Here is a 57,671-nt window from a genome sequence, read left to right on the forward strand (position 1 = left end):
CAGATTTCGGGACAGGGTCCCATTAACCGTATTGGCAAAGGTACGCTGTTTCTTGCGCTACTTTAACTTGAAACTTACTGTCGCTAGGTACATTAAACTGTTCACCAGCATTGAATGTTTGCCACTCAGATTGTCCAGGGAGTAACACAGTTAACGCGCCAGTAATCACAACCATCACTTCCGCTAAGGCTGTACCAAACTCATACTCACCGACAGCCATCACGCCAACACTGGCTTCTTTATCCGCTTTTTTAAACCCAATAGAAGCAACTTGACCATCAAAGTACTGATTTATCTTAAACATTTAAAATCCTTTTATACGATTAACTAATCTTTTAGTGCTCAGAATAACCGAAAAAATGCCGAATTAACAGCACCCCCTATTGCTAAGGTAACGAGTACAAAGGTAAATACTTCAAATTGATTAAAAATTATAATAACCAGTCAATTGGATCATGTTGTCATCGTTATAACTTTTATTCGCATAGTCATCATCATTGATATTAAACCACCAACCTTCAATGCCAATAGAAAGTGCTTTCGTGACATTCACTTTTGCCTGAACAAAACCATGCTGAGAACCAAAATCAAAATCATAATTATGGCCGATAAGTAACTCGCTATTATTTAAACCATTCAAAGTAACCCTTGCACCAGCAAATATGTCATTTTGAAAACTATTATCAAATGCTTTTTTACCATGCTGATCCCAACTATATTCACTCAGTAAGTTAACGCCTATATTTTGAGTTTGTAGTAAGCTAAACTCCGCCCCCAATACCACTGCACGCGTCGATTCATCTTCAATAAGCTTATATAGCACTTCACCTTTTAAAGTAACTCGGTTCAAATCTGCTTTAATATCTATTGATATCTGGTCAACTAAATTCACATACCAAATTGGGTTCCCCACAGCTGAGTTTCTCAATTCGGGAGTTCGTGTATGTCCACCGAAATAACTCACGCCCACATCAATGTTTTTAACACTTTTACTGTAGCGTAGTGCAACATCTGGATGATATTCTTCGCCCCAACCCGCATATTCATAACTATAATTGTTATCGAAACTAAACCGTGCTCCAGGTGTTGCTAAGGCTGGTTCACGATAACCCACCAGCAACATAGCTTCCAGTAACGCACCTTTAAGGTCGATGCCCAACCTAAACATAGGTTGACCTAGCTTATCCTTTCCATTTGGCGATTCCAGATAATCAGTTTGATTCACAATATCAATTAAATGATGGTTTTCCATCACTCCCCAATGCACTTGATCAAAACCGATAGAAGCTTCCCACTTTTTAGTAACAAGCGCAGCTTTAAACTCTCTCAAATCAATATGCGTACGTCCATCATCACGTTCATCAATACGTACAAAGGGGTGTGCTGTATACACCATATTGTTTTTTTTAGATGACGCTTCTATATGCGGAGATAAAGCCGCTGATATTTGATGATAAACAGGATAAGGATAACTATCATTCACCGGATACGTCGGTTGTGCAGGACGATCTAGAAAAATACGTTGTTCTAAGCTCGCACTACCCTTTATTTTTATTTCAGCATTCACATTTGTCATAACGCTCGACGTTACGAGGCCGAAGGTGATTAAACCACAGCATTTTATTAATGATTTCAATTTCATTCCCCATCCAAGAAACCAGTAACTAGGGCGAAGTAATAAACAACGGTCCTTGTTGTCTCATTAGTATGTCTTTGTATGTTGATACGAAGCAATTTTTTTAGCCAAAATCATACCGAACAAGTCTCAAGTGCTAGCGCCAAGTAATGAAAATGCATTAGACCCACGCCAATCAAGTATTAAATTAACTCGTAACTCACAATGCTGGTATAATTAATGCTTAATTATATTTATTCACATGTTCAATAAATAACGACATAAAAATGACAATAAGGAAAACACATGCGTTTTAAGTTATGCAGCATTATTTTACTGACTTTAAGCCAAATTAACGCGAGTTTTGCAAGTGGCTGGTTATTTGGTATGCATAATGATGAGATCTCAAAAGAAGATGGTAATTATACTAATGCAGTTTTCATCAATTATACTACTGAGGAACCCGCATTAAATAACCGTTTTTGGCAAGCGTTAACGCTTTTTGATCCAAACCCACTAAAATACGCAGTTAATTACCAATTTGGCCAACAAATGTGGACTCCTAGCGATATAACAGCCACAACACCACAACCAGATGAACGCCCATACGCAGGGCTATTATTTGGTGAAGCAAGCGTACTCGGTTATAGCGCCGTCAGCTCTTACCGACTGTCATTATTACTTGGTACAGTCGGCGAACAATCAAAAGCAGGCGATACGCAAACAAAAGTCCATGAATTGGTTGGAGCCGCTACACCTCAAGGTTGGAAGTATCAAATTGAAGATCAAGTTGTCTACCAAGTGACAGCAGAAGCTGATCTACTTATCGGCCGTCCATTGATGCTCATTGGTGAATCGGATCTGTCAGTGTATCAACGCTTAGCCGTAGGTAATTTTCAAAGTGAAGTGGCATTTGGTTCGACAGTACGCTGGGGACCAGATTTAGGGGTTAACTATAATAACCTAAGCCTACACCCTCAGCGGCTACAAGGCATGTTACTGGCACCAAACAGCTCAGGTATTATGCTTTATGCAACAGCTGAGGTTCGTTATCGTTTCAACGATATTACGATTGAAGGTGATACACCAGATGACGTTCCGGACATTACGTTAAATAACGTACAAGCAACAGTTGCTGCGGGTTTACTTGCCTATTACCATAATATCGGTATGAAATTTAGTGTCGTCGCAATGAGCCCTGACTATGAAGAGGATACACATAAAGAATACATAGTAGGTAGCTTGGGATTATTCTGGCAGTTTTAATAGAATTCCCTCACAAAATGGTCGAAATATGCCCGTTTCTTAAAATAACTAAAAGTAGTTATCTGTTACAAATTTGCCGTGTTAGTATTCCCGCAAATTAGTCACTTTTCTGCTTTAAGATACGTTATGCATGATTCTTCATTAACATATACACGCCGCCCTAAAGGCACACTTGCCATGTGTAGCCTGTATGCCTTTACTGGCGCAGCCATCACTGCGTCGGTAATATTCTCACTGCTACTCTTTTTATCTATCCATGATAAATTACTCATGCAGATTTTATTCGGCAGTTTGGCCGTCATTTTCGAACTCGGTAAATTTTTTGCTTGGTATGAATTTGGTGAGCGTATTGCACGAAAAGCATTTCATGCCGCATTTATCGCACTTGGATTCTATTGTATCCTTGCCATTATTTCGATAGGTGGCAGTATTGGCGGGATTAACAGTGCAACCAATGTGGCACAACAGTATGTTGATCAACGCGATAACAGGGTAAATGCAATTACTCTGCAAATATCCGCGATCGACGATGAAATTGCACTTAATAATAAAGCCGCAGATAAATACCTAGAGCTACAAATGATTTCCCTTGGTGTGACTCGAATCCAAAAAGAAAATCAAACTCTACGGGAAAAACAAACACAACTTAGAATTGAGCGTGATAGCGTTCCTGTTTCTGAAAAAGGTTCGGTTATCAGTTTGATCGCAAGCCTTGCGAAAATTATGAATACAACAACAGAAGATGCACAATCATGGTTAGTCATATTTTTATCGGTATTACTTGATATCTTTGCTGCTTTCTTCGTTGGTTTAATCGGTGAAGAACTGCGTTTCCGCCATTCAATTAGCCGTAAGAAAGAACAAGAAAAAGCGGATAAAGCTGAGAATTTACGTCTTTTAGCAACACAGAGCTATATTGAAATTGAAGCGCCAGCTCAATTAGAAGATCAATCCTTATTAATTGAAAAGCAAATGTCAGTAAGGTCTTCTGCAATTTTACAAGCCGCGCAAGAACAAGATTTAAAATGTTCAAAAAAACACATCGCGGAAATACTTAAGTTAAGTATAGAAGAAGTCGATCACGCTTTCGAAGAGTTTCTATCGTTTGGTATTGTTGATAGAAAACGGAATAACCATTTACGCTGGATAAGGGACTTGTGAAAAAGGGAGGGTAAACGTCAAGTTCACTCTCCCTTTTTAGTATTAAATTAATTACTTAGCGTTATTTTTTTGTTTCGCATTGAATGCTGCAAGTTGTTCTTCAGTTGCTGGAAGCTGGTGGTTTTCTTTCCATTCAGCATAAGTCATACCGTAGATTCGCTCTCTCGCTTGTTCATCTGTCACCTCTAGATCCAGTTCATCTGCCGCAGACTTATACCATTTGCCTAAACAGTTTCGGCAAAAATCAGCCAAGATCATTAAATCAATATTTTGAACTTGCTTGTTATCATCTAAATGCGCTAATAAACGCTGCAATACTTTCGCGTCTAACTGATCTTGTTGAATTTGAGTTAATTCTGATTTGCTCATTATCAATTCCTTGTTATTTCGCTGACTTAATCAGGCCTGTAATATGGCAACTAAAAACGATAACTGCAACAGCTAAGTAAATAGAAGACGCTACAATTAACCACTGTGGCATTGTAAACGATAAGAACTGCCAGTTAATTTCATCACAAAAACCGGTTGGGTTAAACAACCATGGTGCCCATTCATGGAGCGGTGCCCAAGTCGGGAAATTAGGGAAGAAGTCACAGGTTGAAAATGGCGAAGGGTTCAGTTGAATGTCGGTATGCTCAATTGCGAGGCTTAAACTGTAACCTGCGCTGACAAACCATAATGTAAAACCGCTTAAGCGTATCACTGGATTCGCAGGGGCTATCGCACCCACTAAGCCCGCAATAATAATGCCCATTATTGCTACACGTTCATAAACGCATAGTACACAAGGGCTTAATTCCATCACATATTGGAAGAAGAGGGCTGATGCTTCTAACCCCATGCCGGTAAGCGCGAGTAAAACCCAAGGTAGGCGTTGTTTTGGTAGGTTAGAAATAAACTGGTACATATACTGTCTCAAATGAATTTAATGACTATCTACTTTTATAACATATTGTGGCACTAGATATGAGACGCAGAATGTAAAAGTGTGTAAAAATAAATGCTTATATAAAGCGATTACTTATATAAAAAAACGCCGCAAATAGCGGCGTTTTATTATGTTTTAGCTAGGCTAGTGACCGGCTGATTTAACCGCTTCAGCTGCCGCGTCTGCATGAGCGGTAATTAAACCCATATCAAGCATCGTCGCTGTTGCTGGCTCTAAGAAGTAGATAATGGAACCAAGACCAACCAACGTCATTACAATCGTATATGGTAATGCCATAATAACCATGCGGCCATAGGATAAGCGTAACAGTGGTGCTATTGCAGATGTTAATAAGAATAAGAAGGCAGCTTGTCCATTTGGCGTTGCAACGGAAGGTAGGTTTGTACCTGTGTTAATTGCGACAGCAAGTAGGTCGAATTGATCTCGTGTGATAGTGCCGTTTACCAGTGCTGCTTTTACTTCGGTAATATAAACAGTACCAACAAATACGTTATCACTCACCATCGATAATATCCCATTAGCTAAGTAAAATAGTGGTAGCTGTTGATGTGGGTCTGCAGCAAGTACTGAGCTAATCAGGGGAATGAACAGCTGTTGATCAATAATCACAGCAACAATCGTAAAGAATACTGCGAGTAACGCAGTAAAAGGCAATGCCTCTTCAAATGCTTTACCTAATGCATGCTCTTCAGTGATCCCGTTGAATGCAGTAGCAAGAATGATGACAGATAAACCAATGAGACCTACAGCTGCTAAGTGCATTGCTAGACCTATGATTAACCAAACACCAATTGCCGCTTGCGTATAAAGCTTTACACGTTCACGTTGGCTGCGGTTTGCATCTTCATATTTATCAAAATCAACTAAAATAGTACGTACTGCTGTTGGTAATTCAGCTCCGTAACCACATATTTTGAATTTCTCGACAAGTACACATGTTAACAAACCAAAGAAAAATACTGGAATTGTCACTGGTGACATGCGCAATGCAAATTCAAGGAAGTCCCAACCAGCTTGTTCGGCAATGATTAAGTTTTGTGGTTCACCTACCATAGTACATACACCACCTAATGCAGTACCAACACCAGCATGCATCATAAGGCTACGTAAGAAAGCGCGATATTCATCAAGATCTTGGCGTTTTAGCTCATTCACATTTGCATCGTTGGTATGATCATGATCATGTTTAAAGTCACGGCCCGATGCCACTTTGTGATAAATACTATAGAAGCCAATCGCGACACTTATCACAACTGCAATTACAGTTAGTGCATCTAAAAATGCAGAAAGGAAAGCTGAAACAACTGAAAATGATAAAGCGAGTAATGCTTTAGATTTAATGTTAATCAATAACTTAGTGAAGACATATAATAACAATGACTTCATGAAATAAATACCAGCAACCATGAAGATTAATAATAATAATACTTCGATGTTACTCACAAGTTCGTGCTGAACTTGTTCGGCAGATGTCATGCCAATGGCAACCGCTTCAATAGCAAGTAAACCACCTGGCTGAAGAGGGTAGCACTTAAGCGCCATTGCTAAAGTAAAAATAAATTCGATAACTAATAACCAACCAGCAATAAACGGGTCAATTGAAAAAACAATCGGGTTAATAATGAGGAATGCAATGATTGCAATTTTATACCACTGAGGTGAATTACCTAAGAAGTTTAACTTTGCCGCCGTACTAAGGCTTATGTCCATGAGGGCTTGTCCAATATTTTGTGTAAGAGTAAGTTTAAAGAATTTGAAAACCGAGATATTCTAAGCATATTTAGTGAGGTGCGCCATCCTTTTTATTGATACAGATTATTGTTATTGCGATTAAAGTTATTTTACTATTAAAATCGGGAAATAATTATTCTAGTGATAGTATCTAATTTAAATCTGGTCGGACTTGCATCTGGATGCTAAGATTCGAAAAGACACAACCTGTTATATTTCCAAATGAGAAGTTAAATGGATATTACTGATAGTAAAACAACGAAGAAAACGCGTCGGAATGACGGTATTATTAAGGCGAAAAGCCCTGCTGGATTTGCCGAAGAATATCTGATCGAATCGATTTGGAAAAATCGCTTTCCTCCAGGTTCAATTCTTCCGGCAGAAAGAGAACTTTCTGAGCTTATTGGTGTTACTCGTACTACGCTACGTGAGGTATTACAACGTTTAGCGCGTGATGGTTGGCTCACTATCCGTCATGGGAAACCAACACAGGTTAATAATTTTTGGGAAACATCGAGCCTGTCTATTTTAGAAGATTTAGTGCGATTGGACCCTGAACGTTTACCTGAATTGGTGAGTGATTTATTATCTGCCCGTACTAATATTAGTGTTATTTTTATTCGAGCTGCGATTAAACGTGATCCTGAACGTGTTGTCGAAATTCTAAACGAAGCCGAAGAACTTGCTGATGATAAAGAAGCCTATACTGCGTATGACTATAGTATGCTGCATAAATTAGCCTTTTTATCAGGTAATTTAGTGTATGCGCTGATCCTGAATGGTTTTGATAATATGTACCGTATTTTGGGGAAAATTTATTTTGATTATCCTGAAGCTCGCGTATTAGCACGAAACTTCTACCGAGAATTGAAAGGTATAGCTCAAAATAACCAAGCGGATGAGAGCTTAAATGTTATCCGTAACTATGGTATGAACTCAGGCCTACTTTGGCAGCAGTACCGTGATGAAACATGGGATGATATTTGCGTCGCTTTTGAACAACGTATTAAATAATGATTACGCAATAATCTCATAAAAAAAACCAGTCATTGACTGGTTTTTTTATATCTGTGGGACAGTTAGACCTTAGGGCTGATACTTTGGCTGATAACCTCTGTATTCCCATTCGCTTGGACCTGCTCTAATCGAACATCAAAGCCCCATAATCGATGAAGGTGTTTTATTACCTCTTGTGCAGATTTCGCGTCTAACGGTATCTCTTGGTGGGGTACATAACGTAACGTTAAAGAACGGTCACCTTTTTTATCGACATTAAATACCTGAATATTAGGTTCATTATTACTGAGGTTATACTGGGCTGATAGCTTATTTCGCAATTGTTGATATCCTTCTTCATTATGAATTGCGGAAACTTCAATAAACTTACTGCTTTCATTATCCTCAATTGAAAAAAAGTGCATATCTCGCATTACTTTTGGCGATAAATACTGGCTAATGAAGCTTTCATCTTTAAAATTTCTCATTGCAAAATGCAAGGTTTCTAACCAATCACTACCCGCAATATCAGGAAACCAAGCTTTATCTTCTTCGGTTGGGTTTTCGCAGATACGTCGAATATCGGTAAACATGGCAAACCCTAATGCATAAGGGTTCATTCCTGAATAATATGGGCTATTATAAGCGGGCTGTACAATGACGTTAGTATGGTTATGTAAAATTTCTAGCATGAATTTATCCGATACTAACCCTTCGTCATACATGTGGTTAGTAATAGTATAGTGCCAGAATGTTGCCCAACCTTCATTCATGACTTGAGTTTGTTTTTGTGGATAAAAATATTGACTAATTTTGCGAACGATACGAATTATCTCGCGCTGCCACGACTGTAACAAAGGCGCGTTTTTTTCTACAAAGTAGAGAATGTTTTCTTGGGGTTCTACTGGGTAATTTGGTTCAACTGGCTCTGATTTTTGATTATATTGGGGGAGAGTACGCCATAATTCATTGACTTGAGTTTGCAAATAATCGGTGCGTTCTTGTTGACGCCGTTTTTCTTCACTGAGCGATGGTTCACTTGGGCGTTTATAACGGTCAACACCATAATTCATTAATGCATGGCATGAATCGACAATATTTTCGACAGCATCGATACCGTATTTTTGTTCGCATTCAGCAATATAGTTCTTGGAAAAGAGCAGGTAATCAATGATTGAATCTGCATCTGTCCATGATTTAAATAAATAATTGTTTTTAAAGAAAGAGTTATGTCCATAGCAGGCGTGTGCAATAACTAATGCTTGCATTGGTATGGTGTTTTCTTCCATTAAGTAAGCAATACACGGATTAGAGTTGATAACAATTTCATATGCTAACCCCATTTGACCACGTTTATAGCTTTGTTCTGTTTGAATAAACTTTTTACCAAAACTCCAGTGATTATAACCAATCGGCATCCCTACAGAAGAGTAAGCATCCATCATTTGCTCTGCCGTGATGACTTCAATTTGATTGGGGTAAGTATCAAGTCGGTAGTATTCTGCAATACGTTTAATTTCGACATGATACTCTTCTAGTAGTGGAAAGTTCCAATCAGGGCCATCGCTGAGCTGCTTCACTTCATCTCTTAACATATAGACTCTCCCTAAGCGGCTTGTTTTTTAAATAGTTCTCTGAATACAGGGTAAATATCTTCTAGCTCGCGAATATGCTGTAAAGCAAACTGAGAGTATGCTTCAGCTACTTTTTCATATTCTCGCCATAAAGTTTGATGGGCGCGATTGGTAATCTCGATATAGCTGAAATAACGGACTTTAGGCATTATTTTATCCAGTAACAGCTTACGACATAGTGGTGAATCATCAGCCCAGTTATCGCCATCAGAAGCTTGTGCTGCGTAAATGTTCCATTCATTCACCGGAAATTTATCGGTCACAATCTTATCCATTAGTTTTAAAGCGGACGATACAATTGTGCCCCCAGTCTCTTGTGAGTAAAAGAATTCGTGTTCGTCGACTTCTTTTGCTTGGGTATGATGACGTATATACACAACTTCAATCGTTTTATAAGTACGTGTTAAGAACAGGTACAGTAATATATAGAAGCGCTTAGCCATGTCTTTAGTTGGTTGGTCCATTGAGCCTGATACATCCATTAGACAAAACATGACAGCTTGGCTATTAGGTACTGCATATTGCTCAAAGTTGTTATAGCGTAAGTCAAAAGTATCGATGAAAGGCACTTTACTGATCCGTATTTTCAACTCTGCAATTTCTTTTTTTAATTCGTGAACGAACTGGCCTTCAATTTCTCCTTGGCTTCTTAATTCATCAACTTGCTGTTGGAGCGCTTTGACTTTTCTTTTTTTTCCACCGGCTAATGCAGTACGTCTTGCTAATGAATTTTGTAATGATTTAATAATCGAAATATTGCCGGGGTTACCATGTGAGGTATAACCTGCACGGCGGGTTTTCATTTCAACAATACTGTTAAATTGATTTTCTTGTAAATTAGGTAACTCTAAATCTTCAAATAACAGATCAAGGTATTCGTCTTTTGAAATTTGAAAACTAAAATCATCATTACCTTCACCACTATCGCTGGCTTCTCCCCCGCCAGAGCCTGAACCGCTTCCTGGTGGTGGACGGTTAATTTTATCACCAGTGATAAATTTGTCGTTACCAGGATGAACAATGGTACGTTTACCGCCTTTACCTTGATGAAAAATAGGTTCAGAGATGTCACGAGTTGGAATACTGACACTTTCTCCAGATGTAATGTCCTGGATACTACGATTGTTTACAGCATCAGATACCGCTTTTTTTATTTGTGAGTTATAACGACGCATGAAGCGTTGTCGATTAACGGTACTTTTATTTTTTCCGTTTAATCTGCGATCAATAAAATGTGCCATCTCATCCCCCTAAAGAATACGGTTATGATGATTTACGTACACGTAAATACCATTCTGACAATAGCCTAACTTGTTTCTGGGTGTAGCCTTTCTCCATCATACGTGCAACAAAATTGTCATGTTTTTGTTGTTCGTCTGTGGATGTTTTACCGTTAAATGAGATAACGGGTAACAATTCTTCAGTGTTGGAAAACATTTTCTTTTCGATCACAGTTCGGAGTTTTTCATAACTAACCCAGGACGGGTTTTTACCACTGTTATTGGCTCTGGCACGGAGTACAAAATTAACTATTTCATTACGGAAATCTTTAGGATTACTGATACCTGCTGGTTTTTCTATTTTTTCAAGATCATTATTTAATGCTTCACGATCAAATAGTTGGCCTGTCTCAGGATCTCGGTATTCTTGGTCTTGGATCCAGAAATCAGCATAAGTCACATAGCGGTCGAATATGTTTTGGCCATATTCAGAATAAGATTCCAAGTAAGCGGTTTGGATTTCTTTACCAATAAACTCCACATATTTGGGAATTAAATAACCTTTTAAAAATTCTAAATACCGGTCCGCAATATCTTGAGGGAACTGTTCTCGTTCAATTTGTTGTTCTAATACATAAAAAAGATGAACAGGATTTGCTGCAACCTCAGCATGATCAAAGTTGAATACTTTTGATAAAATTTTATAAGCAAAACGGGTTGATAGACCTGACATACCTTCGTCGACGCCTGCATAATCACGATACTCTTGATATGACTTTGCTTTGGGATCTGTATCCTTTAATGTTTCGCCGTCGTAAACTCGCATTTTGGAGTAGATTGATGAATTTTCAGGATCTTTAAGACGCGATAATACGGTGAATTGAGATAAAGCATCAAGTGTACCTGGTGCACATTTCGCGTTGTGCAGTGCACTATTTTCTAATAGTTTGCGGTATATCGATTGTTCTTCACTCACGCGTAAACAGTAAGGTACTTTAACAATATAGACACGGTCTAAGAAAGCTTCGTTGTTTTTATTATTACGGAATGTTTGCCACTCAGACTCATTGGAGTGAGCAAGTATAATACCTTCGAAAGGCAGGGCTGATAGACCTTCGGTACTGTTGTAGTTGCCTTCTTGCGTTGCAGTAAGTAGAGGATGTAGCACTTTGATGGGGGCTTTGAACATCTCGACAAATTCCATCATCCCTTGGTTTGCTCTACAAAGTGCGCCTGAATAGCTGTATGCATCAGGGTCATCTTGTGAAAAATGTTCTAACTGACGAATATCAACTTTACCGACTAACGAAGAAATATCTTGATTGTTTTCGTCACCGGGTTCAGTTTTAGCAATGGCAATTTGATGGAGTATAGACGGACGCACTTTTTCCACTTTAAACTGACTTATATCACCCCCAAATTCTTTCAAACGTTTGGCAGCCCAAGGTGACATTACATGACCAAGACAGCGGGTTGGGATACCGTATTCGTTACGTAGAATACTGGCATCTTCATTCACGTCAAACAAACTAAAGGGATGATCGTTAACGGGAGATCCTTTAATGCGATAAATTGGTAAATTCTGCATTAAGTCTTTTAATTTTTCGGCTAATGATGATTTACCACCACCCACAGGGCCAAGTAGATATAGAATTTGTTTCTTTTCTTCTAAGCCTTGAGCCGAATGTTTTAAATAGGCAACAATTTGCTCGATGGCGTCTTCCATGCCATAAAAGTCTTCAAAGGCTGGATATCGTGCAACAACACGATTTGAAAATAATCGGCTTAGACGAGAGTCGGTTGCGGTATCAACCATTTCAGGCTCACCGATTGCGTTTAGTAATCTTTCAGCTGCAGATGCATATACACTTCTGTCGTCACGGCATAAATTCAAGAACGCTTGAATGGTATACTCTTCTTCACGACTTTCTTCGTATCTTTGCTGGTAATGTTCAAAAATACTCATAGTTACCCCCAAAATGTAATTACTTGCATCCGCAAACATTAGCATCTACAAGTCTGAAGTATTTTTCACTTCTAATCTAAATTTAGACTTTGATTTTAAAATTGCGCAATTAAATTGCGGTTTTATAAGCGTTTTATTATTTTTTTATTATGGTTGAAATATATTATTTAAAAGGTAATCGTGCGTTTGTTAGTGAATGAGGAAATGTAAGGGTTGTTTTGCGGAATTTTGTATTATTATTTATTGATATAACGATATATAAACAAAGTATAGTCTAATCAAGATGTGATTAAATATTATTTAGAATTGATATTCACGAATTGTGACATCGCTATAAAGGGTAGGGGGCATTATCTTAGTGACAGGTTTACGTTAAGGGGGTTTAACGTAAACCTGTTTGATGAAGTGCTATACTGTTATCGTTTCATGGAGTAATTTATTTAACATACGCATTGTTGCTTGCACACCAGCGAATACTTGGTTGGAGCTTACACCACGGGTTCGGAAACTTCGATCACCTTGTTGCCAAGTAATAAAGCTTTCCGTTAATGCACTGGTTTTACCGCCAGGTGGAATGCGTACTTGATAGTTTTCTAAATTTGGATAATCAAATCCAACTTTGTGCATGATGGCTTGAATTGCCATACTAAAAGCATCAAAACCACCATTCCCCGATCCTGCTGATTTGTATATCTCATCGCCGATACGAATACGGATACTTGCGGTGGAATCGACATTGAGTCCTGATGTAATTGAACAGTTGAGTAGTTCAATATGCGAGTAATCTTTACTTTCCAGTAAATCTGCAATAATAAAAGGTAAATCTTCAGGCGTGATAACTGCTTTTTGATCACCTAAAGTGACAATTCGCTCAAGTAATTTAGTCTTTTGCTCGGGGCTTAAGTCTATGCTTAACTCTTCAAGGTTCTTTTCTAGGGATGCTTTACCGCTCATTTTTCCGAGCGCATAAGTTCGGGTTCGTTCAAACCGCTCAGGACCTAACACCGTTTGATATAAGCCACCTTTATTATCGCCATCGGCATGTATACCACTGGTCTGAGTAAACACGTCTGCACCAATAATTGGCGCGTTTGCTGGCGTTATCTTACCCGAAAAATTCTCAATCATTTGGCTTATTTGATGGATGCGTTGTTCATTGATTGATGATTCGATACCGAGCTTATCTTTAAGGACCACTGCAACTTCTGCAAGTGAGGCATTACCTGCGCGTTCACCTAAACAGTTTACTGTGCAATGAATAGCGCTAATACCGACTTTCGCTGCTGCGAGTGCATTTGCTGTCGCTAAGCCGTAATCATTATGTGGATGAAAATCAAATTGTTGTTGAGGATAACGAGCAATCATATCAGATAGACTGACATGAACTTCATCTGGAGACATTACGCCTAATGTATCTGGCAGCATGTAATGTTGGATTGGTAAATCTGCAAGTTCATTGATCATATTGTAAACATAATCAGGATTGTCACTGTAGCCGTTAGACCAATCTTCAAGGTAAATATTAACAGTTAACCCTTGTTCTATTGCGTAATGAATGGTTTCTCTGACATCTGCAATATGTTGCATCGGGGTTTTACGGAGTTGTTCGGTACAGTGCTTTTTACTGCCTTTTGTGAGTAGGTTGATCACTTTGGCACCGCTGGATGTTATCCAGTCTACGCTTTTAGTATGATCGACAAAACCCAGTATTTCGATTCGATCTGAAACTTGTTCTTGTTCTGCCCACTGCATTAATGAAGACACGGCATGTTTTTCACCAATAGAAACGCGCGCAGATGCAACTTCAATTCGGTCAACATTAAGGGATTGGAGTAGGGCTTTGGCAATACTGACTTTTTCGTCGGGGGTGAAGGAGACCCCTTGGGTTTGCTCTCCATCACGAAGAGTTGTGTCCATTAATTGGACTTGAGGGCGCACTATTTCCATATTTGCTACCTGCTTCAAATTGTAGGGAAAGAGCGGATAGAAGATGGCTATCCGCTTTTAAACCGAATCTTAGTGTGTTCTGTGATTTACTAAGACTGTGTTATTACCGAAAAGTTAGCTTGCTTCAGGCCATAGCCATGGAAACTGCTGCTTATTTTTAGCTTCGAATTCACTGATTTTAGCTTCATGCTTTAATGTCCATGAAATATCATCAGCACCTTCGATAAGGCTTTGTTTACGGAATGGGTCAACCTCAATATTAATAACAATACCACCCGGTGTTGTTACTGTTTGTGCAGGTAGGTCAACAGTAAACTCGATACCTTCGTTAGCATCAATTTCAGCCATTAATGCGGTGAGTTCTTCTTTGCTTACACGGATTGGTAAAATACCGTTCTTAAAGCAGTTAGAATAGAAGATATCAGCATAGCTAGTTGAAATAATGGTATTGAAACCAAAATCTTCAATTGCCCACGGCGCATGTTCACGTGATGAACCACAACCAAAGTTATCGCCAGCAACTAAAATTTTAGCGCCTTTGAATGCAGGTTTGTTTAACTCAAACTCAGGATTTTCTGAACCATCATCAAGAAAACGCCAGTCATGGAATAAGTGAATGCCAAAACCAGTACGTTCTACTTTTTTCAAGAACTGTTTTGGAATGATTTGGTCTGTATCTACGTTACTACGATTCATTAATGCAGCAACACTAGTATGATTTTTATATGCTTTCATTTTAATTCCTTGATCACTAATGTGCTAAAGCTTATGCCCAGTTACGGATGTCAACAAAATGGCCTTCAATTGCTGCTGCTGCAGCCATTGCTGGTGATACAAGGTGTGTACGACCACCTTTACCTTGACGACCTTCGAAGTTACGGTTTGACGTAGACGCACTACGTTGACCTTCGCTTAGTTGGTCACCATTCATTGCTAAACACATAGAACAACCTGGTTCACGCCATTCCCAACCTGCATCAACTAAGATCTTATCTAGACCTTCTTTTTCAGCTTGTTCTTTAACAAGGTATGAACCTGGAACTGCAATTGCTTGTACTGAGGCGCTCACCTTTTTACCGACTGTTAATTCAGCTATGGCACGGAAATCTTCAATACGGCCGTTAGTACAAGAACCAACGAACACAAGGTCAATATTAATATCAGTGATTGCTGCTCCGGCTTCAATGTCCATGTAGGCAAGGGCACCTTTACATGCAGAAGCTTTAATTTCATCACTGAAATCACTTGGTGAAGGTACACTTGCGTTTACTGCTACAACTTGCTCTGGCGATGTACCCCAAGTCACTTGTGGTGCAATATCTTCCGCTTTAAGCTTGATAATAGTATCAAATACAGCGCCGTCATCAGTTGGTAGTGACTCCCAGTATGCGAGTGCAGCTGCCCAGTGATCACCTTTGGGTGCAAATTCTTTACCTTTAAGGTAAGCATATGTTGTTTCATCTGGAGCAATAAGACCGGCACGTGCGCCACCTTCAATCGCCATGTTACATAAGGTCATACGACCTTCCATTGTCAGATCTCGAATTGCAGAGCCCGCAAATTCGATTACATGACCAGTACCGCCTGCAGTACCAATTTTACCGATAACAGCAAGGGCAATATCTTTAGCTGTTGAATACTTCGATAATGTACCTTCTACGCTTACAAGCATGGTTTTTGATTTTTTCTGCTGTAGTGTCTGAGTTGCCATTACGTGCTCAACTTCAGAAGTACCGATACCGAACGCTAAAGCACCAAATGCACCGTGTGTTGCAGTATGTGAATCACCACAAACAGCAGTCATACCTGGGTGGATAAAGCCATGCTCAGGTACAACGATATGGATAACACCATTATTAACGTTTTGCATATCGTAAATAAGAAGGTCATGTTCACTACAGTTGGTTGCCATCGTATCAATTTGCTTTGCTGCAATTGGATCTTTAATTGGTAAATGACGGTCAACTGTTGGAACACAGTGATCCATTGTCGCTAGAATACTATGGCGATTACGGATCTTACGTTTTTGTACTTTTAAGCCTTCAAATGCTTGTGGACTTGTTACTTCATGCATCAAGTGACGATCGATGTAGAGTAGCGGGGTTCCATTCTTTGGTTCGTGAACTAAGTGTGAATCCCAAATTTTTTCATACATTGTCTTTTTCATTGCTTCCCTTCCCATCAAGCGAGATATTTATACTTTCTTATGCCTTGATACTATGACAATTGTGTGACCTTCTTCAAGAACATAATTTCATAAATAGTTGAAATTATAAATATCAGCTTTGCTATTATTTTGTTGTTTGTTTGAATTGTGGTTTATAAATCTGTTTAATTTCTCGTATCCAGTTTTAGATATTGCTGTATTTGCCATTTGCGGGGTTATTTGTTTTTTACAATATGTTTAATATTTTCACTTTTTAGTTTTTCAACGTGGTAAAAAAAGTAATTTAAACAATATTAAGGTCATGATTGTAGAAATAACCATATAACCTATGCTTAAAAGAAGTAATAACCATGTATTATTTTAAATAGATCAATGATTAAAGGAGTGAGGGAATGAATTCTTTAAAAGTATCTGACTATATGCAGTTACGACCAGTTAAATTGACTGCAGATATGCCTGTAGCAACGGCGGTAGATAGATTACTAAGATCTACTCATATTGGTGCACCTGTGGTGAATGATAGTGATACGCTCATTGGCTGGATTTCCGAGCAGGACTGCTTAGCATCGTTACTGGAATCAAGTTATTACTGTGAAGAGGTTGCGATAGTTGAAGACTTGATGAGAAAGGATGTGCTCACGGTCCGAGTGACGGATAGTATTATTGAACTCGCGCAGCAAATGCTGGAAGCTAAACCTAAAGTTTATCCTGTGATTGATGGTGAAGGTTTATTAGTGGGGATTATTTCTCGTCGAAATGTACTTAAAGCAATGGATAAACAACAACAATCTTGTTACCTAAATGCCGCAAATATTTAGTTAATGTCTATGCTAAAAAGGCTACAAAATTTGTAGCCTTTAAACTATTTACCAACAATAATATGTATTAACTATGCAATAGCTGCATCGTTTGTTTTGTTATTGTGGAATCGTTTTTCACCAAAATACGCGTAAATTAAGCAAATAATAGACGCGAAGCAAGAAGCGACTAGTACCATGAAACCGCCATCCCAACCGAAATGGTCCACTGTATAGCCCAGTACTGCATTCGCAGCAACCGCACCACCAAGGTAGCCAAATAGACCTGTTAGACCCGCCGCTGTACCTGCTGCTTTTTTAGGTGCAAGCTCAAGTGCGTATAAGCCAATTAACATAACAGGGCCGTAAATCAGGAATCCAATTGCAATTAACGCAGCCATATCGATTGCAGGGTTTCCTGGTGGGTTAAACCAGTAAACTAGTACAGCAATAGTCACTAGAGCCATAAATAGTATTCCGGCTGGTGCACGGCGTCCTTTAAATAATTTATCTGAGATCCAACCACAAAGTAGGGTGCCAGGAATACCCGCCCATTCATACAGGAAATAGGCCCAAGAAGAGCTGTCTACTGTGAAGCCTTTTGCTTCTTTTAGATAGACTGGAGCCCAATCTAAAACACCATAACGGATTAAATAAACAAAGGCGTTAGCAATTGCGATAGACCATAACAGCTTATTATTAAGAACATACTTGAAGAAAATTTCTTTTGCAGTCATTTCTTGTTCATGGTCTTTATTATAGTCATCTGGGTAATCATCTTTATATTCTTCGATTGATGGTAAACCGCAAGATTGAGGGGTGTCACGCATAGTGACCCAGACAAAGAAGGCAACAATAACAGCAAAGAAAGCAGGTACATAAAACGCTGCATGCCAATCGTCATTAAATGCCCACAAGCCAAGTAGGAACATAGGGCCGATTAAACCGCCACCGACATTATGTGCGACGTTCCAAACTGAGACTAATTCACCACGTTCTTTTTTAGACCACCAGTGAACCATGGTTCTGCCACAAGCAGGCCAGCCCATACCTTGGAACCAACCATTTAAAAATAGCAAAACGAACATCGCAGTAATACTGCTGGTTGCCCAAGGCATGTAGCCAAAAGTAAACATAACGGCAGCTGACATTAATAAACCTGCAGTTAAGAAATAGCGAGGGTTAGAGCGGTCAGAGACACTGCCCATCAAAAATTTAGAGAGTCCATAAGAAATAGATACTGCAGATAAAGCAACACCCAGATCGCCACGGCTAAAGCCTTGCTCAATCAGATATGGCATGGCCAAACTGAAGTTTTTACGGACTAGGTAATAGCCAGCATAGCCAAAGAAAATACCAAAAAATAACTGCCATCTTAAATATTTATAGGTGGAGTCAATCTGGTCTGCGGGTAAACGAGCAATGTGCTCTTTCGGTTTGAAAATACCAAACATTTATAACCTCGAGTTTCATCATGTAGGTGGTTTTAAATAACCACTTTTTAGGGTTTGAAGTTCGTTCGAGCGAAAATCGAGTGCATTTTATTTTCTTTCACGTACTTTTTATGTGATTCAGATCGAATAAATATCTGTTTAAAATCAAATAGCTAAGGTATGTGGATAAACATATGTGAATGAGTTAATCGTCATTGTGTCTGTAAATAAATTGTGACAGCTTGTAAAGCTATATGGTTACTACCTGTTTGGTGGTATTTTAATGGTTTGTACGTATTATTAAGTCAACGAGTGTAAATAATTTGTGCCATATGTACTTAAGTTTATATTTGTTGAGTGTTGAACTAATAGCCTAAAAAATGTGCCATAACGATGACCAATCGAGATTATAGGGAGGTGACTGAAGTGCTTTTCATTTGAAATCCAATAATCATTTGAAATTCTATAGATACTGGCATAGTATTTCGCTTTTAAAACTAGAGTTAATGGGCGCTTTCTAACTATTATGCTGAGTATCTTAAAATCCCTGACGGCTGAACTAGCTAACTGTATGCATTCCGATCGTTTTCGTTTTAAACGTCGTTTGCAAACAGCGCAAAAATTACCTTCTGAAAAGCAAGAAAAAGCTATCGATAAACTGCAGCTGGATATTGCCGCATCGTCGAGCCTGCGTCAGTTGCGTATTGATAACTTACCAGTAGTCTCTTATCCTGAAGATCTGCCTATTAGTCAAAAGCGTGATGATATCGCTAATGCTATTTTAAATAACCAAGTGGTTATTATTGCAGGTGAAACAGGTTCGGGTAAAACCACTCAGATCCCTAAAATATGCCTCGACCTCGGCTTAGGCATTGATGGCATGATTGGTCATACGCAGCCAAGACGACTTGCGGCTCGTACGGTTGCGAATCGTATTGCTGAAGAGCTTGATTCAGAGCTTGGTGAACATGTTGGTTATAAGATCCGCTTTAACGATAATGTCAGCAAGAAAAGTTATATAAAACTGATGACCGACGGTATTTTACTGGCTGAGATCCAACAAGATCGCTTCTTAAGTAAATATGACGTGATCATTATTGATGAAGCCCATGAACGTAGTTTAAATATTGATTTTATCCTCGGTTATTTAAAGCAATTACTTAACCGTCGCCCCGATTTAAAAGTGATTATTACGTCTGCAACGATTGATCCAGAACGTTTTTCTAAACACTTTAATAATGCGCCGATGATCGAAGTGTCTGGCCGTACTTATCCTGTTGAAGTGCGTTATAACGCGTTAGCTGAGCAAGAAGATGGGCACGAACGTGATCAAATCCAAGGCATTGTTGATGCTGTCGATGAATTGCAGAGCGAAGGCCTTGGGGATATCTTGGTATTCCTCAACGGTGAACGTGAGATCCGTGATACTGCAGATGCGTTAAACAAGTTAAAACTTCGAAATACCGAAGTACTGCCTTTGTATGCGCGCTTAACGAATGCCGAGCAGAACCGTATTTTCCAAAGTCATGTTGGTCGTCGAGTGGTATTAGCGACAAACGTGGCAGAAACATCGTTAACTGTACCGGGTATCAAATATGTGATTGACCCAGGTACTGCGCGTATTAGCCGTTATAGCTATCGTACCAAGGTACAGCGCTTACCGATTGAAGCTGTCTCACAGGCCAGTGCAAATCAGCGTATGGGCCGTTGTGGTCGTGTTAGTGCGGGTATTTGTATTCGACTTTATAGTGAAGAAGATTTTAATAACCGTCCTGAGTTCACGGATCCTGAGATCCAGCGTACTAACCTTGCTTCTGTTATTTTACAAATGCATGCATTGGGATTAGGCGATGTTGCTAATTTCCCATTCGTACAGCCACCAGACAGCCGTAACATTACCGATGGTCTAAAACTGCTTGAAGAATTAGGCGCCATTGATATCAGTAACGCCGATCATAATAAACGCCTAACGCCTATTGGTGTTGCGTTGGCTAAACTGCCGATTGATCCACGTCTTGCACGTATGGTAATGGAAGCAAATACCAATGGTTGCTTGAATGAAGTGATGGTTATAACTGCTGCTTTGTCTATTCAAGACCCACGTGAACGACCAGTAGAAAAACAACAAGCGGCGGATGAACAACACCGTCGTTTTTATGATAAAGAATCTGACTTTGTAACGTTCCTTAATCTATGGAATTACGTCAAGCAACAGCAAGACGAGTTATCCTCATCGCAGTTCCGTCGCCTATGTAAGAAAGACTATCTTGCGTATATGCGCGTACGTGAGTGGCAAGATATCTACTCACAGCTGTCACAAGTGGTGAAAGAACTCGGCTTTAATGTTAACCCTGTTCAAGTTAACGAAGAAGGCGAGGTCAGTAACGGTGATAATATTCATAAAGCGCTATTGGCGGGTATGTTAAGTCACGTTGGTTTTAAAGATAAAGACCAAGATTATTTAGGTGCGCGTAATAGTAAGTTTAATATCTTCCCTGGCTCTGGTTTATTTAAAAAACAGCCTAAGTGGGTAATGGTTGCGGAACTGGTGGAAACATCACGTTTGTTCGGCCGTATCGCAGCGAAAATCCAACCGGAATGGATTGAACCGCTTGCCACACATTTAAACAAATCAACGTATAGTGAACCGCATTGGGAAAAGCGCCGTGGTGCGGTTGTTGCCGCTGAAAAAGTAACCTTGTATGGTTTAGTCATTGTTGCGAAACGAATGGTGAACTACGGTCAAATTGACCCAGCATTATGCCGTGAAATATTTATTCGTAGTGGTTTAGTTGAAGGTGAATTTAATACTAAGCATGCGTTCTTTAAACACAATATGGCGGAAGTAGAGCGTATTCATGCATTAGAGCATAAATCTCGTCGTCGTGATATTTTGGTTAGTGACGATGATTTATTTGGTTTTTATGCTGATATTATTCCAGAACACGTTTGTTCTGCTCGTCACTTTGATAGCTGGTGGAAAAAAGAGAGCAAGCAAACTCCTGATTTATTAACGTTAAGCCAAGCACGCTTGATGAAGCATAATGCAGAAGCGATTACTGCACATAGCTACCCAGAGTTTTGGAGTCAAAACAGCTTTAAATTCAAATTGGAATACAATTTCGAGCCGGGTACTGTTGAAGATGGCATCACGGTTATTATTCCTTTAGCTATCCTCAATCAAGTTAATGAACAAGGCTTTGATTGGCAGATCCCGGCTTTACGTGAAGAGTTAATCATTACCATGATTAAGGCGTTGCCAAAAACATTGCGTCGTAATTTTGTACCTGCGCCAAATTATGCAGGCGCAGCACTAGAGAATATGGACCCTAGCCAAGGTGAATTAGCCGCAAGTCTGAATAAACAGTTATTACGCATGACGGGTGTCCGTTTAGAGCAAGATGTATGGGAGCACTTGACGCTGCCGACGCACCTTAAAATGCATTTTAAAGTGGTTGATGAAAAGCTAAAACAAATTAGCTTTGGTGATGATTTGAGTGTATTAAAGCAGCAATTACAAGGGAATATTCAAGAAACCTTAGTGAAGGTGGCTGATAAAGGTATTGAGAAGAAAGACCTTATTATCTGGGACTTTGGTCATTTACCAACTGAATTTAAGCAAAAGCATGGTGGTTATGAAGTTAAAGCATATCCCGCTTTAGTTGATAACAAAAAATCGGTTGAAATTAAGCTGTTTGATCATCAAGAAGACGCTGCTGTCGCTGCGAAAGCGGGTTTACGTCGTTTGATTTTACTTAATGTACCATCACCGATTAAATACCTTGAACAGAAACTACCAAACAAAGCGAAACTTGGACTGTATTTCAATCCGTTTGGTAAAGTGACTGATTTGATCCACGATTGTATTTCTTGTGCTGTTGATAGCATTATTGAAAAACAACCTGCTCCGAGTGATGCAGACAGCTTTGAAGCACTAAAAGAACTGGTTCGTGCTAACATCGCTGATGAAACGGTTGAAGTCGCAAAGCAGGTTGAGAAAATTCTCACTGCCGCGCATCAAGTACATAAACAGATTAAAGGCAAAGTATCTCTTGATATGATCGTGGCCAATGGTGATATTAAAGCGCAATTAGCTAGCCTTATTTACAGTGGTTTTGTGACGAATACAGGTATTAAGAAATTAGCGGATGTACAACGTTACATTGCCGCCATTGAACATAGATTGAATAAGCTAAAGATAGATCCTATTCGTGATCGTGGTAATTCAGTTGAAGTCCAACCGTTATTGGAAAACTATATTGGGTTAACTAAGATGCCGCGATTAACACTTGCACAACAAAGTGAGTTATTAAAACTGCGTTGGATGTTAGAAGAGTTGCGAGTATCGTTATTTGCTCAACAATTAGGGACAAGTTACCCTGTATCTATTAAGCGCGTAAAAATCGCATTTGCAGAGTTTAAAGCGAGTTTGTAGTGGACTTAATTCTATTTAGGACTGGACTGTTATAATGAGAAAGGGAAGTCATATGGCTTCCCTTTTGTTTATATGACCCATTGGTCTCGGCCATTTTTTTTCGCTTGATATAATTTGTTATCTGCTTGCTGTATTAAGCTTTTTACCGTTATTTTCCTATCAGGGATTACACTGACGACACCAAAACTCATGGTGATTATGGCATGTTCATTGATTCCAGCATGTTGAATCTCTAATGATCTCACTACATTAACGAGTTTTTCAGCAACTAATTTAGCGCCTTTTGTATCTGTATTTGGTAATAACATACAGAATTCTTCCCCCCCATAACGGGCGACTAACTCAGAAGGTCTTCGCAGGGACTTGTTAAGTGTGGATGCGACTAATTTTAAACACTCATCACCTTGGACGTGACCGTAGTGATCATTGTATTTTTTAAAGAAATCTATATCAGCAAGGATAAAGGTAAGGGGTTGAGCATGGCGTTTGGCACGTGATAATTCTTTTGAAAACATAGCATCGAGGTGTCTACGATTGGCAATGCCAGTTAAGCCATCAAGCGTGGCCAAACGCCCTAATTCTTCATTTGCCAATTCCAAATCATTTTTAGTTTTTAATAGCTGTGAACGCATTGTCGCAATGCGTTCCATCGCTGTCATTTTAGCGATAAGAATTTGTTTCTGAATGGGTTTTGGTAAGTAGTCATCACCACCGGCTTCAATACCAACCATGACATCTTCTGGTTCAGTTTTACCACTGAGAAATATAATGGGTACCCAATCAGTAAATTCTTGTCTAATTTGTTTTGCGACTTGATAACCGTTAATGCCTATCATCACAACACCCAGTAACACAATATCTGGATTACATTCTGAAAATAGTGCGATGCCTGTTTCACCATTTTTTGCGTCGAAGACTTCGTGATTAAGATGTTGTAGATAAGATCGAATAATCATACGTTCAATCTTGGAGTCATCGATTATAAGGATCTTCATCGGCAGTCCTTGCTTGTTCTAGTCGTTGCCCGATAAATACGGTTCTGATAACTAAATATAGCAAGTATCTGTTTAGTTAGTGTAATTTTTTGTTGCTTTGTATCACACACTTAGTGTTATAGGCTTTCATCGTTGCTTTTACTTGAAATATCTCGTCAGTTGTTAGCTCGTCATCCCAGGTTACAATGGCAGAAATAGTAGGGCTTTGAGCTGCTTTTAATAGAGTATGAAATTTGTTGTTCACTTTAGCTTTATGGATGATTAGCGCACTATCTGCGCTAATCCCATGCTGCCATAGTAATGCGGCAGTCAGTGTCATTGGCGGTGCAATGATTGCTGTCCAGTGACCATGGCTATCTTCAATTACGGCTTCATTAACATGAATCAAAGGCTTATTTTGTGTAGAAGTATTCGCGTTATATATAAAAGATTTAGTTTGCATGGTCATTTGCCTGTTTTTATACCCAGTGGTTATATATACAGTAGTATTTTGTTGTGATATTTGCAAGCATTTATTCTCTTTTAAATGAGTAAACTTGAAGTGTTATTACATAGCGTGATGATTATTAAGTGTTTTATTTATTTCTTGTTTTTTAGGTGGGCGTTTGAGAGGGGGTCACACAGTAGTAACAAACTGAATATCGTTTATTAGTGGTGGCTTATACAATTCTATATACAGTGCTTTTATGTGGGAGCACTCATTATTTTAGAGCCGCTTATTGATGAACTTACAGTGGAAGATCAAACGAGGGGCTTAAGCGTGAGTTGTTTAACGGTAAGTTGTTGCGGTGATTCAACTGCATGAGTGCTGATAATAGGGCTTCTTCTTTTAATGGTTTTGTTAATACGTAGTCTGCACCAGCATTGAGCATGTCGGTACGTGTGTCTTCGTAGGCATCCGCAGTACAGGCAAATATGGGTAAGGTTGCAATATCGAGTGGTAATGCGCGTATGGCGCTTATCGCATCAATACCATTCATAACAGGCATATGATTATCCATTAATATCAAATCGTAGTGCTGAGTTTGTACTTTTGCAATTGCCTGAGCGCCATTTTCAACAATATCACTGCTGATGCTCCTGATTTTCAAGAATGAAGACAGGACAAGTTGGTTTACTTTGTTATCTTCGGCTATCAGAACATGTAAACCGGCGAAATCAGTAATGTCATGGTTAAGTGGAGTCGTAATATTTGATTCTTCTCCGCACTGTAATGGGATTTCGACTGTAAATGTTGATCCTTGTCCTTTAACGCTTTTTAGTTTGATATTACCGCGCATTAAATCAAGTAATTGTTTAACAATGGATAGGCCTAATCCAGTTCCACCAAACTGTCGGGTGGTTGAGGATTCTTCTTGTGTAAATGGGTCAAAAATTGCTGTAATTCGCGATTTATCAATACCAATTCCAGAGTCACTGACTGCAATGGAAATCGTACGTCTATTACCTTCTACTTTGGTTTCATTAAACGAGACGGTAACACCGCCTTGTTTAGTGAATTTAAGTGCGTTATGAACCAGGTTAAACAAGATCTGTCTGATTCTGGCTTTATCACCTAAATACCAACTATTGTGTTCTAAATTATTAATTACTTTGAATGTTATGCCTTTTTCCATACCGAGTGTGTAATAAATACTAGCTAAAGAACCTGCAATGTCGGAGAGATTAAAGTTTGCGTTCTCTAAATCTAATTGACCTTCTTCGATTTTAGAAAAGTCCAGAATATCATTGAGTAATGCCATCATGTGATTACCCGAATCCATCATGGTTTTTAGGTGGTTGCTTTGTTCTTCTGTAAGTTGAGTTTTAGTTAAAATTTGTCCCATACCTAACACACCGTTCATTGGTGTTCGGATCTCATGACTCATATTTGCCAGAAAGCGTGTTTTTGACTTTTCACTGCGGCGGGCATGATCCACTGCGTCTTGTAATTCTAGTGTTTTATGTTCTAAAGAATGACTCATATTGAGTAATGCATTTCCGAGGGTTCCCACTTCGCAATTGCGAGCAACCTGTAATTTATCGATAAAATCACCTTTACCAATATCGTTCGCCAACTTAGTTAAGTTAGTGAGTGGACCGGTAATATTTTTAGCAATTACATAACTTATCCAAGCCACAATAGGAATACATAAAGACACAAGAAAGAGTAATTTATAAAATAGAGTAAATAGCGGAGCCATGATGGTGTCATAAGGCGCAGTGGCTAATAAAGACCAGTCGCCAGTCATCTCGGCACCGTATTCACCTAAATCGGCGTAACCAGAAATAACCTTACGATTGTCGGCATTACTGTAGATCGCATAACCATCCATATCCCCTTCGAGTTTGGCTTGTAGTGATTCAATTGCTAAGTCTTTGTGTGGGCTTAATAAACGCGTATTAGGATCTGTTGTGATCAATACATTACCTAGATTATCGACCAAATAGGCATATTCATTACCAATTGTTTGTTGATCTATATCAGCAACGATATCGAATAATTCAGTGACGTTAACCTCACTGATTAAAACCCCAATGACTTCCGCTGTTCGAGGGTCGAATATCGCACTTACAAATTTAAAATCAAAATGTCGTTGCTGAAAGTGATTATTAGTTTCACCACCTAAGTGCGTTAAAGGAGAAATATATGCATGGGATGGATCGGCGAGAGCCTTATTAAATTCATTGTTTATGTTTACAGCATAAGAAAAAATATTGTCGTTAATTGTATGGCTTTCTGATGCCGCAATGATTGTTCCTTCTACGTCTGCGTAATATATTGATTTATAATGAGGATAGGTGTCAATGATGTCGTCAAAATGATTACTTATTTCAACATAATCGGCAAGTGCGAACAGCGGACTTTTACTGAGTAGCTCAAAGTTAAGTTGTACTTTAAGCATAAAATTATCGACTTTATTTGCTGCGTTCTCCACATTATGTTGTAAATGTAATCCGGCATTTATCTCAAACTGCTTCTGCATACTAAAAAACATGATACTTGTGGTTGTTAACCCAAAAAATAAAATTAAACCGATAAATGATAATGCGATCTTATTCTTGAGTAACATTGCAACATCCACGTAGTTGGCATTGATAAAAAGCGAGTCAGATGATTTTAAATCGCGCGAGATCCTTATAAGTGTAGGTAGAACTGTAACTATAGCTGAATAATTTATACTGTAACTAGTCTATGTTTCAGGACCAATAAATGGAAAGTTCTAGGTCACATTTTAGCTTTCCATATAAGTACTAGCTCACAAGGTTTTTAAAAATGTTTATAATAATAGCGGGAATTATATGCATGACTTGGACCTGTAAAAATAATTAGTTAGCGTTGATAGTGAGTTTAACTCAGCAGTGAAAGACAAGGAATAGTGTCGGTTATGTTGTACGTGCTAATACATTATAAGTAATCGCAAGGAGTGCATTATGCCAAATAGCGTTAAGCAAACAGTGGTTAAAAAGGAAAATTTAGATCCCACAATATCTAAAATTATAGAGTCAGTATTGAAAATTGATGAACCGACAGCGTATAACGATTATGAAATTATCGGCAAGGTACTATTTGAAGCATTGAATTTTTTCCCCCCTTTATATACACAATCTATATTTGGCCCTATTCGTACTTGGATACCTCCACACAAAAAAGATTCTGAATTTAACATTATTGATTTTTGGCGACCAATAAGAACTGCTAATTATTTAGTTGATACCTTAGTGCCAGCATTTCCACATGGACCTGGTCCTTGGGCTAGGACATTATTACCACCTGTTGTACAAAATGTGTTTTGGCGACCAAGTCATTATTTTCAACAAGCAGACCCACTAGCAAGCGTTACCTCATTCATTAATGAACAGTGGATTTATATTAATGGTATCGCGACGAACGAAGATGTCGCTATGATGAATGCTGAGCTACTCAGTCATCTATTCAAGCGCCCATTGACCGTTGTACATAATCAAACGGATTCCATGATTTTAGACCTTGTGCAGTGTGTCACAGGTAAAGTATTTAAAACTAACCCGAATCTTGATGATGAACAATCGATGACAGAACCAGCGGTTAAGGCAACAATTGCAGTATTGGAAGCATTGAAAGATCCGGCGAAAGAAAGGGTCGTATTATTGTGTCACTCACAAGGTACGATCATTACTGCGAATGTATTGCGGGCATTACAAAAAAGTATCAGCCAAATTAAAGTTGTGCATCAAGCACCTGAAATGCAGTTAACACTGCAGTTGAATCATTTAGAAAGGTTAGCGTTTGATCTATTTTGGATGGAGGCTATTTTTACCTTCACCAATGATGAACTTGATTCTTATTTGGTTAGCATGATGAAAAAGCTAGAGGTTTATACTTTTGCTAATTGTGCCGATAAAATGAATTATGTTTGTCACTCCACTAATAGCTGCGGAGAGTTGATTGGTTTACCTTACATTGAAAATTTTGCTAATCAATTTGATTTGGTTGCGAGGTTAGGCGTACTATCACCGCTGCGAGAGGATGGTAGCGATATTATCGAAATTGATGGTGCTGTATACGAAAAACAAGGTGGTGGTGCTTGGGGTCATTTACTTAATCAGCATTACTTGTTTGGTATGGTGGAATATCTTCAAAACAGCGAGAAAACAAATAATCCTTATGCCCTGAAAAGTGGTGAAGTGTCAGCAACACTACCAAGGTTATATCGTTATTATGAAGGTGCGAGACCTAGCGCTTATTATGAATAATAGCTAAATGACTTAGTTTTTATTGCATGATATAAACGTTTACTAAGCCCTGTATACGCAGGGCTTCATTGTTTTAGCTGTTTGTAACTGTGCTGTGATTTTATTTTTTCGGCAACCACTTCTGCCCAATGTTGATAAATCACAGGCCCGGGATGAAATCCATCTTCAGCCATATCTTCTTTGTTTAATTTACCGTCGATATCAATCAGCTGACAATCACTTTGGTTTTCGACTAAGGTATTTAATTTACGGTTGAATTGATTTGCTCTTGCCCCTAAATAATGTCGTAGTGGTTGTGGAAGCGCAGGGAAATGCCCCATTGGTGGGACTTGGGTAATAAGGGTTTGTTGGCAGTTAAATTGTTCGCGTAATAGCGTGATCAAATCTTGTTGTTGAGTTAACCACGTTGATACTGCTAGTGTACCCGTGACATCATTTACACCTAATGAGGTGACGATAATATCGAAGGTTTGCTGCGGTTGTTCCGATAGCATTTTTAGGCTGTCCGATGTGGTATAACCGGATCTAGCCAATAATTGCCAATTAACCTGATAACACTTGGCCAATGCCGTAACCAAGTGTCCTGTTAATGCTTGTGACTGGTTATCTACACCAACACCTGCAGCGGCAGAGTCACCAATAATAAGCAGTCTTATTTTTTTTCCTTCACCTGCTGTTCCAGAGCGCTTACCTGCTGCTTCAGGTAGCTTTGGTGTTACTTTTTTTACATATTGTCCTTGCGCGATGATGATCGGTGCATAAACGGCTCTCGTTAATAATTTGTTTAATGATTTGAACATACCACCTCCTTGATTTAATCATAGTAGCAATACGGCGGCGATTAATTTGCGTACTTATACTCAAAGTCATAAATAGAATCAATTTTAGTAATCTTGTTATGGAATGTAAATATCGAACTATATTTACACTTAGGTTGTTTTATGATTAATTGGAGTAAGTTATGTCAAATCATCATACGTATAAAAAAATTGAAATGGTTGGTTCGTCAAAAACAAGTATCGAAGAGGCCATCCATAATGCACTTGCAGAGTGCAGTAAAACAGTAAAAAATATGGATTGGTTTGAAGTGGTTGAAACCCGTGGTCATATTGTGGATGGTGCTGTCGGGCATTTCCAAGTGACGCTGAAAATAGGTTTCCGTATCGGAGACAGTTAAACTTTCAATAAATTGATTTATTTATAAGGATGTAACGATGAGTAAAATATTAGGGGGCTGCCTATGTGGCACAGTTAAATTTGAAATTACCAATGATTTTAGCCAATTTCATTTGTGTCATTGCCAGCAGTGCCAAAAAATAACCGGCTCTGCTCATGCATCTAATTTATTTTGCCAATCCGAGCACATTACGTGGTTGGCAGGTACGGGTAAAACCAAACGTTTCGATTACCCTGATCGTCATTTTGCGCGTGTATTTTGCACTGAGTGTGGAACTGGATTGCCGTATTTAGTCAATAAAGGTAAAACCTTAATCGTACCTGCGGGTTCATTGGATGTAGACGAAGAGACAGTGTTTAATGTTGCACCGCAAGATAATATATTTTGGCATGAGCGTGCGGCTTGGTATGATGCGGCTTTAGCTGCTCCGACGTTTGCAGGGTTTCCAAAGTAAGAGTTGATACCCAATTTTCGCTTATGCTGCGGCGCATACTAAAAAATTAGGGTTAACTGTTATTCAAGAATTTGAATATAACAATAATCATTATTATGAATTGGTTTACGGCACGTCAAAACCAGTGGCTGCATAATAACGAATTAACAAGTTATAACCGATACATTATCTGTTATAACTTGTTATTATCTATTTGCCTACTTATCTATCTAGTCAGAAACGATATTACTTAGTGTTAATGTCTGTGTTTACTTCAACATTATCAACAACATGGTTATCACCCAAGTCATGTGGTAATACTAAGTTAAGAATAATAGCCACGATACCGCATAGACTCACACCTTGAAGGCTGAAATCACCGATACCAAATGCCATACCACCAATACCGAATACTAATGTCACTGCAACAATGATTAAGTTACGAGACTTATGCAGATCAACACGATTAGTTATAAGCGTATTAAGACCTACGGTTGCGATTGTACCGAATAGTAAGATCATGATACCGCCCATTACTGGTACTGGGAAGGTTTGCAGTAACGCGCCTAGTTTACCAACAAAAGCCAACACAATTGCGATAACCGCTGCCCATGTCATGATGACAGGGTTGAATGCCTTGGTTAGTATCACTGCACCAGTTACTTCACTGTAAGTGGTGTTTGGTGGCGCACCAAACATAGAGGCCGCCATTGTCGCCATTCCGTCACCAGCAAGCGTACGATGTAGACCTGGCTTTTTAAGGTAGTCTTTACCTGTCGCATTCGAGATCGCGAGAATGTCGCCAACATGCTCAATCGCAGGGGCTAACGCAACCGGGATCATAAACAATATCGCATTGATGTTAAATTCTGGGTAAGTAAAGTTTGGCAGTGCTAACCAGCTTGCTTGACCAACTGGAGCAAAATCAATGATACCGTACGCAAGGCTTGCAATATAACCTGCGATTATACCCGTCATAATTGGAACTAGTTTAAGCAGACCTTTACCAAAAATGCTCACTATAATGGTGGTAAATAATGATATAGCAGCAATGATAATCGCAACGTCGTTATCAATTAACTGTATTGCACCATCACCGGTTTTACCCATCGCCATATTGACTGCAACAGGTGATAAACCAAGACCAATAACCATGATCACAGGGCCTACAACAACGGGAGGTAGTAGTTTATGGATAATTGCTACGCCACGGAATTTAATCACAGCTGACAATAATACATAAGTGAAACCCGCTGCCATCAAGCCACCCATGGTGCTCGCGATGCCCCAGGTTTGTACACCGAACATGATCGGGGCAATAAAGGCGAAAGAAGAAGCGAGAAAAACAGGAACAGAACGTTTAGTAATAACTTGAAACACTAAAGTACCGAGACCAGCACCGAAAAGCGCGACATTTGGATCCAAACCAGTAAGAAGTGGAACCAATACGAGGGCACCAAATGCGACGAATAGCATCTGTAGACCTTGCAAAATTTGCATTGTTTTATCTCCATTTTTAAATAAACGGCTGGACGGTAGCATAAAGTTTATACCATTGATATTAAAAATAGATAAAACCCCTAATTTTTAGGTAGTAGGTTAGTTTGGTAATCGTGATGTGGTAACTTGTCACGCTTGTTTAAAACCAAAATCATGGCATTATGTTAGTTCTTATCATTTGTTTAACGCTATCCTCTGTATATGCAGATAACAACCGGATTTAAAAGTTGGAATTCATGATCACCGACAGTCATATTATTGATACAGTATCAGCACATCATTTGTTTTCAGCCCTAACGGATGCTGAGTTTCAACAACTCTTTAGTACCGCAAAAACATGTAAAATCGAACCTCTAGAGAATGTATTTCATCAAGGAGATAAAGCCAGTCGATTTTATTTAGTGTTACGCGGTCACCTTAAACTTTACCGTACCAGTCCTAGTGGGCAAGAGAAGGTTGTCGAAGTTATGCGTAAAGGTAATACCTTTGCGGAAGCATTAATGTTTAATAACAAACCGTTTTATCCTGTGGCAGCGCAAGCTGTATCAGAAAGTGAACTGATTACATTTGATAATGAAACTTACTTAAAAATACTGAAAAGTAATCCTGAAGCGGGTATCGCAATTATGGCGAATATGAGTATCCGTTTACATCATGACCTTTATGAAATTGAAATGTTATCAGTCGAAAACGCTAAAAACCGTTTACTGTTATTCTTGATGCAAAATATTCAAGACAAAGACGGTAATGAAGGTGTGATTGAATTAGATATACCGAAACGAACACTTGCTTCATTATTATCGATCCAACCAGAAACGTTTTCTCGTCTACTCAAAAAACTGGCTAAAGAAGGCTTGATCGAAGAAAGAAGAGGGCATATTCGTATTGTGAATATTGATGCCTTGTATGCAGCTTCAGATATACCAATACAATCAGTGACGGGAACAAGTTGTGAGTAACACGGTTCAGGTGATTTCTTTTTCTCATTTGGCCTTTGCTTTCATTCCAGTATTAGTAGCGCTGGCAATCTTGTTGCAATGGCGATTACCGGTTAAAAATGGTTTGTATGCGTTATCGCGTATGCTGATTCAGTTGTTGTTAATTGGCTATTTCTTGTCGTATATTTTTGAGTCTCATAGCGCTGGCATTGTGGTTATCGTGCTTATAGTCATGGTTGTCGCCTCCAGCTGGATTGCCTTAGGTGCCGTGCCTGACCAGCGCTGGAAAATGTATAAATCTGCATTAATCGCAGTGACACTCGGTGGCGGCTTTACCTTGTTGATAATGAGCGAGGGAGTACTAGGGTTAGATCCTTGGTATGATCCCCAATATATGGTGCCACTGGCTGGAATGGCATTTGCGAATGCCATGAATAGTGTCAGTTTATCTGCAGAACGTTTACATGCCGAAATGATACGAGGTGAAGATTATCTTATCGCGCGTCGCATCGCGTTAAAAGCGTCGTTAATACCAATTACTAATGCACTATTCGCTGTTGGCTTAGTATCTTTACCTGGCATGATGACTGGGCAGATTTTATCCGGTGTATCACCATTCATTGCTGTGCGATACCAAATTATGATCATGTGTATGTTGTTTGGTTCATCGGTGATTTCTGCCGCATTTTTTTTATCGCTGATAAAGCCAGTAATGCCAATAAAACAGTGAGTTACAAAATAAAATAATTATAAAATGTCAAGATATATGTAATACTTATGGCCATTTCGATAAACTCGATTATAAAACAGAGGTTTCAATGAAAATGGTTAAAATTTGTTATGTATTTTCTATACTGCTCCTGAGTGTCGTTAATATGGCACATGCTACATCGTCGGTATGGAAAGTGAGTAATGGAGAAAACAGTTTATATTTAGGTGGAACAGTGCATGTTTTAACGCTTGATGATTATCCGTTACCAGCAGAGTTTGATCGTGCGTATGCGTTAGCTGATATCTTGATATTAGAAACGGATATGACTAAATTAGAAAGCCCTGAATTTCAGCAAGTCATGCTAACTCAGCTTAGATATCCAGAAGGGCAGGATTTAACGGAAGACTTAACGCCTGAGACGTATAAATTTTTAGCCACATACTGTGAATCACGTGGTATTGATATGCATATTATTAATGCGTTTAAACCGGGTATGGTTTCGGTAATATTAACCATGGCAGAGTTAGAACGCCTTAATCTGACAGGTCTTGGTGTTGATCAATATTACAGCAATAAAGCGGTTATAAATGCTAAAAAACTCGGTAAACTAGAAACAGTAGAACAACAGTTATCGTTTATTGCAGGTATTGGTAAAGGCAAGGAAGATGAACTAATTCGTTATAGTTTAGAAGATATAAAAACATTACCAACTTTTATGCATGAGATTAAAGCAGCTTGGCGTCATGGTAATCGTCAAGCACTTATGAATCTTGGAATTACCCCTTTACTTAAAGACTTTCCTGATATTTATCAGTCGTTAATCGTGGATCGTAATAATAATTGGTTACCACAAATCGAAGCAATGTTTGACAGTAAAGATACGGAGTTCGTACTTGTGGGCGCATTGCATTTAGTCGGAAAGGATGGATTATTACAACGATTAGAAGCAGCTGGATACAAAGTAACGCAACTTTAGGGCGTAGATAGATAAAATAGTGGCATTGGTATCATTTTGAAGTAGTTGGGTATAGATGGGTATTGAGAGTTAGGATATGATATTGCTATCTGAATCTATATTTTGAAATGAACCTATGCTGAATTTTTTTCGTTCTAAACCGCTAATTGATGATGCCAGTTGTGAGTGGATATTTGACACATTTTCGTGGGCGTTAACACATTTTGATCATCAAGAGTTTTTTCTACGTACTCGGTTAATCCAACCAACGAATGATTTTTTTCCCGGTAATATTGATAGTCGCCACGGTATGGCTGAAACTATCTTTAATCATGTGGTTAAATATGCCGGATTGAGTCATTGGCCACTACAGTTACAAGCGCCCCAGTTTTTTAATGGCCAACCTCCTGCATTACTTGATTTATCCGCAGTACAACGAGATTCTTCAGCTGCGAATACCTTACCTGTGTTAGTTGCAGCTCAGCCTTTAGCAATGACTTATAACCCACAGCAAGCTGCTAAACCGGGCGATCTAGCTTCGAGTTATGCGCATCATTTAGCCCAGCATGTAGTGGCACAATCACAACAACTTCCTTCTGGTGGGGCTGAGTATTTTAATGCGAGTACCGAAATTGTTGCTATTTTCATGGGGTTTGGCGTGATGATGGCTAATTCAGCTTATACTTTTAGAGGTGGATGTGGCAGTTGCTATAACGCACAAGCAAATCGACAGGCCACCCTATCAGAAGACAATGTCATCTTTGCTTTGGCGCTGTTTTGTCGATTAAAAGGTATTCCAACAGGGGACGCGACACGTAATTTGAAAGGTTATTTAAAACGAAATTTCAAGCAAGCGTTAAAACAAATTGATCGAGAACCTGCGCGTTTGCAACAGTTATTGGCATTAAAGTAATATCACTACATTATAAGTTATATAAACGAGGGGGCGAATGATCAAACTTGGGCAAGTTAAATATCGAACGCAAGTGAAGTCTATGTCGAAATGGAGCATGACTTGTGTCATTGCGGTGCTGCTAATCGCGTGTGTAAGCGATGGTCAATATGACAGCAACGACAGTGAAATTGCATTACCGGATAAAGCGGTCGAGTAAATTATACCGCTTGGCTCAAAACCTAATAGAAGGCTTGCTCCAGAGCCAACCCCCCAGTTTAAACGTAAGATGCTAGCCGCTAACGTTGGTCGTAACGACGGTTATACTTGCGGTATGGCATAATAAATTTCTACACGTCACTTTTTCTTAGCGATCCCTTATAGCAAAAGACCCTACTAATGATGTTAAGTAAGGCCTTCTATTGAACGAGTCAGTATTACTGACTATTCTGAATCTTGTTCTGTTTCTTCAACTTTCTTCGTTTCTTCTAAATCTTGTCCGCCGCAGCCACCACAACAACTCATAATAATATCCTCTTTAGTCGATTAACTTAGTGTTAAGTAAAATTACCTAGTCACTATAACCAAGTGTTTTTCTCAAGTAATTGACAAAAGTCATTTAGGCGAATAAATCGCTAGTTGAACCATACATTTTTAATCTACTTAACCTATTTAATTTATTTATAACTTATTGGTTATAATTATTAATTAGGTTAGGGTAGGACTTGTTTATTATTTAAGGGATTCGTAATGTCGCATTTTGTGATTAATTACTCCCTAGTTTTTCACACATAACCATGAATATTGCTGAGTTTGAAAAGCGACTTATTGTAATCGCAATACTATGTGATTTTGTCTCTTTAAACATGAATGAATAGGACTGTCAAAATGAAAACAATTGGGATGTTAGGTGGAATGAGCTGGGAATCTACAGCCAGTTATTACAAAGCCATTAACGAAGGGGTTAAATCAGAACTTGGTGGCCTTAATTCAGCAAAAATCTGTTTATATAGCGTCAACTTTGATGAAATTGAGAAGTTACAACATCAAGGTGATTGGGACAAAACTGCGCAGATACTAACGCAAGCGGCTAAATCTGTCGAGGCTGGTGGCGCAGACTTTATTATTATTTGTACCAATACCATGCACAAAGTTGTTCCCGACATTGAACGTGAAATAGCAATTCCTATTTTACATATTGCAGATGCGACTGCGAGTAAATTAGTTGCCGATGGTATTACGAAAGTCGGTCTACTGGGTACTCGCTTTACGATGGAACAGGACTTTTATAAAAGCCGTTTAGTGGACAATTTTGGAATTGACGTTGTTGTGCCAAATACCGACGAACAAACGATTATTCACGACGTTATATATGATGAGCTATGTCGAGGTATTATTCGCCAAGAGTCTAAAGTTCATTACATTAATATCATAAATAGCTTGTATGAGCAGGGTGCTGAAGCTGTCATTCTTGGTTGTACAGAGAGCGCATTGCTGGTCCAACAAGTCGATACGCATGTGCCTTTGTATGACACAACCGAAATCCACGCGGCGCAAGCGGTACAGCTCGCTTTAAGTGACCATATTTGTGCTTAATGGAGTGTGCGGTGTCGTATATAGACGATGTAGCTATAAATGGTGCTAATAATCTATTATGTAAGTTATTATGCAGGAAGTCTTTTATGTATACTTCGTATCATTAGTCGCGGGTTTTGGACATCACACGTGAATGAGGTTCTACCATGCGTAATTCGTGTGTTATCCATTACTATAATATCTCCCTCTCCCAGAGGAAAACAAAGATAATATTCACCTTCCGCATCATATAAGGATTTTAATTGTGTTACGGCTTGTTGCAAATTAACAACTCTTTCAAAGCCGAATTCCCAATCTGCACTTGCATCAAAAGCTAACCGAATAATTTCGCGTTCATAAACTGGATCGTAGCCAAAAACACAGTCCACACATTCCTCATCAATACCATCAAATGCTGAGCGCCGTCTTAATGCATTTTTGTCCTTCAAACTATTAGATAAGGTTGGATCTTTACTTTCTATATATTTAATAGCGCCGAAGCCGTTAAACAAAGTTGTTTCGCCACCTTGATTTGCTTTACGTAAACATAATAATAATGTCGTTTTAACTTCACCGAGTGGCGAAAAAGTACCATCAACATGCTGACCAAGCGATTTAGACTCTTCGAAAACAGGATGACTATAATCATCCTTTCTATCTAGGTTATAACCTATTGCAGCAACATTTTTTTCTGTCGTTTTATTCGGGAAGTATTTTTTATTATAATTAGATACGTACGGCTCATCCAATTGTAAGATTCTGGCTAATTCAACTAACTTATCTTGTTTCTCCAGGGTGTTGCCATCCACAACGACAAAACCCTGACGGTAAAAAAGTTCAGATAAAAGGGTAACATTGTTAGCGCTTACAGAGTCGGTGACGGCCTTTTTGAAACTTATCATCCTATATTTTATCCTTATTAATCAACGAATGCTGAAAGTGAAAAATTAACAAGGAAAAGGTGAGCGAAGTACCGTAGCCAGATTCACAGACTCAATATCCCAATAGTCTACCAACATATATTTGTGAACAAGAAGCATAAGAAAGTCGCTTCCCATTTTCTATAAAAATATCCGATAAATGGTTTAGCATTTAAAACAGAGTAACCAAAAGTATTAAGTCATGGGGTTAATTTGATTTACTTCACAAAACAACCCTAAGGAACTAATTTATAAGCATATAACATTAAACTAAGTTAATTTATTACTCAATACAAAGAGTAAAATTCAGTCTTATATACGAGCGAACTCTCACGTCAGAGATAAAACGCTATAAACAAACGGATTAAGAATTTACAATGAATAGGCCTACAAGACTAAAAACTTATCCTTAGTAACTCTCTGCTCACATATCTATATTTAGCACGTCATTATTTGCAATAATGTTGTGACTAAATTCAATGCTAAAACGAAGCTGGAATATATTGAACTGCACGAGAATAACCATCAATGTTCACTGGCCGTTTACCTTATTGCATTAAATTGGTAAGGTATTGTTAAAAAAGGAAATAATCAAATGGGTAATCTAAATACCATTGAACTTAAAGCGTTTGTTTCAGCAAAGGATTTCGGAATATCAAAGCAGTTCTATTTAGATTTAGGCTTTACAAAAGCATCTGATTCATCTGGTATCGCTTATTTTAACTACGGGAATTGTAGCTTCTTACTTCAAGACTTCTACGAGAAAGTATTTGCTGAAAACTTAATTATGCACCTACTGGTAGAGGATATTGCTTCTTGGCATAAAGCCGTAAAAAGTTCAGGCGTCGAAGTAAAATACGGCATCACGCTTTCTGAAATTAGTGAGCAGCCATGGGGGATGTTAGATTTCGTACTTTACGACCCAAGCGGTGTGCTATGGCGTTTTGGTCAAAATGTACAAGCTTAACAAGGCAAGCACAACGTTATGAGGCATATGGATATCAAGTTAGAATCAATATTAGAAGGTGAGTTTGAGTCGCTGTTTTTGGTGGTAAAGGAAGGCCTGTATTCTCATGTAGATTCGGTTTTTGGTTGGTGTGATGATTATCAGCGAAATCGTCTAATTGCAGATTATGAACCCAATTGGTTTTTCTGGGTTTACGCTGCATCAACGCGTGTTGGAATGTTGTGTTTCAAACCATACGATAATTCTTATCATGTCCACTTACTGATTGTTTTTCCTGAGTTTCAAAATCAGAAGCTAGGTGAGACGATAATGAATTATGTTCATAAAGTTGCACAAAATGAGCACAGAAATAGTATAACTTTATCAAGCTTTGTTCGGAATAATAAGGCTGTTAAGTTTTATAAAAGACTCGGATATAAAGTGGTTGAAAATGATGGAAACTTCCTATCTTTGTCGTTGACACTTAATAACAAACTGCCAAAAGGAATATAAATCAACATGGAAGTATTTGAAGCATCTGTTGAAGATGCGCCTGTAATTCTCGCAATTCAAAAAGAAGCATACATTTCAGAGGCTCAGCTGCATGATGACTTTGAAATTCCGCCTTTGACACAAACTTTAGCAGAGTTAGAGGCTGAGTTTGATAAGAGGCGAATCGTCAAAATTGTTATCGATGGCAAAATTGTCGCGAGTGGTCAGGCAACATTATTTAATTCAACCTGTCAAATTGGCCGCATGGCTGTAACACCTGAACTTAAAGGTAAGGGGATTGGTTCAACGTTACTTTCTGAATTGGAATTATCTTTTCGTGAAGTAAACCGAATTGAACTTTTTACAGGTATAAACAGCACCGCAAATTTGACTATGTACAGCCATAGAGGTTACAAACCGTTTAAGCAAAAAAAACTCGGTTGTACTACGGTAGTTTTTTTAGAAAAACTGTTGTAAATAGCTGACAAGAAATTAAAACTGACAATGTAGTTGTTGTTTTCACTCCGCTCAATAGTAAGGATCGTTATGAATGATTTAACTCAGTTGCCTGCAAGTTTACCAGTTCCTGTTGATGATGGGTTGTGTGATCATCTTTTAGGTATGCATTTACCTGATATTTCGTTGGTTTCAACTGAAGATGAATGGGTTCAATTAGCTAATTTGAAAGGCGTTGTTGTTTTCTATTGCTATCCGATGACAGGTAGGCCAGACATTGCTCATCCTGATGGCTGGGAAGATATTCCTGGCGCGAGAGGATGTACTCCTCAATCTTGTTCTTTCAGAGACCATTATAAGGAACTGAGCAAGTTAAATGTTTCGGTATATGGTGTTTCAGTCCAGTCGAGTGATTATCAGAAAGAAGCAAGAAACAGGCTACATCTCCCATATTCCTTACTCAGTGATTCTGACCAAAAACTCAAAAGTGCATTATGCTTACCTATTTTAACCGTTGCGAATATGTCATTGTTGAAACTGGTCACTTTTATAGTAAATAATGGCGTGATTGTTAAAGTTTTTTATCCCGTATTTCCGCCGGATAGAAATGCTGATGATGTGCTGGATTATTTAACGAATTCATTTTTATAACAAAGTAAAGTACATTACCTAATGATGCTATGGAGCATCAACAGAAACATATTGACGAGGTGGTCGGCAGAGTACTTTTATTTAATACTTCGCAAGCTGAGCACGGAGTTATATCCCATAAACATGAAAGGAATCAATTATGTCTGCATATGTAGTGTTCAACTATAAAATATTAGATCGTTCTAAAATCGATGAGTTGACTTAATTAGTCAAACCTATCAATGCAAAATATGAAGCAGAAGTTATTGTTGGTAGTCCAGTAAAAACCGTTGAAGGTAGTACTTTACCAGGTATGGTTATTTACAAATTTAAGAGTTTTGAGGCTGCCAAAGAGTGGTATTATTCCGAAGAACATCAAGCAGTTTCGGTATTTCGAAATAGTATCACGGAAGGCTGGGCTACAATCGTTCCAGGTGTGTCGGAAATAGATGATTTGGTGAATTCAGGGTACTTCGAAAGTCAGTCATAACAAAGCGTATTTTAGCCAAGTAATTTATTCATTCATATAAGGCGCCTGAAAAAATGGACTCGATTAGAAGTGTTGCGTGGTTACATGCTGAAAATAATAAGATTCTTTGTGTCAGAACAAAGGGTAAACATAAGTTCTATATCTCTGAAGGTAAATAGATCCGGGATAAATGTCGAAATGCAGTACTTTTTTGCTCAGTACAGAGGCTCTATTCCCGATAATTCAGAGATAGAAGAAATAAAATAGGTTGTTTTCCAAGTGACGCCTTATGACGTAGCTAAAAATGGCGTCCGTGGAAAAATCAGCTATTTTTGTTAGCCGTCTTCGTATAGAATCCGCCATATAATTTTACTGATTAACATTTTCTAAAATTGGGAAATTCAAAACAATAAAGTTAAACTAGCGACATTTTCTTATCCCTTTCTAAAATGACATAAAAAATGAATGATAAAACGATAGTAACGCACAATGGTAAGTTTCATGCAGATGATGTTTTTAGTATCGCTGCACTTAAAAACATTTTGCCTGCTTTTAAGCTAGTGCGCACACGTGATTTAGAGATAATCGGCGAAGCTGATATTGTGGTCGATGTAGGTGGTGAATATGATCCAGATACAGGGCGTTTTGACCATCACCAACGTGGTGGAGCAGGTGAGCGCGAAAATGGTATTCCTTATTCATCATTTGGTCTAATTTGGCAGAAGTACGGCCTAGAAATATGCCAAGGTAACCAAGAAATCGCAGATGCTGTGGATGCAGGTTTAGTGTCTACGATTGACGCGGTTGATTGTGGTCATGTTGAAGGTGTTGCTCAAGGTATTAGCCTTAGCCAAACTATTTCAATGTTTAACCCTACTTGGGAAGAAGACAGTGACTTGGATGCATGCTTTGATGAAGCGGTTGCTTTTGCGTTGCGCATTTTAACGCGATTCATTGCATCTGCGGCTGGTGGCATTAATGCGAAAGATATTGTTGCTAAAGCAATTGATAATGCCGACGATCCAAGAGTGATTGTATTAGCGCAATATACGCCGTGGAAAACAACGGTTCTAAATTTAGCGCCAGAAGCTTTATTTATGGTTTACCCATCTCAGTCTGGCAAATGGATAATTCAAGCTGTACCTGTTGAGCTCGGTTCATTCGAAGACAGAAAATCACTGCCTAAACCATGGGCTGGTTTGTCTGATAAAGCGTTTAAAGAAGTGACTGGTATTGATGATGTTATGTTTTGCCATAATGGTTTATTTATTGCGGGTGCAGAATCATTTGAAAGCACAATGAAAATGGCATCCATCGCTCTTCAAGCTTAGTGAAACTGCTACCAAATAAAAACCCCATGTGCATACTGTATTCACATGGGGTTTTGCAACACACTATTCAGTGTTTTTTAGCCATTGAGCTGTGTGAGTCTTTCTGTATTTTTTTGTTTAAACGATATCTCGGTTTTCGAGTTTGGCTTCTGCCATATCTTTAAAAAAAGCGCTAACGATGACAAATAACACCGCCGCTGAAATTACTGGCCATATTAAAATATAGAGAGATAGCATAATGTTGTGCTCCTAGTGTTTAATCATCAAAATGTTGAACGCGCTCATGGATCAGCGCAAAGTCAAATCGTTCATTGCTTGTGAGACTCACAGCAGTACAAATCATGGTACTTGCACCGTAAGCAACCAGAGAACCAAGCAACACAGTGTAGTCACGTAAGAAATCGTGGAAATAGAATGCGCATAACACACCTACAACGGAACCAGCGATAAGTGCAACGTTACGGTTTGTAAAGCCAAAGAACATTAAGCCAATTACTGTACCTCCACCAACAGCAGCAATTAATTCTAGGCTAGAAGCCCAAATGCCGATTAGTGCGATCCATTCAAAACGAACTAAGCAAAATAGAGTTAAACCACCAAGTACAGCACTTAAGAAAGCGCGGTTAGTCACTCTGTCCCAATAACAGCTAGCGATAACAGGGAAGACAAGTGTTCCCCATAATGCACCTACAAATACCAGCATGACTAGAATGTCGAATGAGAAACTAGCGAGAATTAAGCCAAGGGCTGTCGCGATAATCATAGTTATACGACCCAGTAGCAACATCTTTTTATTGTCGATTTTACCTTTTGCTAAGTTTTTAGCGTAGATATCAGTCATTACAATGGCAGAAAGTGCAGATAGATCTGAATCGGCTGTTGATGACAAAGAGCCAATAACTAAGATAAATAGCATACCTATAGCAACAGGTGGTAGGTAGGCTGAAGCAACTTGTGGAATCAAGTTGTTTAGGTCTCCATCATGAGGAGTCATTCCCATAAACAGTGCCATCATACCGAGCATACCCAAACCGATAACGATTGAACCGTAACCTAGCGTCGCAGTAATAAATGACGATTTAATGAGGTCTTTACGTACAGCAAAGAGTCGTTGGGCAATTGTCTGATTACCAATGCCGTAAGCAAGAACGGCTACAAAGAACGGTGCGCCTTGTTCTAAGATTGCTTTAGTCGAGAAAAAGTTGGCCTGTTCAGTTGTGATTATATTGAAGCCTTGTGAAAGTGCCTCTGAACCGCCCATGTTGAAATAAATCCAAGGGATTAGCACAATAGCCACTAGCATCATTGCCACAACTTGTGCGAAATCGGTTAAGATCGAAGCTCGAAAACCTGACCATAGCGTATAAGATAAAACGCCAATACCAGCTATTACGACGCCAACTTCGAAAGATAATGGTGTTAGTACTGATACCAATGCGCCCGCGGCAGTGAAGTTAACCATTAGGCTGATGACACTACCCACTAAGTTTGAAACGGCTAAGATAAGCTGACTTGAAGATCCGTGTCTTGCCTGCATTATTTCTGCTAAGGTACGTGCTCTAGGGGCAAGTTCACGGAAGCGTTGTCCGTAGGGATAGATAAACAATATCATTAAGGCTCCCCAAAATCCGTAGTGCAAAGAACCGGATATGCCATATTGGTAGCCTGAACTTGCTGCGCCGTAAAAAGATGCTGCCCAAATCCAGGTGGCCGTCATACTTGCTGCGGCTATGCCAAATCCTACTGCGCCATTGGCGACCATATAGCCATCGACACTACTCGATTTTTTTGAAGCTAAGGTTGAGAACAGAAAGGTAAGGCCGTAAAAGCCAACTAAGAGAATAAGGGTCGTACTTGTTGAGAATTGATAAAACACTGGGTCTAACATAGGTCTCCTTGGGGTTATAATTATGGCGAGAATTGAAATGCGCGGGATAAAAGCAATTGCATGTCCTATTTCTTGACTCTGCACGATAGCTATTCGCATGAACAAAGACTCGGCGGCTTACTTATACATCATACCCAATATAAAATCAAAGCTGTAAGCGGCCTCATAGGCTCTCTAACGAACTTTATTCATGGTTGATGCTCCATGATGAAGCTAACTTGGAACGTCAAACAAATGTCGAATAAAGCCACTTTCTGATGCGTAATGGTTGTCATCGTATTTACTAAAACAAAAATTCAAACAAAGACTATACACGTGTTTCTTAGGTATACGCCCTATCATTAATTACGATTAAATGGAATGGTATAGTCATTAAAAACAGCAGGTTAGAAGTAGTTGAAATAGTGGGTAACCTTCAAGGTTTAAGGGCGATACGCTACAGGTTTAGGTGGGTGAATTGGACAATTATAACGGTTTGAATGGCGTAATGGCGGGTTATTAAATGCACAATTAAATTTCATGTTTTCGTGTAAATGTCGCATTAAAGTAGGTGGATATGCTATCTGAAAATATATTTTAATATTTTATTTCATACCCCTGATATTTGTGGGTATTTTAGAATTGAATGATTGTTGTAGGGTTTAAGCTTGTTCCATTCGTAATACTTAATGGATGGTTTTATACCGTGTTATGAGTATTCTGGCCAAACAGTCAGGTTTATCTTGTACTGAAAATTAATATCAATATACTCAGGCTCATCATTAGTCTTGGGTATATAACTGACAAGATTAAAAAGTAATTTACAGGACGGTTCGTTTTATCAAATCGAGACGTCTACTATATAAATGTTAAGTGATGATTATTATGTTTAAAGCATTACTGGAAAAGCAGGTTGGAGAATAACTTACTATGTCTGATAGGTTACGAGTGAAAGAGGCCTCTGGTCTACTTATTTTCCTCAATACTCAGCTAAAAGGCTGGAGTCGAAAAAACATAAAACAGCGCCTGAAAACAGGCTGTGTACTGGTCAACGATCAGCAGATCATGAAGCATGACCATGAGCTTGAAGTTGGCGACAATGTAGAGGTTAGAGCAGCGGGAAAGAACACGCAACAGGGTGTTCGCCGCCTTGAAATTTTGTATTCGGACAATGATCTTGTTGTCATTAACAAACCTGCAGGCTTGTTGTCAGTGGCAGCAGCCAATGAAAACAAACAGCATGCGCTTGCTATTCTTCGCAAGCAACTCTCACATGCAAAAAATTCTGTTGCTTTATGGCCTGTTCATCGCCTCGACCGTGATACATCGGGTGTGTTGATGTTTGCAACGTCTCGTGAGATGCGTGAAGCTGTTAATGAGGGATGGTCAGAGGCCGAAAAAACCTATCTTGCCGTAGTTGAAGGTAGCCCTAAGTCAAGTAAAGGACGTATTGACCAGCCCTTGAGAATGGACCCAGAGAAGTATCAAATGATTGTTGGTCCACATTCGGAAGCCAAAAATGCCGTCACGCATTTTAAAACGCTGCGAACTGTAAAAGAACGGACACTGGTTGAAGTTAAACTCGAGACAGGTCGACAACATCAAATCCGTGCCCATATGGCCTGGTTAGGACATTCGGTGATTGGCGATCCTCGCTATGGCACTGATGGTCCGCGTATGGGACTACATGCATTAAGCCTTAGTATTACTCGACCAAAAACGGGTGAGCGACTGACTTTTGAAGCACCCGCTCCAGTTGAGTTTCTCGACCTGCTACGCTAACCAAAATCTTAATCGTGAATACAGTCTACTTTTCGTTGTAGACTGTTTATTCGTAGGATATTTCCCCAACGTTTTAATCTGGTGTATAGCTCTGTCATCAGTTCATTCCTCTCCTAGATCACTTACCTCGTCTTGCTTGTTAGCGAAACCTGACTTCATCACCTATCTTAGTATTAGCAATCTCTCATAACGGTAATGCAATTAAGGAGATAACTCATGTCTGTTTTAGATGCATTTGTTACCAAACTCTGGCAGCAGTACAGTGTTATTAGCCCACAAGCAGTCGAGATACATCAGCTGTTTGAAAGTCGCGGTGAAGAGTTAGTGAATGACCATGTTGCTTTTCGTACCTTCGCCGACTCGCATATCAGTATAGATATATTAGAAGATGAGATATTAGCACTTGGTTATCGGCACCTTGACTCATACCAGTTCGACGTTAAAAAGTTAGATGCGCGTTGTTATATTCATGACAAGTCACCGACCAAAATATTCATTAGTGAACTGCGCTGGCAGTCTTTATCCGACACTTCTCAGGCCATTATTCAAGACATTATCGAACAGGTAAAAGCGACATTAAAGTCCCCTTTACTTGAGCAATCGAGCTGGGGGCTTAGTCCATTATTAAGTGCAGGCAGATTGTGGTCGTTACCAAGCTATGCAGACTACCAAACCCTATTGGCTGAATCGGAATATGCCGCTTGGTTATCTGTCTGGGGGTTGCGTGCTAACCATTTCACTCTATTTGTAAATCAATTAAAAAGTTCCCCTGAATTGTCAGACGTTGTGGCGTTATTACAGCAAGAAGGTTATCAACTTAATGATGCTGGTGGGGTGATCAAAGGCACGCCATCCGATTTATTAATTCAAGCATCAACCATGGCTGATACTTGCACTGTTGATTTCAAAGATGCGGGCGAGCAAGTAATAAGCAGTTGTTATTACGAATTTGCGCAGCGCTTTAACCAAGAAACTGGCGGATTATACCAAGGGTTTGTACCAATGAGTGCAGATAAAATATTTGAATCGACTAATATGAAATCGATACTTAGCAGTGGCACCTCAGATGATAAAAGCTAGGCGTGAACAGCGTACTTATTTATTCGTAACCTTGCTTTATCAGAAAGGTGATTTCATCCGTAACGAGGTTGAATCAGTAAAAATGGAACACGGATAAGACTGTACTCATCTATCAATAAGAGCTCAGTCAAAGGGAGTTATAAATGGCAAAACGAATTGTTGTTTTAGGGCTTGGACGTATTGGCGGTGCAATTGCCCAAATCTTACATAGTCATGACGATTATGAGGTCACAGGGGCGGATATCACCCCGAATGCCGTGGCTCGTTTTAGTCATCAATTTCCCACTAAATTATTATCAGAAACATCCTCTGAAATGCGCGATTATAATGACATTCTTGCAGGGCAAGATGCGGTGATCTCAGCGTTAACATTCAATGATAACCCTTATGTTGCGGAGGCTGCCTTAGCTAATGGTTGTAGCTATTTTGATTTAACCGAAGATGTACGTTGTACACAAGCAATTAAAGAGATTGCATTAGCTGCAGCGCCGGGGCAGGTATTCATGCCTCAATGTGGTTTGGCACCGGGTTTTATTGGCATTTTGGGTTACAGCTTTCGGTATAGCTTTGACCGTCTAGATAGTCTGAAATTACGCGTAGGAGCCTTACCTGAATATCCATCCAATCAAATGATGTACAACCTGACGTGGTCAACAGAAGGATTAATTAACGAATATGCTAATCCCTGTGAATCAATCAAAAATCATATACCGACATTAACAGAACCACTAGAAGGCAGAGAAGTATTTTCTATATCAGGTGTTGAATATGAAGCATTTAATACCTCTGGAGGGCTGGCTAATCTTTGTTATTCCTTAGATGGTCAACTGCGAGAATTGACTTATAAAACGATCCGTTATCCAGGGCATTGTAAGTTGATGAAGTTCTTATTTCATGACTTACGGTTAGGGGAAGAAGGTAAGCGTCGAGACATGTTAATGGAGATATTTGAAAGCTCGGTCGCGACCACTATGCAAGATCTGGTGTTGATCTCTGTGGTAGCGACTGGTTATGTTGACGAAAGATTAAGGCAGTGTAGTCGTACTTTTCTGCTTAGACATACTGCTGAACAGAGCGCGATCCAAATATCGACAGCCAGCGCCACAGTGACCACGGTAGATTTAATTTTAAATAGTCGTGAACAAAGGCAGGGTTTCGTTGAACAAGAGACGTTAGACATTGAAGACTTTTTGGGCAATGAGTTTGCGAAAGCTTATCGAGACGCGGAATTAAGTATTTAACGGTAATGACGAGGAGAATCACATGCATGAGGCAATTTTGAAAACAGTACTTGGTCGTTTTTATGCTCACGATAAGTGCTACGGTAGCGCTTATCTTGGTGGTCAACGTTTTGATAGTGATAGCCGTGTGAAGGTCGTTAGCCCTAATGATGGTCAATCATTTGCTTCAATAAGTCACGCAGAACCCGATGTGATCAAACAGGTCATTAGCAGTGCTAAAACCGAATTTTATCATTGGCGTAGTGTGCCTGCTCCACAGCGTGGTGAATTAGTACGACTGTTTGCCGAAAAAGCGCGTGCAGCAAAGCATCAATTAGCCACCATGATTAGCCTTGAATCGGGTAAGCCATTTCAAGAAAGCCTAGGGGAAGTGCAAGAACTGATTGATGTGTGTGATTTCGCTGTTGGTCTATCGCGACAGCTTTATGGATTAACCATTGCGACCGAAAGACCTAATCATAGAATGATGGAGCAATGGCATCCTATTGGCCCTGTTGTGATCATTACTGCGTTTAATTTTCCCATGGCGGTATGGGCTTGGAATGCCACATTGAGTTTGATTTGTGGTAATAGCATTATTTGGAAACCATCAAGTCAAACGCCACTCAGCGCATTGGCTTGTCATCAATTATTATTGTCAGCCATTAAACAATTTGGGGGGAACAAGGAACTTAGCAGTATCGTGTTCGGTGAGAAAACTCAGGTTGAACAATTGGTCGATCATAAGGATGTTGCCTTGGTATCAGCGACAGGGTCATGTGCCATGGGGCGAGCGGTTAATTGCCGTGTCGCTGCGAGAATGGGGTGTACGCTACTAGAGCTTGGCGGTAATAATGCCATGATTGTGTGTCCTAGTGCCGATCTTGAGTTAGCTATTCGGGCAATCACGTTTTCAGCATTGGGTACGAGCGGCCAGCGCTGTACAACGTTGCGTAGGTTGATTGTGCATAGCAGCCTTAAACATCAAGTACTAACCAAGCTTGAAGCTATTTATAACACAGTGAGTATTGGCGACCCCTTTGATGAACAAAATTTAATGGGGCCCTTGATTAATCAGCAAGCCATTGATGTGATGAAAGCGAGTATAAGTACAGCCATTGAGCAAGGGGGGATACTCGTTACAGGTGGTTATGAACGACCTCATGTAATGAATAAAGATAAAAAAGAGTGTGGTTTTTATATTACGCCTGCCATTATTGATATTGAATCGACAGCTGAAATTGTTCAGCAAGAAACCTTTGCGCCCTTACTTTATGTGCACAGTTATGATTCACTTGAGCAAGCCATTGTAATACAAAACAGTGTATGTCAGGGCTTATCGTCCGCTATTTTCACTAAAGACATAGCTGAAGCCGAGATTTTTATGAGTGTAAGGGGTTCTGATTGTGGGCTTGTCAATGTCAATATAGGTACGTCCGGTGCGGAAATCGGTGGTGCGTTTGGCGGCGAAAAAGACACGGGTGGTGGTAGAGAAAGTGGTTCCGATGCATGGAGGAGTTACATGCGCCGCACTACAAATACTATTAATTACGGTAGTGAGTTACCCTTGGCACAAGGCATTAGTTTCGATATGCCAAAGGTAATTAGGCAATGAATTATACTAGACCAATCATTTTTTGTTTGCTCCTTGTTATAAATATATTCTATTTTCATTGACTAAAGAACCAAGTAATACAGGCAGTATTGAACAATTACATGATGGAAAATCGGTAACATACATCGCACTAGAATTAGGATATAGCACCCCGAGTGCTTTTATCGCAGCCTTTCGTAATATAATGGGTAAATCACCATTAGAATATATTACGGTTTAAGGTTTTACATGTTTTTAAATGCTGAGAATTCATTATTTTATGCGTTTATATATCAGATTAAATACGTAAATCCAAAGTGTGTTAAGTTATTGTTTTTACATGGTATGCTTGGGGTGGTACGGTTGTTTTATTTAGGCTGTATATAGAATTATATTTCTAATTTTCCAGCTGAAAGTTAAAAAGGGCTATGTATGAAGAACCCCAAAGCAGATGCGTGCTCATATTTGATAACCATGATTATTCAGAAACTTGAAGAGGATAATCAAGGGTTAATAAATAGCCTTATTGAAGGTGTTGAAGCTGACCGTGCTGCACTACCTAAAAGAGTTCAAAGTAGAACTCATGTTGAGGCTATTATTCGAGAAACGTTTAAGATATTAGATCGCGCTAAAGCGGGTGCTGAACATAAAAATGAAAACGATACATAATAGAAAATTTATAGATAGGGATGATGATATTTATCCTTCCGCTTTAATTGCACAAATGAGAATTATTCTTATAATAGATTATCTAAATTCTCTTATTCTCCTCGGTCATTTGCCAAAGGTATTGTGCGTACGATGCAAAAAGAAAACCAAAAACAAGTTAACCGTTTTACTCGCATCGGAAAGTTGTTGGATTTTATCAATGAAAACATAGACCAACCGTTATCAGTTGAGCTACTAGCGGATAAAAGTTGCTGGTCGCGTTGGCAATTACAGCGTGTATTTCATCTTGAAACGGGACTGAATCTTGCACAGTATGTGCGAGAGCTGAAGCTGAGTTTAGCGGCTGAGCAATTATTAGGCAGTAAAACTCGGATTGTTGATATCGCGTTGGCGTTAGGTTTTAGCTCTGAAGTTAGCTTTAGCCGTACGTTTAAAAATATGTTTTCGTATTCACCAATGGCGTATCGACGACGTGGTAAACGCCTTGGCTTGCGCACACCAATTAAACTCTGTTCAAGGGTATTAGATAGCTTTGATTTAGAGGCTCGATTATTACAAATTCGTATTGAAACCCGCCCAGAATTTACGCTTCACTGCAGATCTGGCATTATTTCAGGATTGTTTTCATTAACACCTAATTACCAACAGCAAGTCCCGCTAATTTGGTCTGAATTTGTTGAAAACTTGCCTGAAGCTGAAATGTTGTCCGTATTGAATGAAAGCTCATCACTGGCTGCGGATATAGAGTTGATTGGTGTTATCGGAGTGATTAAAGCCAATGATGATATAGATGCGATCCCTTATTGGGCGGGCAGTATCGCGGGTGCTTTACTCGGCAACACGTCACTAGATACTATAGATGTACCTGCACAAGAGTATGCCGTTATTCCATTTACAGGTCCGATTAAACAATTAGAACAAGTACTTGCTTGGTTATTTTCACATTGGATACCGGATTCAAATTATGACAGTGTTGATGGTTATGAATTGGAAGTCTATCCGGTAAATTATGACCCTGAAGATTCATCTTCTTATATGGAATACTGGCTACCAATCGAACCTCGTAGCTAAAATAATTTGAACTTTTTGATTATTGCACCAAATTGTTAATTTTTTCTCTAAATCTCTCTATACAATACAAACGATAATAATTATCATTTGCATAAATTGAAATTTGGAGACCGAATGAAGCACCAACCTGCCCGTATATTATCCCCAGTGGCGTTTGCCATTATTTGCGCGTTATCGAGTTCAGCTTTTGCCGAGCAGTCAAGTCGCGATAATACTGAAGAACAAATGACTGTCTTTGGCAAAGCTTATCGAAACACAGCGACAAAAACGGCTCTAGCGCCGATCGATACACCCCAAGCGATTACTGACGTAGATAGAGAAACGCTTGATTTACGAGGGGTGAAGTCGGTAGCGGAAGCACTGCGTTACGTACCCGCAGTGAATACTGAACTAAGGGGGGGCGCGGTTTCTCGATTAGATTTATTTAATATTCGTGGTTTTATTAACTATCAGAATTTTTATGATGGTTTGCCGCTGATGTTTAATGGCTGGAATCTACAGCCACAAATTGATTCAATTGCACTTGAACAAGTCGAAGTGTTTAAGGGGCCAACCTCTGTTTTATATGGCAATATCCCACCGGGCGGGATGGTCAATCTCATTGCTAAATCGCCACAACAAGAACAGAGTACGGATGTGACCGTGACGGGGGGGGATTTTGATCGTAAAGAACTCTCTATTGATTCAACAGGTCAGATTTCTGATACAAATTTATCTTATCGTGTTGTTGGTATGGTGCGTAAGAAAGATGGGCAAGCAGATACCTCGGAAGAAGAACGTTATGTTTTTGCCCCGTCTTTAGATTGGCAGGTATCTGATAAGACGCTCGTTAATTTTAATATTTATTACCAAAATGATCCATCAGCAGGTATTTACACGTCAGTACCTGGGGCGGGGAGTGTGTTATCAAATCCTAACGGGCAGCTTGATTCGAGTACTTTCACAGGTGATGAAAATTGGAATACCTATGAGCGTGAAGTATTGATGCTGGGCTATAAAATTAACCATGAGTTTAATAATAGCTGGGCCTTCTTGATGAATGCGCGTTACATGGATGCGGATGCTTACCAAGAAAATACCTATAACGGTGCGCTGCAGAGCGATATGCGTACCGTTGGCCGTAATGCGTATCTTACGGATGAGAAATCACAAAGCTTTGTTATCGACAATCAAATTTCAGGTCGTTTCAATACCGGCGTACTCGAACATAACGTGCTATTAGGGTTTGATTATCAGCAACTTGATTCGCGTATTATTTATAAAGATGCCAGTGCGCCATCGATTGATGTGTTTAACCCTAATCATCAACAAATTGACGGTAGCTCGCTTAATTTCACCTACACCACAGATTTTGATCTAGAAAGTAATCAAGTCGGACTTTATCTACAAGATCAGCTGGTATTAGGTAATTTGGTTGTCATTGCTGGTGGTCGTTATGATGAATATGAACAAACATCAACAGACCATGCTTCAGGGGTTGATACTGCAGCAGCCATTAAACAAGATAACTTTGCTTTCCGTTTAGGTGGTTTATATAGCTTTGATAATGGCTTAGCACCTTATGTTAGCTATGCGCAGAGCTTTGAGCCTGTAGTGGGAAAAGATCGCCATGGGAATGTGTTTGTACCATCGACGGGTGAGCAGTGGGAAGCGGGTCTGAAGTATGAATCTGCAGATATGAGTAAAAAGTTTGTTGTTTCACTGTTTAACATTACCAAGCAGAATGATTTAACGCGTGATCCGACAGGCACAGCATACGATAAAGTTCAAACGGGTGAAACTCAGTCTAGAGGTGTCGAGGTTGAAGCGAATGCAATGCTAACCGACAATATGGATCTTGCGGTGAGTTATACCTATATGGACATGAAAGTGACTGAGGATAATACTGGGTTGGAAGGTAAAACGCCGATTTGGGTACCAAAACATGCAGCTAATGTGTGGTTAAATTATTATCTTTATAACGGAATGGCTGCTGGTACGACTATCGGTACGGGTATCCGTTATGTGGGTGAAACACAGATTGATGCACTGAATAGAGATCAAGTACCTGATTACACATTAGTTGATCTGTCAGTTTCTTATGACCTGTCTTATTTAAGCGATAGTTTAGATGGTTCAAGTATTTCTGTGGTAGCAAGTAACTTGTTTGGAACTGACTATTATTCTTGTTATGACACGGACAATTGCTGGTTTGGTGCTGAACGTGATATCACAGCTAACGTGAAATTTAACTTTTAATTGTTAATTTTGTTTTCAATAGGGCCAGGTGTCATGCCTGGATAATTTATGCCTCTAGATAAAGATACCGATATGCAGGCTAAGTATTATGCGCAATTTTTTCAAACCGCGTTATCCATCACTCCCTTATTAAATGGGGGATTGGATCAACCTGAAAAAGCGCATTTTAATCCGCAGCAGGATAGTCAGGTTGCGATTAATAAATTGTATCATTATTGGCAGGTGCAACATCCAGAGGCAGGCTCTTCGTATTGGTTAACACGGGGTTGGACTATGTTGATATGGCAACCGCTATACCTCGCGTTTATTGGCGTTTATGCGACCCATGCTGTGCCTAAATTAAGCTTAGTTGGACAGTATCAAGGGGAGAATGGACTTGTCGCTGGATTCACCTTACCAGAATACCGTTTATTTACCGGGGATTTGCGGGAGTTAATCACTTATTCTGGACAAGAACTGAAGTTATTATTTGCTGCGTTACGAGAACAGTTTTCGCAGCAATATCGCTTGCGACCAGGTTTTGTTGCACATTTATTAGCAGACAGTATTTTAATCAACCTTAGTGCACTACAACAATTACGTACTGACCTCGATGCCTACCAACAGGCAAAACTTTGGTTTGCTGCGCTTGATTTACCGAATAAACACTTGAGTGCGCTTTATAAAGTCCCCAAAGCTGAAACATGGTCAGTTAAACGTATCAGTTGTTGCATGCATTACCGCCGAGATGACGGTGACTTGTGTTCTAACTGCCCAAAGAATAAGTAGGATTTAAATGTTTAAATTGAAAAATGTCATTGTGAACCGTGATGGGCGAGATATCTTAGCTATTGATCACCTGCACATCGATAGTCATGAGTTTACGGTGATCCTCGGTCACAATGGATCTGGCAAGTCGACCTTAGCACAAGTATTAGCAGGTCAGTTAAAACCTGATAGCGGTAAGGTTGAGTTCTCGGAACAAACAATGAGCTCACTATCAACAAAACTATTAGCGCAGAATATTGCGTTTTTACCTCAACGTTTACCCGAAGTCGCAGGGTTAACAGTGAAAGAACTTGTGCGGTTAGGACGTTTTGCTTGGCGAGGTACCTTCGGGCGTTATAACCAACAAGACACGGATATTATCCAAACGGCAATGCAACAAACCGATATTGTTCAATTTTCCGATCATATTGCAGATAGCCTTTCGGGAGGTGAACGCCAAAGAGCGTGGATTGCGATGTTGTTGGCACAGCAATCAAAGGTATTAATCTTGGATGAACCGACATCTGCACTTGATGTTGGCCATCAATATGATTTGCTATCACTACTGCAATCCCTTAATAAAGATACTGGGCAGGGAGTGATCGTTATCCTACATGATATCAATTTAGCACTAAGATTTGCGACGCGTGTGGTTGCTTTAAAACAAGGGAAAGTGAGTTTTTCAGGTGATCACAGTAAGTTGTTAGATAGTGAAAGACTCTCTGCCTTGTATGGTACTGATATTAAATTAATAGCTCATCCGAGCCGAGATGAGAAGGTTGCTGTTGTATGTTAAAGAGAAAAAAAATGACTAAATTTGTTCAATTATTTATCGTATCGGTACTGCTAGTAACACCGTTATTCTCACAGGCCGGAATAACGGTAACAGACAGTCAAGGTAACAAGCAGCTAGCGCAATATGCGCAGCGTATTGTGGTGCTTAATTGGGATCTGGCCGAGCAAATATTAGAACTCGGTGTCACTCCTGTTGGTATGCCTGACATAGCGGGTTATAAGGAATGGGTAAGTAAGCCTGAAGTGCCCGCTGAAGTGCAAGATATTGGTACCCGAGTTGAGCCTAATTATGAAAAGATCGCAGCGCTGAAACCGGATGTTATTATTTTTGCATCACCGCAAGCTGATTTACAAAGTAAATTGGAGCTAATAGCACCCGTATTATTTTATCAAACTTTTAGTGCATCTCATGATAATGCACAAGCAGCAATAGACAATTTTCTCAATTTAGCTGGTGTTGTTAATAGGCAAGAGCTTGCAGAACAAAAGCTTAAAGCAATGGCAGATAAGCTCGGTGATTTAAAGCAGCGCTTATTGCTGGCTTACGATGGGGAACTGCCAAAAGTTACGACAATGCGTTTTGCGAGTACAACATCTGTGTTTCTGTATGGCGGTAATTCGATGCCAGAATATGCCTTAAAGCAATTAGGTATAAAACCAGCGCTGGACCTGCCTGTAACCCAATGGGGAATAGTACAAAAACGCATCTCTGACCTTCATACCATTACGGATGGGACTGTGTTGTACTTTGAACCATTTGATAAAAAACAGGCATTATCTCGTTCAAGGTTATGGCAGTCGATGCCTTTTGTTCGGGGTAAGCGTGTTAATAGTGTTGCGACAAGTTGGAGTTATGGTGGGGCAATGTCAATTCAATACATTGCGGAAGGAATCACCGAAAGCTTATTAGCGCTAGCGGCTAAGTCGAATGAAATGTCCGCTAATTAGCGCATTGATTTTGTGGTATTAATCACGAATTTAAATAGAAACTTGTTAGAGCGGGAAGATAGATGTTGAGGTATTTAATGACAGTGCTGGCGTTGATGCTAGCGCTGTTTTTATCGTTGCAGTTACAAACTGAATTAACGATCACTGAGCAGTTAGCATTAATCTGTGGTTTAGAACCACGCGAGTTTGTTGAGGTTGATTTTGTTTACGCTATTTTACCACGTTTGGCTATCGCTATTTTGGTGGGGGCAAGCTTAGGTTTAGTCGGCAGTTTAATGCAACAGTTAACGCAAAACCCACTGTTATCGCCATTAACTTTTGGCTCCTCTTCGGGTGCTTGGTTAGCCTTGGTATTGGTGGCGGTATTTTTTCCTGATTTAGGTATTGAAAATAGTAATATATTTGCCTTATTTGGGGCGTTATTGGCAATGGCGTTAGTGTTACTCATTACTGGACTTAATAACCTTTCAGGCTTGCCCGTTATTCTTGCGGGGATGGCGGTTAATTTATTACTTGGTGCATTGGCGACTGCGGTTATTTTACTTAATGATCAATATGCTAAAAATTTGTTTATTTGGGGCGCAGGTGATCTTGCTCAAAATGGTTGGGATTGGGTGTATTGGTTAATGCCACGTATGCTGGTTGGGTTGATTATTTTAGCGGTAGCACCACGAGTATTAACGTTAATGCGCATTGGTCAGCAAGGTGCGAGCGCTCGAGGTCTTAACATTATGCCGGTATTTTTGCTGTTATTACTAGTAGGTGTATGGCTAATCTCATCTGCAATTACAGCCGTTGGTGTGATCGGTTTTGTTGGATTATTAACGCCTAATATAGCCCGATTTTTAGGTGCAAGAACCGCACGTGATGAACTCTATTATAGTTTGTTATTAGGGGCGCTATTTTTAGTGTTAACGGATAGTTTAGCTGCATGGTTAAGTCAGTTTACACTCGATTTTATACCGAGTGGAACCGCAGCCGCAATGATTGGTGCACCTGCGCTTATTTGGTTTAGTCGAAGTGCCTTAAAGGCACAAGATCAAATGGTATTTCGTTTACCACAAGGTATTAGCCGTTTAAGTAGTCGGGTTTTTATTGCTATTTTAGTTAGTCTGCTGCTCTCTGTGACGTTATCAAGTGTCTTCGTTATGCAAGATAGCGCTTGGGCATTCGCATGGCCTGATGCATTTTCTTGGTCGATACGAT

General features: G+C 39.4%; 52 protein-coding genes (1 of these 52 running past the window's edge). 32 read left to right on the top strand and 20 right to left on the bottom strand.

The window, feature by feature from the left end; genetic code table 11:
• Positions 1–22: 22 nt before the first annotated feature.
• Together ppnP and BT797_RS17860 are read right to left on the bottom strand one after the other, a co-directional pair.
• Entirely contained in the window at positions 23–304 is a 282-nt protein-coding gene (ppnP, locus tag BT797_RS17855; protein ID WP_075473067.1) for a pyrimidine/purine nucleoside phosphorylase, read from the bottom strand.
• A gap of 120 nt (positions 305–424) precedes the next feature.
• Entirely contained in the window at positions 425–1,642 is a 1,218-nt protein-coding gene (locus BT797_RS17860; protein ID WP_244534224.1) for a hypothetical protein, read from the bottom strand.
• A gap of 279 nt (positions 1,643–1,921) precedes the next feature.
• Here BT797_RS17860 and BT797_RS17865 point away from each other — a divergent pair, with 279 nt between their 5' ends.
• Positions 1,922–2,881, top strand: a complete 960-nt coding sequence (locus BT797_RS17865; protein WP_045110706.1) for a lipid A deacylase LpxR family protein — start codon at positions 1,922–1,924, stop codon at positions 2,879–2,881.
• Between the two features lie 126 nt (positions 2,882–3,007).
• Entirely contained in the window at positions 3,008–4,042 is a 1,035-nt protein-coding gene (locus BT797_RS17870) for a Preprotein translocase subunit SecY (RefSeq protein WP_075473068.1), read from the top strand.
• A gap of 51 nt (positions 4,043–4,093) precedes the next feature.
• On the opposite strand, the gene BT797_RS17875 is transcribed toward BT797_RS17870, so the two are convergent.
• From BT797_RS17875 to nhaB, 3 genes are all read right to left on the bottom strand, one after another.
• Positions 4,094–4,411: a DUF1244 domain-containing protein gene (locus BT797_RS17875; RefSeq protein WP_075473069.1), complete on the bottom strand. Its 318-nt coding sequence runs from the start codon at positions 4,409–4,411 to the stop codon at positions 4,094–4,096.
• A 13-nt stretch (positions 4,412–4,424) separates the two neighbouring features.
• Positions 4,425–4,949, bottom strand: a complete 525-nt coding sequence (gene dsbB, locus BT797_RS17880; protein ID WP_045110703.1) for a disulfide bond formation protein DsbB — start codon at positions 4,947–4,949, stop codon at positions 4,425–4,427.
• A 165-nt stretch (positions 4,950–5,114) separates the two neighbouring features.
• Positions 5,115–6,701 carry a sodium/proton antiporter NhaB gene (gene nhaB, locus BT797_RS17885; RefSeq protein ID WP_045110702.1) on the bottom strand — a complete coding sequence of 529 codons (1,587 nt, stop codon included), beginning with the start codon at positions 6,699–6,701 and terminating at the stop codon, positions 5,115–5,117.
• A 255-nt stretch (positions 6,702–6,956) separates the two neighbouring features.
• Between nhaB and fadR the strand changes: the two genes are divergently transcribed.
• On the top strand, positions 6,957–7,736 hold the full coding sequence (fadR, locus tag BT797_RS17890) for a fatty acid metabolism transcriptional regulator FadR (RefSeq protein WP_045110701.1): 780 nt from the start codon (positions 6,957–6,959) through the stop codon (positions 7,734–7,736).
• A gap of 65 nt (positions 7,737–7,801) precedes the next feature.
• Here fadR and BT797_RS17895 read toward each other — a convergent pair whose 3' ends face one another.
• From BT797_RS17895 to leuC, 6 genes are all read right to left on the bottom strand, one after another.
• A complete protein-coding gene (locus BT797_RS17895; RefSeq protein WP_045110700.1) occupies positions 7,802–9,313 on the bottom strand; it encodes a SpoVR family protein in 1,512 nt (503 codons plus the stop codon).
• Between the two features lie 11 nt (positions 9,314–9,324).
• Positions 9,325–10,593, bottom strand: coding sequence for a YeaH/YhbH family protein (locus BT797_RS17900; protein ID WP_045110699.1), 1,269 nt, complete (start codon positions 10,591–10,593; stop codon positions 9,325–9,327).
• A gap of 22 nt (positions 10,594–10,615) precedes the next feature.
• Positions 10,616–12,538, bottom strand: a complete 1,923-nt coding sequence (locus BT797_RS17905) for a PrkA family serine protein kinase (protein WP_045112552.1) — start codon at positions 12,536–12,538, stop codon at positions 10,616–10,618.
• Positions 12,539–12,946: 408 nt separating this feature from the next.
• Positions 12,947–14,485, bottom strand: a complete 1,539-nt coding sequence (locus BT797_RS17910) for an alpha-isopropylmalate synthase regulatory domain-containing protein (RefSeq protein ID WP_075473070.1) — start codon at positions 14,483–14,485, stop codon at positions 12,947–12,949.
• 114 nt (positions 14,486–14,599) lie between these two features.
• A complete protein-coding gene (gene leuD, locus BT797_RS17915) occupies positions 14,600–15,220 on the bottom strand; it encodes a 3-isopropylmalate dehydratase small subunit (RefSeq protein WP_045110698.1) in 621 nt (206 codons plus the stop codon).
• Positions 15,221–15,251: 31 nt separating this feature from the next.
• Complete coding sequence (leuC, locus tag BT797_RS17920; RefSeq protein WP_075473071.1) at positions 15,252–16,652, bottom strand: 3-isopropylmalate dehydratase large subunit; 1,401 nt, start codon at positions 16,650–16,652, stop codon at positions 15,252–15,254.
• A 392-nt stretch (positions 16,653–17,044) separates the two neighbouring features.
• Between leuC and BT797_RS17925 the strand changes: the two genes are divergently transcribed.
• Positions 17,045–17,470 (top strand): CBS domain-containing protein, encoded by a 426-nt coding sequence (locus tag BT797_RS17925; RefSeq protein ID WP_075473072.1) that lies wholly within the window; start codon positions 17,045–17,047, stop codon positions 17,468–17,470.
• 71 nt (positions 17,471–17,541) lie between these two features.
• Here BT797_RS17925 and glpT read toward each other — a convergent pair whose 3' ends face one another.
• Entirely contained in the window at positions 17,542–18,903 is a 1,362-nt protein-coding gene (glpT, locus tag BT797_RS17930; protein WP_045110695.1) for a glycerol-3-phosphate transporter, read from the bottom strand.
• A 505-nt stretch (positions 18,904–19,408) separates the two neighbouring features.
• On the opposite strand from glpT, the gene hrpA reads away from it, so the two are divergent.
• Positions 19,409–23,317: an ATP-dependent RNA helicase HrpA gene (gene hrpA / locus BT797_RS17935; RefSeq protein ID WP_075473073.1), complete on the top strand. Its 3,909-nt coding sequence runs from the start codon at positions 19,409–19,411 to the stop codon at positions 23,315–23,317.
• Positions 23,318–23,385: 68 nt separating this feature from the next.
• Here the strand turns inward: hrpA and BT797_RS17940 are convergent, their stop codons facing one another.
• The 3 genes from BT797_RS17940 to BT797_RS17950 form a co-directional block, all read right to left on the bottom strand.
• Positions 23,386–24,312: a GGDEF domain-containing response regulator gene (locus tag BT797_RS17940; protein ID WP_045110693.1), complete on the bottom strand. Its 927-nt coding sequence runs from the start codon at positions 24,310–24,312 to the stop codon at positions 23,386–23,388.
• 76 nt (positions 24,313–24,388) lie between these two features.
• Positions 24,389–24,754: a hypothetical protein gene (locus BT797_RS17945; protein WP_075473074.1), complete on the bottom strand. Its 366-nt coding sequence runs from the start codon at positions 24,752–24,754 to the stop codon at positions 24,389–24,391.
• A 286-nt stretch (positions 24,755–25,040) separates the two neighbouring features.
• Positions 25,041–27,365, bottom strand: a complete 2,325-nt coding sequence (locus BT797_RS17950; RefSeq protein ID WP_075473075.1) for a hybrid sensor histidine kinase/response regulator — start codon at positions 27,363–27,365, stop codon at positions 25,041–25,043.
• 361 nt (positions 27,366–27,726) lie between these two features.
• Between BT797_RS17950 and BT797_RS17955 the strand changes: the two genes are divergently transcribed.
• Complete coding sequence (locus BT797_RS17955) at positions 27,727–29,028, top strand: hypothetical protein (RefSeq protein WP_075473076.1); 1,302 nt, start codon at positions 27,727–27,729, stop codon at positions 29,026–29,028.
• Between the two features lie 65 nt (positions 29,029–29,093).
• On the opposite strand, the gene BT797_RS17960 is transcribed toward BT797_RS17955, so the two are convergent.
• Positions 29,094–29,828, bottom strand: coding sequence for an SGNH/GDSL hydrolase family protein (locus BT797_RS17960; protein ID WP_075473077.1), 735 nt, complete (start codon positions 29,826–29,828; stop codon positions 29,094–29,096).
• A gap of 161 nt (positions 29,829–29,989) precedes the next feature.
• Here BT797_RS17960 and BT797_RS17965 point away from each other — a divergent pair, with 161 nt between their 5' ends.
• Together BT797_RS17965 and BT797_RS17970 are read left to right on the top strand one after the other, a co-directional pair.
• The gene (locus BT797_RS17965) at positions 29,990–30,205 is read left to right on the top strand and encodes a dodecin (protein ID WP_045110689.1); all 216 of its coding nucleotides are present in this window, start codon (positions 29,990–29,992) and stop codon (positions 30,203–30,205) included.
• Between the two features lie 37 nt (positions 30,206–30,242).
• On the top strand, positions 30,243–30,659 hold the full coding sequence (locus BT797_RS17970; protein WP_075473078.1) for a GFA family protein: 417 nt from the start codon (positions 30,243–30,245) through the stop codon (positions 30,657–30,659).
• Between the two features lie 225 nt (positions 30,660–30,884).
• Here the strand turns inward: BT797_RS17970 and BT797_RS17980 are convergent, their stop codons facing one another.
• Positions 30,885–32,138, bottom strand: coding sequence for a uracil-xanthine permease family protein (locus BT797_RS17980; RefSeq protein ID WP_075473104.1), 1,254 nt, complete (start codon positions 32,136–32,138; stop codon positions 30,885–30,887).
• 236 nt (positions 32,139–32,374) lie between these two features.
• On the opposite strand from BT797_RS17980, the gene BT797_RS17985 reads away from it, so the two are divergent.
• The 6 genes from BT797_RS17985 (at position 32,375) to BT797_RS18005 (ending at position 37,231) form a co-directional block, all read left to right on the top strand.
• On the top strand, positions 32,375–33,097 hold the full coding sequence (locus BT797_RS17985; RefSeq protein ID WP_075473079.1) for a Crp/Fnr family transcriptional regulator: 723 nt from the start codon (positions 32,375–32,377) through the stop codon (positions 33,095–33,097).
• Positions 33,090–33,806, top strand: coding sequence for an ABC transporter permease (locus BT797_RS17990; RefSeq protein WP_045110686.1), 717 nt, complete (start codon positions 33,090–33,092; stop codon positions 33,804–33,806). Before BT797_RS17985 ends, BT797_RS17990 begins: the two co-directional genes overlap by 8 nt.
• Before the next feature lie 88 nt (positions 33,807–33,894).
• Positions 33,895–34,764: a TraB/GumN family protein gene (locus BT797_RS17995; RefSeq protein WP_075473080.1), complete on the top strand. Its 870-nt coding sequence runs from the start codon at positions 33,895–33,897 to the stop codon at positions 34,762–34,764.
• Positions 34,765–34,879: 115 nt separating this feature from the next.
• Positions 34,880–35,656: a hypothetical protein gene (locus tag BT797_RS18000; protein ID WP_075473081.1), complete on the top strand. Its 777-nt coding sequence runs from the start codon at positions 34,880–34,882 to the stop codon at positions 35,654–35,656.
• Between the two features lie 37 nt (positions 35,657–35,693).
• On the top strand, positions 35,694–35,855 hold the full coding sequence (locus BT797_RS23890) for a hypothetical protein (protein ID WP_170860787.1): 162 nt from the start codon (positions 35,694–35,696) through the stop codon (positions 35,853–35,855).
• A gap of 668 nt (positions 35,856–36,523) precedes the next feature.
• Positions 36,524–37,231, top strand: coding sequence for an aspartate/glutamate racemase family protein (locus BT797_RS18005; RefSeq protein ID WP_075473082.1), 708 nt, complete (start codon positions 36,524–36,526; stop codon positions 37,229–37,231).
• 68 nt (positions 37,232–37,299) lie between these two features.
• Here BT797_RS18005 and BT797_RS18010 read toward each other — a convergent pair whose 3' ends face one another.
• Positions 37,300–38,112: a TauD/TfdA family dioxygenase gene (locus tag BT797_RS18010; RefSeq protein WP_075473083.1), complete on the bottom strand. Its 813-nt coding sequence runs from the start codon at positions 38,110–38,112 to the stop codon at positions 37,300–37,302.
• 613 nt (positions 38,113–38,725) lie between these two features.
• Between BT797_RS18010 and BT797_RS18015 the strand changes: the two genes are divergently transcribed.
• From BT797_RS18015 to BT797_RS18040, 6 genes are all read left to right on the top strand, one after another.
• Positions 38,726–39,097: a VOC family protein gene (locus BT797_RS18015; RefSeq protein WP_075473084.1), complete on the top strand. Its 372-nt coding sequence runs from the start codon at positions 38,726–38,728 to the stop codon at positions 39,095–39,097.
• Positions 39,098–39,124: 27 nt separating this feature from the next.
• Positions 39,125–39,589, top strand: coding sequence for a GNAT family N-acetyltransferase (locus BT797_RS18020; RefSeq protein ID WP_211705539.1), 465 nt, complete (start codon positions 39,125–39,127; stop codon positions 39,587–39,589).
• A gap of 6 nt (positions 39,590–39,595) precedes the next feature.
• Positions 39,596–40,045 carry a GNAT family N-acetyltransferase gene (locus BT797_RS18025; protein WP_075473086.1) on the top strand — a complete coding sequence of 150 codons (450 nt, stop codon included), beginning with the start codon at positions 39,596–39,598 and terminating at the stop codon, positions 40,043–40,045.
• Positions 40,046–40,114: 69 nt separating this feature from the next.
• Entirely contained in the window at positions 40,115–40,675 is a 561-nt protein-coding gene (locus tag BT797_RS18030; protein ID WP_075473087.1) for a peroxiredoxin, read from the top strand.
• Between the two features lie 217 nt (positions 40,676–40,892).
• Entirely contained in the window at positions 40,893–41,144 is a 252-nt protein-coding gene (locus BT797_RS24720) for a DUF1330 domain-containing protein (RefSeq protein WP_082293733.1), read from the top strand.
• Between the two features lie 440 nt (positions 41,145–41,584).
• On the top strand, positions 41,585–42,454 hold the full coding sequence (locus BT797_RS18040; RefSeq protein WP_045110678.1) for an MYG1 family protein: 870 nt from the start codon (positions 41,585–41,587) through the stop codon (positions 42,452–42,454).
• A gap of 117 nt (positions 42,455–42,571) precedes the next feature.
• Here BT797_RS18040 and BT797_RS24135 read toward each other — a convergent pair whose 3' ends face one another.
• Together BT797_RS24135 and BT797_RS18045 are read right to left on the bottom strand one after the other, a co-directional pair.
• Complete coding sequence (locus BT797_RS24135) at positions 42,572–42,691, bottom strand: putative transporter small subunit (RefSeq protein ID WP_244534225.1); 120 nt, start codon at positions 42,689–42,691, stop codon at positions 42,572–42,574.
• A 19-nt stretch (positions 42,692–42,710) separates the two neighbouring features.
• Positions 42,711–44,342 (bottom strand): sodium:solute symporter family protein, encoded by a 1,632-nt coding sequence (locus BT797_RS18045; protein ID WP_075473088.1) that lies wholly within the window; start codon positions 44,340–44,342, stop codon positions 42,711–42,713.
• Between the two features lie 909 nt (positions 44,343–45,251).
• Here BT797_RS18045 and BT797_RS18050 point away from each other — a divergent pair.
• The 12 genes from BT797_RS18050 to fhuB all read left to right on the top strand — a co-directional run.
• Positions 45,252–46,103: an RluA family pseudouridine synthase gene (locus BT797_RS18050; RefSeq protein ID WP_045110675.1), complete on the top strand. Its 852-nt coding sequence runs from the start codon at positions 45,252–45,254 to the stop codon at positions 46,101–46,103.
• Positions 46,104–46,319: 216 nt separating this feature from the next.
• Positions 46,320–47,183, top strand: coding sequence for a DUF1338 domain-containing protein (locus tag BT797_RS18055; RefSeq protein WP_075473089.1), 864 nt, complete (start codon positions 46,320–46,322; stop codon positions 47,181–47,183).
• A 143-nt stretch (positions 47,184–47,326) separates the two neighbouring features.
• Positions 47,327–48,424: a saccharopine dehydrogenase family protein gene (locus tag BT797_RS18060; RefSeq protein WP_075473090.1), complete on the top strand. Its 1,098-nt coding sequence runs from the start codon at positions 47,327–47,329 to the stop codon at positions 48,422–48,424.
• Positions 48,425–48,446: 22 nt separating this feature from the next.
• Positions 48,447–50,018, top strand: a complete 1,572-nt coding sequence (gene amaB / locus BT797_RS18065) for an L-piperidine-6-carboxylate dehydrogenase (RefSeq protein ID WP_075473091.1) — start codon at positions 48,447–48,449, stop codon at positions 50,016–50,018.
• A 58-nt stretch (positions 50,019–50,076) separates the two neighbouring features.
• Positions 50,077–50,238, top strand: a complete 162-nt coding sequence (locus tag BT797_RS24725; protein WP_211705543.1) for a helix-turn-helix domain-containing protein — start codon at positions 50,077–50,079, stop codon at positions 50,236–50,238.
• 191 nt (positions 50,239–50,429) lie between these two features.
• The gene (locus BT797_RS18075; protein ID WP_045110669.1) at positions 50,430–50,666 is read left to right on the top strand and encodes a hypothetical protein; all 237 of its coding nucleotides are present in this window, start codon (positions 50,430–50,432) and stop codon (positions 50,664–50,666) included.
• Between the two features lie 132 nt (positions 50,667–50,798).
• A complete protein-coding gene (locus tag BT797_RS18080) occupies positions 50,799–51,737 on the top strand; it encodes an AraC family transcriptional regulator (RefSeq protein ID WP_075473093.1) in 939 nt (312 codons plus the stop codon).
• 114 nt (positions 51,738–51,851) lie between these two features.
• Positions 51,852–53,975, top strand: coding sequence for a TonB-dependent siderophore receptor (locus tag BT797_RS18085; RefSeq protein ID WP_075473094.1), 2,124 nt, complete (start codon positions 51,852–51,854; stop codon positions 53,973–53,975).
• Positions 53,976–54,023: 48 nt separating this feature from the next.
• Complete coding sequence (locus tag BT797_RS18090) at positions 54,024–54,743, top strand: siderophore ferric iron reductase (protein WP_244534226.1); 720 nt, start codon at positions 54,024–54,026, stop codon at positions 54,741–54,743.
• Between the two features lie 7 nt (positions 54,744–54,750).
• The gene (locus BT797_RS18095; RefSeq protein ID WP_075473095.1) at positions 54,751–55,518 is read left to right on the top strand and encodes an ABC transporter ATP-binding protein; all 768 of its coding nucleotides are present in this window, start codon (positions 54,751–54,753) and stop codon (positions 55,516–55,518) included.
• An 11-nt stretch (positions 55,519–55,529) separates the two neighbouring features.
• Positions 55,530–56,465 (top strand): iron-siderophore ABC transporter substrate-binding protein, encoded by a 936-nt coding sequence (locus tag BT797_RS18100; RefSeq protein WP_244534227.1) that lies wholly within the window; start codon positions 55,530–55,532, stop codon positions 56,463–56,465.
• A gap of 62 nt (positions 56,466–56,527) precedes the next feature.
• On the top strand, positions 56,528–57,671 hold the 5' portion of the coding sequence (gene fhuB, locus BT797_RS18105) for a Fe(3+)-hydroxamate ABC transporter permease FhuB (RefSeq protein ID WP_075473097.1). Its footprint extends 818 nt past the window's final position; the window shows 1,144 of its 1,962 coding nt (coding positions 1–1,144); the start codon lies at positions 56,528–56,530; its stop codon lies beyond the right edge, outside the window.

This window comes from Moritella viscosa, assembly GCF_900120065.1.
Taxonomy (GTDB): Bacteria; Pseudomonadota; Gammaproteobacteria; order Enterobacterales; family Moritellaceae; genus Moritella; species Moritella viscosa.

Bases quoted from the DNA above. Each gene is read 5' to 3' on its own strand.
- BT797_RS17955 (WP_075473076.1), top strand. From the start codon at position 27,727: ATGCCAAATAGCGTTAAGCAAACAGTGGTTAAAAAGGAAAATTTAGAT.
- BT797_RS18080 (WP_075473093.1), top strand. From the start codon at position 50,799: ATGCAAAAAGAAAACCAAAAACAAGTTAACCGTTTTACTCGCATCGGA.
- leuD (WP_045110698.1), bottom strand. From the start codon at position 15,220: ATGAAAGCATATAAAAATCATACTAGTGTTGCTGCATTAATGAATCGT.
- nhaB (WP_045110702.1), bottom strand. From the start codon at position 6,701: ATGGACATAAGCCTTAGTACGGCGGCAAAGTTAAACTTCTTAGGTAAT.
- BT797_RS18050 (WP_045110675.1), top strand. From the start codon at position 45,252: ATGTCTGATAGGTTACGAGTGAAAGAGGCCTCTGGTCTACTTATTTTC.
- BT797_RS24135 (WP_244534225.1), bottom strand. From the start codon at position 42,691: ATGCTATCTCTCTATATTTTAATATGGCCAGTAATTTCAGCGGCGGTG.
- glpT (WP_045110695.1), bottom strand. From the start codon at position 18,903: ATGTTTGGTATTTTCAAACCGAAAGAGCACATTGCTCGTTTACCCGCA.
- BT797_RS17945 (WP_075473074.1), bottom strand. From the start codon at position 24,754: ATGCAAACTAAATCTTTTATATATAACGCGAATACTTCTACACAAAAT.
- BT797_RS18090 (WP_244534226.1), top strand. From the start codon at position 54,024: ATGCCTCTAGATAAAGATACCGATATGCAGGCTAAGTATTATGCGCAA.
- BT797_RS17960 (WP_075473077.1), bottom strand. From the start codon at position 29,828: ATGTTCAAATCATTAAACAAATTATTAACGAGAGCCGTTTATGCACCG.
- BT797_RS17910 (WP_075473070.1), bottom strand. From the start codon at position 14,485: ATGGAAATAGTGCGCCCTCAAGTCCAATTAATGGACACAACTCTTCGT.
- BT797_RS18025 (WP_075473086.1), top strand. From the start codon at position 39,596: ATGGAAGTATTTGAAGCATCTGTTGAAGATGCGCCTGTAATTCTCGCA.
- BT797_RS17950 (WP_075473075.1), bottom strand. From the start codon at position 27,365: ATGTTACTCAAGAATAAGATCGCATTATCATTTATCGGTTTAATTTTA.
- BT797_RS18085 (WP_075473094.1), top strand. From the start codon at position 51,852: ATGAAGCACCAACCTGCCCGTATATTATCCCCAGTGGCGTTTGCCATT.
- BT797_RS18060 (WP_075473090.1), top strand. From the start codon at position 47,327: ATGGCAAAACGAATTGTTGTTTTAGGGCTTGGACGTATTGGCGGTGCA.
- BT797_RS18005 (WP_075473082.1), top strand. From the start codon at position 36,524: ATGAAAACAATTGGGATGTTAGGTGGAATGAGCTGGGAATCTACAGCC.
- BT797_RS17965 (WP_045110689.1), top strand. From the start codon at position 29,990: ATGTCAAATCATCATACGTATAAAAAAATTGAAATGGTTGGTTCGTCA.
- amaB (WP_075473091.1), top strand. From the start codon at position 48,447: ATGCATGAGGCAATTTTGAAAACAGTACTTGGTCGTTTTTATGCTCAC.
- BT797_RS18020 (WP_211705539.1), top strand. From the start codon at position 39,125: ATGGATATCAAGTTAGAATCAATATTAGAAGGTGAGTTTGAGTCGCTG.
- BT797_RS17925 (WP_075473072.1), top strand. From the start codon at position 17,045: ATGAATTCTTTAAAAGTATCTGACTATATGCAGTTACGACCAGTTAAA.
- BT797_RS17985 (WP_075473079.1), top strand. From the start codon at position 32,375: ATGATCACCGACAGTCATATTATTGATACAGTATCAGCACATCATTTG.
- BT797_RS23890 (WP_170860787.1), top strand. From the start codon at position 35,694: ATGATCAAACTTGGGCAAGTTAAATATCGAACGCAAGTGAAGTCTATG.
- BT797_RS18010 (WP_075473083.1), bottom strand. From the start codon at position 38,112: ATGATAAGTTTCAAAAAGGCCGTCACCGACTCTGTAAGCGCTAACAAT.
- BT797_RS17900 (WP_045110699.1), bottom strand. From the start codon at position 10,593: ATGGCACATTTTATTGATCGCAGATTAAACGGAAAAAATAAAAGTACC.
- BT797_RS18095 (WP_075473095.1), top strand. From the start codon at position 54,751: ATGTTTAAATTGAAAAATGTCATTGTGAACCGTGATGGGCGAGATATC.
- hrpA (WP_075473073.1), top strand. From the start codon at position 19,409: ATGCTGAGTATCTTAAAATCCCTGACGGCTGAACTAGCTAACTGTATG.
- BT797_RS17865 (WP_045110706.1), top strand. From the start codon at position 1,922: ATGCGTTTTAAGTTATGCAGCATTATTTTACTGACTTTAAGCCAAATT.
- BT797_RS17875 (WP_075473069.1), bottom strand. From the start codon at position 4,411: ATGAGCAAATCAGAATTAACTCAAATTCAACAAGATCAGTTAGACGCG.
- BT797_RS18015 (WP_075473084.1), top strand. From the start codon at position 38,726: ATGGGTAATCTAAATACCATTGAACTTAAAGCGTTTGTTTCAGCAAAG.
- BT797_RS17995 (WP_075473080.1), top strand. From the start codon at position 33,895: ATGAAAATGGTTAAAATTTGTTATGTATTTTCTATACTGCTCCTGAGT.
- BT797_RS18045 (WP_075473088.1), bottom strand. From the start codon at position 44,342: ATGTTAGACCCAGTGTTTTATCAATTCTCAACAAGTACGACCCTTATT.
- dsbB (WP_045110703.1), bottom strand. From the start codon at position 4,949: ATGTACCAGTTTATTTCTAACCTACCAAAACAACGCCTACCTTGGGTT.
- BT797_RS17980 (WP_075473104.1), bottom strand. From the start codon at position 32,138: ATGCAAATTTTGCAAGGTCTACAGATGCTATTCGTCGCATTTGGTGCC.
- BT797_RS18030 (WP_075473087.1), top strand. From the start codon at position 40,115: ATGAATGATTTAACTCAGTTGCCTGCAAGTTTACCAGTTCCTGTTGAT.
- BT797_RS17970 (WP_075473078.1), top strand. From the start codon at position 30,243: ATGAGTAAAATATTAGGGGGCTGCCTATGTGGCACAGTTAAATTTGAA.
- BT797_RS17870 (WP_075473068.1), top strand. From the start codon at position 3,008: ATGCATGATTCTTCATTAACATATACACGCCGCCCTAAAGGCACACTT.
- ppnP (WP_075473067.1), bottom strand. From the start codon at position 304: ATGTTTAAGATAAATCAGTACTTTGATGGTCAAGTTGCTTCTATTGGG.
- BT797_RS17860 (WP_244534224.1), bottom strand. From the start codon at position 1,642: ATGAAATTGAAATCATTAATAAAATGCTGTGGTTTAATCACCTTCGGC.
- fadR (WP_045110701.1), top strand. From the start codon at position 6,957: ATGGATATTACTGATAGTAAAACAACGAAGAAAACGCGTCGGAATGAC.
- BT797_RS17905 (WP_045112552.1), bottom strand. From the start codon at position 12,538: ATGAGTATTTTTGAACATTACCAGCAAAGATACGAAGAAAGTCGTGAA.
- BT797_RS18100 (WP_244534227.1), top strand. From the start codon at position 55,530: ATGACTAAATTTGTTCAATTATTTATCGTATCGGTACTGCTAGTAACA.
- BT797_RS18000 (WP_075473081.1), top strand. From the start codon at position 34,880: ATGCTGAATTTTTTTCGTTCTAAACCGCTAATTGATGATGCCAGTTGT.
- BT797_RS18040 (WP_045110678.1), top strand. From the start codon at position 41,585: ATGAATGATAAAACGATAGTAACGCACAATGGTAAGTTTCATGCAGAT.
- BT797_RS18075 (WP_045110669.1), top strand. From the start codon at position 50,430: ATGAAGAACCCCAAAGCAGATGCGTGCTCATATTTGATAACCATGATT.
- BT797_RS17940 (WP_045110693.1), bottom strand. From the start codon at position 24,312: ATGAAGATCCTTATAATCGATGACTCCAAGATTGAACGTATGATTATT.
- leuC (WP_075473071.1), bottom strand. From the start codon at position 16,652: ATGAAAAAGACAATGTATGAAAAAATTTGGGATTCACACTTAGTTCAC.
- BT797_RS18055 (WP_075473089.1), top strand. From the start codon at position 46,320: ATGTCTGTTTTAGATGCATTTGTTACCAAACTCTGGCAGCAGTACAGT.
- BT797_RS17895 (WP_045110700.1), bottom strand. From the start codon at position 9,313: ATGTTAAGAGATGAAGTGAAGCAGCTCAGCGATGGCCCTGATTGGAAC.